The 47,705-nt window shown below is 66.9% G+C and carries 41 protein-coding genes and 1 pseudogene; 29 read left to right on the top strand and 13 right to left on the bottom strand.

Annotated elements, in window-relative coordinates:
* From ACFU4Z_RS03075 to ACFU4Z_RS03060, 4 genes are all read left to right on the top strand, one after another.
* Positions 1 to 307, top strand: a 307-nt coding sequence (locus ACFU4Z_RS03075) for a hypothetical protein (RefSeq protein WP_379059269.1), incomplete at its 5' end; no start/stop codon positions are given.
* A gap of 52 nt (positions 308 to 359) precedes the next feature.
* Positions 360 to 785: a MarR family winged helix-turn-helix transcriptional regulator gene (locus ACFU4Z_RS03070; RefSeq protein WP_379059268.1), complete on the top strand. Its 426-nt coding sequence runs from the start codon at positions 360 to 362 to the stop codon at positions 783 to 785.
* 212 nt (positions 786 to 997) lie between these two features.
* Positions 998 to 1,984, top strand: coding sequence for an aliphatic amidase (locus ACFU4Z_RS03065; protein ID WP_379059267.1), 987 nt, complete (start codon positions 998 to 1,000; stop codon positions 1,982 to 1,984).
* A gap of 21 nt (positions 1,985 to 2,005) precedes the next feature.
* Positions 2,006 to 3,304 (top strand): M18 family aminopeptidase, encoded by a 1,299-nt coding sequence (locus ACFU4Z_RS03060; RefSeq protein ID WP_379059266.1) that lies wholly within the window; start codon positions 2,006 to 2,008, stop codon positions 3,302 to 3,304.
* Here the strand turns inward: ACFU4Z_RS03060 and ACFU4Z_RS03055 are convergent.
* Positions 3,253 to 4,560: a glycosyltransferase 87 family protein gene (locus ACFU4Z_RS03055; protein ID WP_379059265.1), complete on the bottom strand. Its 1,308-nt coding sequence runs from the start codon at positions 4,558 to 4,560 to the stop codon at positions 3,253 to 3,255. The genes ACFU4Z_RS03060 and ACFU4Z_RS03055 overlap by 52 nt on opposite strands.
* Positions 4,561 to 4,806: 246 nt before the next feature.
* Between ACFU4Z_RS03055 and purL the strand changes: the two genes are divergently transcribed.
* Together purL and ACFU4Z_RS03045 are read left to right on the top strand one after the other, a co-directional pair.
* Positions 4,807 to 7,101, top strand: a complete 2,295-nt coding sequence (gene purL / locus ACFU4Z_RS03050) for a phosphoribosylformylglycinamidine synthase subunit PurL (RefSeq protein ID WP_379059264.1) — start codon at positions 4,807 to 4,809, stop codon at positions 7,099 to 7,101.
* Entirely contained in the window at positions 7,098 to 8,861 is a 1,764-nt protein-coding gene (locus tag ACFU4Z_RS03045; RefSeq protein ID WP_379059262.1) for an alpha/beta hydrolase, read from the top strand. Before purL ends, ACFU4Z_RS03045 begins: the two co-directional genes overlap by 4 nt.
* A gap of 59 nt (positions 8,862 to 8,920) precedes the next feature.
* On the opposite strand, the gene ACFU4Z_RS03040 is transcribed toward ACFU4Z_RS03045, so the two are convergent.
* Positions 8,921 to 9,211, bottom strand: coding sequence for a YiaA/YiaB family inner membrane protein (locus ACFU4Z_RS03040; protein ID WP_379059261.1), 291 nt, complete (start codon positions 9,209 to 9,211; stop codon positions 8,921 to 8,923).
* A gap of 379 nt (positions 9,212 to 9,590) precedes the next feature.
* On the opposite strand from ACFU4Z_RS03040, the gene ACFU4Z_RS03035 reads away from it, so the two are divergent.
* The 3 genes from ACFU4Z_RS03035 (at position 9,591) to ACFU4Z_RS03025 (ending at position 12,701) form a co-directional block, all read left to right on the top strand.
* Positions 9,591 to 11,324: an alpha/beta hydrolase gene (locus ACFU4Z_RS03035; RefSeq protein WP_379059260.1), complete on the top strand. Its 1,734-nt coding sequence runs from the start codon at positions 9,591 to 9,593 to the stop codon at positions 11,322 to 11,324.
* Positions 11,321 to 11,968: a type II CAAX prenyl endopeptidase Rce1 family protein gene (locus ACFU4Z_RS03030; RefSeq protein ID WP_379059259.1), complete on the top strand. Its 648-nt coding sequence runs from the start codon at positions 11,321 to 11,323 to the stop codon at positions 11,966 to 11,968. Before ACFU4Z_RS03035 ends, ACFU4Z_RS03030 begins: the two co-directional genes overlap by 4 nt.
* A 337-nt stretch (positions 11,969 to 12,305) precedes the next feature.
* Positions 12,306 to 12,701, top strand: a complete 396-nt coding sequence (locus tag ACFU4Z_RS03025) for a sterol carrier family protein (RefSeq protein ID WP_379059258.1) — start codon at positions 12,306 to 12,308, stop codon at positions 12,699 to 12,701.
* Positions 12,702 to 12,791: 90 nt separating this feature from the next.
* Here the strand turns inward: ACFU4Z_RS03025 and ACFU4Z_RS03020 are convergent, their stop codons facing one another.
* A complete protein-coding gene (locus ACFU4Z_RS03020; protein WP_379059319.1) occupies positions 12,792 to 14,069 on the bottom strand; it encodes a YhgE/Pip domain-containing protein in 1,278 nt (425 codons plus the stop codon).
* A 228-nt stretch (positions 14,070 to 14,297) separates the two neighbouring features.
* On the opposite strand from ACFU4Z_RS03020, the gene purF reads away from it, so the two are divergent.
* The 6 genes and pseudogenes from purF (at position 14,298) to purM (ending at position 23,747) form a co-directional block, all read left to right on the top strand.
* The gene (gene purF, locus ACFU4Z_RS03015; protein ID WP_379059256.1) at positions 14,298 to 15,902 is read left to right on the top strand and encodes an amidophosphoribosyltransferase; all 1,605 of its coding nucleotides are present in this window, start codon (positions 14,298 to 14,300) and stop codon (positions 15,900 to 15,902) included.
* A gap of 567 nt (positions 15,903 to 16,469) precedes the next feature.
* Complete coding sequence (locus tag ACFU4Z_RS03010; RefSeq protein ID WP_379059255.1) at positions 16,470 to 18,050, top strand: ABC transporter substrate-binding protein; 1,581 nt, start codon at positions 16,470 to 16,472, stop codon at positions 18,048 to 18,050.
* Positions 18,051 to 18,148: 98 nt separating this feature from the next.
* Entirely contained in the window at positions 18,149 to 19,159 is a 1,011-nt protein-coding gene (locus tag ACFU4Z_RS03005; protein WP_379059317.1) for an ABC transporter permease, read from the top strand.
* Positions 19,159 to 20,112, top strand: a pseudogene (locus ACFU4Z_RS03000) (ABC transporter permease); the annotation flags it as partial. The gene ACFU4Z_RS03005 and the pseudogene ACFU4Z_RS03000, both read left to right, overlap by 1 nt.
* Positions 20,113 to 20,725: 613 nt before the next feature.
* The gene (locus ACFU4Z_RS02995; RefSeq protein ID WP_379059253.1) at positions 20,726 to 22,459 is read left to right on the top strand and encodes an ABC transporter ATP-binding protein; all 1,734 of its coding nucleotides are present in this window, start codon (positions 20,726 to 20,728) and stop codon (positions 22,457 to 22,459) included.
* Between the two features lie 208 nt (positions 22,460 to 22,667).
* Positions 22,668 to 23,747: a phosphoribosylformylglycinamidine cyclo-ligase gene (purM, locus tag ACFU4Z_RS02990; protein ID WP_379059251.1), complete on the top strand. Its 1,080-nt coding sequence runs from the start codon at positions 22,668 to 22,670 to the stop codon at positions 23,745 to 23,747.
* Positions 23,748 to 23,929: 182 nt separating this feature from the next.
* On the opposite strand, the gene ACFU4Z_RS02985 is transcribed toward purM, so the two are convergent.
* The 4 genes from ACFU4Z_RS02985 to ACFU4Z_RS02970 all read right to left on the bottom strand — a co-directional run bounded on the left by ACFU4Z_RS02985 (position 23,930) and on the right by ACFU4Z_RS02970 (position 27,229).
* Positions 23,930 to 24,151 (bottom strand): DUF3073 domain-containing protein, encoded by a 222-nt coding sequence (locus tag ACFU4Z_RS02985; protein ID WP_379059250.1) that lies wholly within the window; start codon positions 24,149 to 24,151, stop codon positions 23,930 to 23,932.
* A 174-nt stretch (positions 24,152 to 24,325) separates the two neighbouring features.
* Complete coding sequence (locus ACFU4Z_RS02980) at positions 24,326 to 25,279, bottom strand: asparaginase (protein ID WP_379059248.1); 954 nt, start codon at positions 25,277 to 25,279, stop codon at positions 24,326 to 24,328.
* Positions 25,276 to 26,037, bottom strand: a complete 762-nt coding sequence (locus ACFU4Z_RS02975) for an MOSC domain-containing protein (protein WP_379059247.1) — start codon at positions 26,035 to 26,037, stop codon at positions 25,276 to 25,278. The genes ACFU4Z_RS02980 and ACFU4Z_RS02975 overlap by 4 nt, the downstream gene beginning before the upstream one ends.
* 73 nt (positions 26,038 to 26,110) lie before the next feature.
* A complete protein-coding gene (locus ACFU4Z_RS02970) occupies positions 26,111 to 27,229 on the bottom strand; it encodes a YgfZ/GcvT domain-containing protein (RefSeq protein WP_379059245.1) in 1,119 nt (372 codons plus the stop codon).
* 187 nt (positions 27,230 to 27,416) lie between these two features.
* Between ACFU4Z_RS02970 and ACFU4Z_RS02965 the strand changes: the two genes are divergently transcribed.
* The 6 genes from ACFU4Z_RS02965 to ACFU4Z_RS02940 all read left to right on the top strand — a co-directional run bounded on the left by ACFU4Z_RS02965 (position 27,417) and on the right by ACFU4Z_RS02940 (position 35,712).
* The gene (locus tag ACFU4Z_RS02965; protein ID WP_379059244.1) at positions 27,417 to 28,337 is read left to right on the top strand and encodes an aminodeoxychorismate lyase; all 921 of its coding nucleotides are present in this window, start codon (positions 27,417 to 27,419) and stop codon (positions 28,335 to 28,337) included.
* 183 nt (positions 28,338 to 28,520) lie between these two features.
* The gene (locus ACFU4Z_RS02960) at positions 28,521 to 30,020 is read left to right on the top strand and encodes a cytochrome ubiquinol oxidase subunit I (RefSeq protein WP_379059243.1); all 1,500 of its coding nucleotides are present in this window, start codon (positions 28,521 to 28,523) and stop codon (positions 30,018 to 30,020) included.
* 10 nt (positions 30,021 to 30,030) lie between these two features.
* On the top strand, positions 30,031 to 31,098 hold the full coding sequence (gene cydB, locus ACFU4Z_RS02955; RefSeq protein ID WP_379059241.1) for a cytochrome d ubiquinol oxidase subunit II: 1,068 nt from the start codon (positions 30,031 to 30,033) through the stop codon (positions 31,096 to 31,098).
* Between the two features lie 4 nt (positions 31,099 to 31,102).
* A complete protein-coding gene (locus tag ACFU4Z_RS02950) occupies positions 31,103 to 32,959 on the top strand; it encodes an ABC transporter ATP-binding protein/permease (protein WP_379059240.1) in 1,857 nt (618 codons plus the stop codon).
* Between the two features lie 62 nt (positions 32,960 to 33,021).
* The gene (gene cydC, locus ACFU4Z_RS02945; protein WP_379059316.1) at positions 33,022 to 34,914 is read left to right on the top strand and encodes a thiol reductant ABC exporter subunit CydC; all 1,893 of its coding nucleotides are present in this window, start codon (positions 33,022 to 33,024) and stop codon (positions 34,912 to 34,914) included.
* A 357-nt stretch (positions 34,915 to 35,271) separates the two neighbouring features.
* Complete coding sequence (locus tag ACFU4Z_RS02940; RefSeq protein ID WP_379059238.1) at positions 35,272 to 35,712, top strand: hypothetical protein; 441 nt, start codon at positions 35,272 to 35,274, stop codon at positions 35,710 to 35,712.
* A 165-nt stretch (positions 35,713 to 35,877) separates the two neighbouring features.
* Here ACFU4Z_RS02940 and ACFU4Z_RS02935 read toward each other — a convergent pair whose 3' ends face one another.
* From ACFU4Z_RS02935 to ACFU4Z_RS02910, 6 genes are all read right to left on the bottom strand, one after another.
* The gene (locus ACFU4Z_RS02935) at positions 35,878 to 36,582 is read right to left on the bottom strand and encodes an FABP family protein (RefSeq protein WP_379059236.1); all 705 of its coding nucleotides are present in this window, start codon (positions 36,580 to 36,582) and stop codon (positions 35,878 to 35,880) included.
* A 285-nt stretch (positions 36,583 to 36,867) separates the two neighbouring features.
* Positions 36,868 to 37,173, bottom strand: coding sequence for a DUF1416 domain-containing protein (locus tag ACFU4Z_RS02930; RefSeq protein ID WP_014981486.1), 306 nt, complete (start codon positions 37,171 to 37,173; stop codon positions 36,868 to 36,870).
* Positions 37,174 to 37,177: 4 nt separating this feature from the next.
* Complete coding sequence (locus ACFU4Z_RS02925) at positions 37,178 to 38,011, bottom strand: sulfurtransferase (protein WP_379059234.1); 834 nt, start codon at positions 38,009 to 38,011, stop codon at positions 37,178 to 37,180.
* Between the two features lie 32 nt (positions 38,012 to 38,043).
* Positions 38,044 to 38,541, bottom strand: coding sequence for a DUF4395 domain-containing protein (locus ACFU4Z_RS02920; RefSeq protein WP_379059232.1), 498 nt, complete (start codon positions 38,539 to 38,541; stop codon positions 38,044 to 38,046).
* A gap of 291 nt (positions 38,542 to 38,832) precedes the next feature.
* Positions 38,833 to 39,270 carry a thioredoxin family protein gene (locus ACFU4Z_RS02915; RefSeq protein WP_379059230.1) on the bottom strand — a complete coding sequence of 146 codons (438 nt, stop codon included), beginning with the start codon at positions 39,268 to 39,270 and terminating at the stop codon, positions 38,833 to 38,835.
* Complete coding sequence (locus tag ACFU4Z_RS02910) at positions 39,267 to 40,082, bottom strand: LmeA family phospholipid-binding protein (protein WP_379059228.1); 816 nt, start codon at positions 40,080 to 40,082, stop codon at positions 39,267 to 39,269. The genes ACFU4Z_RS02915 and ACFU4Z_RS02910 overlap by 4 nt, the downstream gene beginning before the upstream one ends.
* Positions 40,083 to 40,328: 246 nt before the next feature.
* On the opposite strand from ACFU4Z_RS02910, the gene ACFU4Z_RS02905 reads away from it, so the two are divergent.
* The 8 genes from ACFU4Z_RS02905 to ACFU4Z_RS02870 all read left to right on the top strand — a co-directional run bounded on the left by ACFU4Z_RS02905 (position 40,329) and on the right by ACFU4Z_RS02870 (position 47,469).
* The gene (locus tag ACFU4Z_RS02905) at positions 40,329 to 41,096 is read left to right on the top strand and encodes a winged-helix domain-containing protein (protein WP_379059227.1); all 768 of its coding nucleotides are present in this window, start codon (positions 40,329 to 40,331) and stop codon (positions 41,094 to 41,096) included.
* Between the two features lie 2 nt (positions 41,097 to 41,098).
* Positions 41,099 to 41,992, top strand: coding sequence for a mycothiol synthase (gene mshD, locus ACFU4Z_RS02900; RefSeq protein ID WP_379059315.1), 894 nt, complete (start codon positions 41,099 to 41,101; stop codon positions 41,990 to 41,992).
* A 245-nt stretch (positions 41,993 to 42,237) separates the two neighbouring features.
* Positions 42,238 to 43,353, top strand: a complete 1,116-nt coding sequence (gene pstS / locus ACFU4Z_RS02895; protein ID WP_379059225.1) for a phosphate ABC transporter substrate-binding protein PstS — start codon at positions 42,238 to 42,240, stop codon at positions 43,351 to 43,353.
* A gap of 88 nt (positions 43,354 to 43,441) precedes the next feature.
* Positions 43,442 to 44,413: a phosphate ABC transporter permease subunit PstC gene (gene pstC / locus ACFU4Z_RS02890; RefSeq protein ID WP_379059223.1), complete on the top strand. Its 972-nt coding sequence runs from the start codon at positions 43,442 to 43,444 to the stop codon at positions 44,411 to 44,413.
* A complete protein-coding gene (gene pstA, locus ACFU4Z_RS02885) occupies positions 44,413 to 45,315 on the top strand; it encodes a phosphate ABC transporter permease PstA (RefSeq protein ID WP_379059222.1) in 903 nt (300 codons plus the stop codon). The genes pstC and pstA overlap by 1 nt, the downstream gene beginning before the upstream one ends.
* 18 nt (positions 45,316 to 45,333) lie before the next feature.
* Positions 45,334 to 46,110: a phosphate ABC transporter ATP-binding protein PstB gene (gene pstB / locus ACFU4Z_RS02880; RefSeq protein WP_355181844.1), complete on the top strand. Its 777-nt coding sequence runs from the start codon at positions 45,334 to 45,336 to the stop codon at positions 46,108 to 46,110.
* An 89-nt stretch (positions 46,111 to 46,199) separates the two neighbouring features.
* Entirely contained in the window at positions 46,200 to 46,703 is a 504-nt protein-coding gene (locus ACFU4Z_RS02875) for a transposase (protein ID WP_379059221.1), read from the top strand.
* 634 nt (positions 46,704 to 47,337) lie between these two features.
* Positions 47,338 to 47,469, top strand: a complete 132-nt coding sequence (locus ACFU4Z_RS02870; protein WP_379059220.1) for a hypothetical protein — start codon at positions 47,338 to 47,340, stop codon at positions 47,467 to 47,469.
* Positions 47,470 to 47,705: the final 236 nt, after the last annotated feature.

Genomic DNA, 47,705 nt, shown 5'->3' with positions numbered 1-47,705 from the left:
AGGAAGTCCTGCACACCACCCGAGCAGAGTTCATCGCCGACTGGCGCGCCTGGCTCAGCCCCCGCGCCGCCTGAGTTTCGCGCCGACGGCTCGGACGCGAGACCAAGGGGGCCGCGAACACGCAGCGCCGCAGGCGCTGCCAAATAACACGAATTTCGCGTCCCAGAATTCCTGTGCCGCCGTTGATTTCATCGACCGCAAGCTAAATTGCCGCGTCGCACGAGGCTGCGACGATGCCGCCGGGACCCTGCATCGGAACGATGTTGAGGATCTCGACCGTCCGGTCTTGGATCTCGCCGAACGCTGACATTCGGTACTCTGCTTCTCGATCGAGCGAAATTCAGGGCAGGCAGGAAATAATGACGACCATTGTAGGCGGATATTCCACGCTGCATGGTGCGCTGCGTGCCGCGGAACGCCGTTGGCTGAGTCGCCTCGACGACGCACTGTGTGCCAGGCAACTATCGGCCGATCAGTGGTCGATGCTGTCGAATCTGTCCAATGAGGCGGGCATCACAATGAGCGAATTGGCGACCAGATCGCAGTTGGCGCCGTCGTCGGCGACCAGGCACGCGGACTTTCTCGCGGAACGTGGGCTGATCTTCCGGCTGGCCGCGGAGGACGATCGGCGGCGGATTCTGATCGGGCTGAGCAGGCTCGGCGTCGAGCTGGTCGAGTCGGTGCAGGCCGAGGAGGAACGTGCGGAGCAGCAGTTGCGGGCCAGGATGGGCGCGCGCCGCTACGCCGAACTGATGCGGCTGCTCGAACTCGTTTCCGCGACCTGACTTTCGACGATCCGGATTTCGGGAACACGGTGTTCGGCGAATTGCTGCATATGTAAATCATCGGATGTAACCGAGGTGCGGCGTGCGTGTCGCGAACAAATCGTCCGATGAATGTCTCGGAAGCCCGGTTCATCGGCAGTAAGTTCACGGAATGTCGTTCCTTCGGTTATGTTTCCAAACAGAATTAGTTTGGTCGATCGTCAGGAGCGAAGATGGGCTACGAAGCGGTTGTCTCGAACCCCGATGCGGTGCATGTCGCCGTCATCAACCACATGATGCCGCGCCTGCACACTCGTGCCGAAGTGCTGGCGAACTGCTATCGGATCGGTCATCTGATCGACGGTCTGAGGCGCGGTCATCGCGATCTGGATCTGATTGTGCTGCCGGAGTATTCGGCCATGGGCGTGATGTACGACGAGACCGAACTGTACTCCACCGCCGCGGTCATTCCCGGCGACGAGACGGAGGTGCTCGCCGAGGCGTGCCGCCGTAACAGGGTGTGGGGCGTGGTCTCGATCGCAGGTGAGCGGCATGAGGAACACCCGCTGCGCGCCCCGTACAACACCGCCGTGCTGATCAACGACCGCGGCGAGATCGTGCAGCGCTACCGCAAGATCGCGCCCGCGGCCGAAGGTGAAGCCTGCTACCCGGGTGATACGACCTACGTCTGCGAAGGCCCGAAGGGCATGCAGATTTCCCTGATCATCGGCGAGGACGGCAACTATCCCGAGGTGTGGCGCGACTGCGTGATGAAAGGCGCCGAGCTCGTGGTGCACTGCCAGAGCGTGCGCGGGTGCGCCGCCGAACAGCAGCTCGCCATGGCCAAGGCGATGGCATGGGCCAACCGTGCCTATGTCGTGGTCGGCAGCGCCGCAGGCTTCGACGGTGTGCATTCCTACTGTGGCCATTCGGCGATCATCGACGCCGAGGGCAGGGCGCTGGCGCAGTGCGGGTCGGAGTCGAATGAGGTGCGCACCGCGCGGCTCTCGGTCCGGACGGTGCGCGAGACGCGGTACTTCGGCCGCAACCAGTTCGGCCCGTACAGCCTGTTGCATCGCGGCACGACAAGAGACGCGCACGCGCACGGACTCGCGGATTGCCCGCTCGACTTCTACCGGACCTGGATCAACGATCCGGTCAAGGCGCAGGAACAGGTCCAGGAGATCGTCGACCGGGCGGGTGAACCGGCGGCGCGGTGAGGGCTGCCTAGGATCGCAGGCATGCCCGTTTCCAGTACCGATGCCACGGCCGCCGGGTTGTGTGCGTTCATCGACGCGTCGCCCTCCTCGTTCCATGTGTGCCGTACGGCCGCCCGTGCGCTGGAGGCCAACGGTTTCACCCCGCTCGAGGAGCCGGCGTCCTGGCCGTCGGACGGGCCGAGCAGGCACTATGTGATTCGCGGTGGTTCGCTGGTCGCCTGGGCGACCGCGGACTCCTCCGGCGCTACGCCCTTCCGTGTCGTCGGTGCGCACACCGACAGTCCGAATCTGCGGGTGAAGCAACATCCGGACCTCGCCGTCGCGGGCTGGCAGCTGGTCGGGCTCGAGCCCTACGGCGGTGCGCTGCTGAATTCGTGGCTCGATCGCGAGCTCGGCATCTCAGGTCGGCTGAGTGTGCGCGACGGAAATGTGGTGCGCGACCAATTGATTCGCATCGATGAGCCGATCCTGCGGGTGCCGCAGCTGGCGATCCATCTGTCCGAGGATCGGCGCGGCGTCACGCTGGATCCGCAGCGCCACGTCAACGCGATCTGGGGTGTCGGATCCGAACCGCGCTCGTTCCTCGCTTTCGTGGCCGAGCACGCCGAGGTCGACCCGTACGAGATCCTCGGCTGGGAACTGATGACCCACGACCTGACGCCGAGCAGGCTGGTCGGGCGCGACCTCGATCTGGTCAGCGCGCCCAGGTTGGACAACCAGGGCACCTGCTACGCGGGGCTGCATGCCTTCCTGGCCGCGGTCGCCGAACCAGGGGCCGCCATTCCGGTGCTGGCGATGTTCGATCACGAGGAAGTCGGCAGCCAGTCCGATCGGGGTGCGCAGTCGGATCTGCTGCCGACCGTGCTGGAGCGCATCGTGCTCGCCCGAGGTGGCGGCCGCGCCGAATATTTGGCCGCGCTGGCCGGATCCGTGTGTGCCTCCGGCGATATGGCACACGCGACACACCCCAACTATCTGGACCGGCACGAGCCCGCGCACCGGATCGAGGTGAACGGCGGCCCGGTGCTCAAGGTCAACCAGAACCTGCGCTACGCCACCGACGCGGCGGGTGCGGGCGCGTTCGCGCTGGCCTGCGCCCAGGCGCAGGTGCCGTTGCAGCGCTACGTGCATCGCGCCGATCTACCGTGCGGTTCGACCATCGGCCCGATGACGGCCGCGCGCACCGGCATGTCGACCGTCGATGTCGGCGCGCCGCAGCTCGCCATGCATTCGGCCCGCGAGCTGATGGGCGCTGCCGACATCGTGGCCTACGCCGCGGCGCTCGCGGCCTTCCTCACACCCGTCGCGGCCGGGCGGTAATCGACAACGGCGACAACGAATATCGCGAGGGTGGCGAGCACGTAGGCGCTGCCGATGAGCTGTTGCCACCAGGCCCAGCCGAGCTCGCGATCGTGCTGGTGTGGCAGCAGCCACTGCGGGCCGATCGCGAACATCACCGTGCCCGCGGCGACGGCGCCGATGAACCACCGATTGCGCCTGCCGCGCTCGATGGCGTCGGCGGCGACGACAAGTGCGGGTGCGATCCAGACCCAGTGATGAGACCAGGAGACGGGGGAGACGAGCAGGACCACGGCCGCGTTGACCATCAGCGCGGCCACGTTCGCGCCCACCTCGATGAGCCTGCGCATCCAGATCGCGGCGAGCCCGATCGCCAGCAGCGACAGCGTGATCCAGATCAGGGTCGCCAGCGAATCGGAGACGCCGAGCCGGAAGGCCATGCCCTTGAGCGACTGGTTGCCCGCGTAGTACGGCGGCCCGATCCGTCCGGTGTCGGCCAGCGTATTGAACCAGTACTCGACCGAATCGCTGGGAAACAGCAGGAATCCGAGCCCGATCGCCGCGATCGCGGACACCGCCAGGGTTCCCGCCGCCTTCCAGTCCTTGCGCAGCAGGAAGTACAGCAGGTAGCCGGCCGGGATCAGCTTCACCGACACCGCGATGCCGATCAGCATGCCGCGCGGCCAGAACGGTTTGCGCACCAGGCAATCCATCGTGATCGCCGCCATCAGCACCAGGTTGATCTGCCCGAATCCGAAGGTCTGGCGCAGCGGTTCCAGCAGCTGCAGCAGTGCGACCGCGGTGATGACCAGTGGGAGGACGACCGTCCGGTCCAGTTCCGGCCGCAAGCGCGCGAGCACAAGCCACAGTGTGATGCCGAGGCTGAGCACGGACGTGGCGAGGACCAGCACCTCGGCGAGCAGCAGCGGCATCAGTGCCAGCGGCGCGAAGAACAGCGCGGCGAGCGGGGGGTAGGTGAACGGCAGGCCGATCCCCATCACCGGCGGCATCGGCCCGTACAGCTCGCCGTCGTCCAGCCAGACCCGAGCGCCGGTGCGATACACCTGCAGATCGATATAGCCGCTCCACCAGTGCACGAGCAGCGAGACGGCGGCCGAGACGACGAAAAGGGCCACGGCCCCGATCAACCACCGCAGCTGCCGCTTCGACATCGGGGGTCCAGACAACACCGGGTCGGTCGCTGCGGATTCCGGGCGCACGTTCTCCGAGGTGACGGGCTGCTCAGCCGGATCCGCAACTCCCGATCTATCGTTCACCGCCAAAGCGTAGCGGTTGCGACGTCGGCCGATGTGTGCAGACCCGAGCCGTAAGACGCGGATTACACCATGTCTTGCGTCACATTCCGCCAACGGGATTCGGCGCCGCGACCCTCCGGCAGCGGTGCGCAAAAACGGCTAACCGGGCGGCGGGTCGATGCGGCCCGCTGTCCATCGGGAGCCACAGCTAAACTTCGAGGCGAATCCCCAGCTTCGCGCTCCGGCCCGAAAGGACCCTGGTACTCCGTGACTCCGCAGGTCGACACCGTCAGCGCAGCCGCAGCAACTCCGGATATCTCGCAGCCCTATAAAGAACTAGGTCTGAAAGACGACGAGTACGCGCGGATCAAGGAGATCCTCGGCCGCAGGCCGACCGACGCCGAACTGGCGATGTACTCGGTGATGTGGAGCGAGCACTGCTCCTATAAGTCCTCGAAGGTGCATCTGCGCTACTTCGGTGAGACCACCACCGACGAGATGCGGGCCTCCATGCTCGCGGGCATCGGCGAGAACGCCGGCGTGGTCGACGTCGGCGATGGCTGGGCGGTCACCTTCAAGGTGGAAAGCCACAACCATCCCTCCTATGTCGAGCCCTACCAGGGCGCGGCCACCGGCGTCGGCGGCATCGTGCGCGACATCATGGCCATGGGCGCCCGGCCCATCGCGGTGATGGACCAGCTGCGCTTCGGCGCGGCGGACGCGGCCGACACCCGCCGTGTCGTCGACGGCGTGGTGCGCGGTGTCGGTGGCTACGGCAATTCCCTCGGCCTGCCGAATATCGGCGGCGAGACCGTCTTCGATGCCTCCTACCAGGGCAACCCACTGGTCAACGCGCTGTGCGCGGGCGTAATGCGGGTCGAGGACCTGCATCTGGCGTTCGCGTCCGGCACCGGCAACAAGATCATCCTGTTCGGTGCGCGCACCGGGCTCGACGGCATCGGCGGCGTTTCGGTGCTCGCCTCGGACACCTTCTCCGGCGACGAGTCCGGCGCCGGCCGCAAGAAGCTGCCGAGCGTGCAGGTCGGCGACCCGTTCACCGAGAAGGTGCTCATCGAGTGCTGTCTCGAGCTGTACGCCGCCAAGCTGGTCGTCGGCATCCAGGACCTCGGCGGCGCCGGGTTGTCCTGCGCCACGTCGGAACTGGCCGCGGCAGGCGACGGCGGCATGCACATCGACCTGACCAAGGTGCCGCTGCGCGCCAAGGGCATGACCCCGGCCGAGGTGCTCTCCAGCGAATCGCAGGAGCGCATGTGCGCGGTCGTGACGCCGGAGAATGTCGACGCCTTCATGGCCGTCTGCCACAAGTGGGACGTGCTCGCCACGGTGATCGGTGAGGTCACCGACGGCGACCGGCTGGTCATCAGCTGGCACGGCGAGACCGTTGTCGACGTGCCGCCGCGCACCGTCGCCCACCAGGGCCCGGTCTACGAGCGCCCGGTCCAGCGCCCCGACGAGCAGGACGCGCTCATCGCCGACAGCACCGACAAGCTGACCCGCCCGAAGACCCCGGACGAGCTGCGCGGCACGCTGCTGCAGATGATTTCCAGCCCGCAGCTGTGCAGCCGCAAGTGGATCACCGAGCAGTACGACCGTTACGTGCGCGGCAACACCGTGCTCGCCGAGCATGCCGACGCGGGCGTCATCCGCATCGACGAGCAGACCGGCCGAGGTATCGCGCTGGCCACCGACGCGTCGGGCCGCTACACCAAGCTCGACCCCTACACCGGCGCGCAGCTGGCGCTGGCCGAGGCCTTCCGCAATGTGGCGACCACCGGCGCGACGCCGAAGGCCGTGACCAACTGCCTCAACTTCGGGTCTCCCGAGGATCCCGGCGTGATGTGGCAGTTCCAGCAGGCCGTGCGCGGTCTCGCCGACGGTTGTGTGGCGCTCGGCATTCCGGTGACCGGCGGCAACGTCAGCTTCTACAACCAGACCGGCCAGGACGCCATTCTGCCGACCCCGGTCGTCGGCGTGCTCGGTGTCATCGACGACGTGCACCGTCGCATCCCGACCGGCCTCGGCCTGGAGCCGGGCGAGACGCTGATCCTGCTCGGCGACACCCACGACGAGTTCGGCGGATCCATCTGGTCCCAGGTCGCCCACGACCATCTCGGCGGCGTGCCGCCCAAGGTCGACTTCGCCCGCGAGCAGCTGCTCGCCGAGGTGCTGACCTCGGGTTCGCGCGACGGCATGATCAGCGCCGCGCACGACCTGTCCGAGGGCGGTCTGATCCAGGCCGTCGTCGAGGCCGCGCTGGCAGGTGAAACCGGTTGCCGCATCCTGCTTCCCGAGGGCGCGGACCCGTTCGTGACGCTGTTCTCCGAGTCGGCGGGCCGCGTGCTCGTCGCGGTGCCGCGTTCGGAGGAGACCCGCTTCACCAAGATGTGCACCGCGCGAGAGCTGCCGTGGGTGCGCATCGGCGTTGTCGACCAGGGTGCTGATTCCGTCGAGGTCCAGGGCCAGTTCAGCATCCCCATGGACGAATTGCGCGCCGCGCACGAGGGCACGCTGCCGAAGCTGTTCGGAGCCAGCGCCGTTTGACCGGGGCTGGGGCTCGAGAAGTCTCAGTACGTCTACGCGACGGCGTCGGCACGATTGTCGGCGCCGTCGAGCGTTTCTTCCATCCCAACTACACCGGGCTCATCGTTGCCACGGTCTTCTTCGCCTGGTCGCTGACTCCGTCACTGCTGCCCCGCGATTGGCTGTTCGAAGGGTTGGTCAGCGGCATCAACGCGGCCATCGGCTACGGCGTCGGCTGCGTGCTGGAATGGGTGTACCGCAGGTGGATTCGGCCCAACGTGCAGTTGCCCGCCGCGGTGACCCACGTGCTGGAGAAAGAGCCGAACTGGCTGCCCGGCGCGGTGAAGGTCGCGATCGTGGCGGCCTGCGTTGTCGTCGCCGTCCAGATGCTCGTGCAGTCGGCGCGGTGGCAGCGCGAGATCACCACGCTGATGGGCATGGATCCCATCACCACCTCGGGGTTCCTGCGCACCGGAGCGTTGAGCGCACTGGTGTGTGCGCTCGCCATCGGGGCGTTCCGAGGCGTCCGGTGGCTGGTTCGGTGGGTCGCGACCGAGCTGACGAAGTGGGTGCGCATTCCACGCCGGGTGGCGCTGCCCGTCGGCTTCGTGCTCGTCGCGATCGCCGCGATCCTGCTCTTCAACGGTGTGCTGTCCAAAGCCTTTTTCAGCGTGGCGAATTCGGCCTTCAGTGTGCGCAACGGCCACACCTCGCCGAATGCGGTGCAGCCGCAGAGGCCGGAGCGGTCCGGCAGCCCGGCCTCACTCGCGGCGTGGGAGACGCTCGGCTCGGAGGGGCGCTGGTTCGTTTCCTATGGTCCGGACGCCGCCACCATCAGCCAGATCACCGGCAGGCCCGCACGCGAGCCGATCCGGGTGTACACGGGACTGGAGTCGGCCGACGGGCCGCAGGCGCAGGCGGAACTCGCGGTGGCCGAGCTGGAGCGCACCGGTGCGTTCGACCGCAAGGTGATCGTCGTGGTGACCACGACGGGCACCGGGTGGGTCGACTCGACCAGCGCCGAATCCGTCGAGATGATGTACGGCGGCGACACCGCGATCGTCGCGAGTCAGTATTCGTATCTGCCGAGCGTGCTGTCGTTCCTGTCGGATAAGGAGAAGGCGACACAGGCCGGAAAGCTGGTGTTCGACAAGGTTTACGAGCATTGGTCGGCACGGCCCGCGCAGGCGAGGCCGAAGCTGCTCGTCTACGGCGAGAGTCTCGGCTCCCAAGGATCGGAGGGGGCTTTCACCGGCCTGGCGGATATCCGTGCGAGGGCCGACGGGGTGCTGTGGGTCGGGCCGCCGAACTCGAATCGTCTGTGGAGTGAGCTCACCGCGCGCCGTGATCCAGGTGCGCCCGAGATTCTGCCGACCTACGCAGACGGGCTGGTGGTGCGCTTCGCCGCCGATCGCGGCGATCTGGCGAAACCATCGGACACCTGGCTTTCGCCGCGCATCGCCTATCTGCAGCATGCCTCGGACCCGGTGATCTGGTGGTCGCCCGATCTGCTGTTCACCGAGCCCGATTGGCTGCGGGAACCGCGCGGGCCGGATGTGTCTTCGACGATGGCCTGGTATCCGATCGTCACGTTCTGGCAGGTCGCGGCGGATCTGCCCAACGCCCAAGGCGTCACCGACGGGCACGGGCACCGCTACGGCACGCTGGTGCTGGACGGCTGGGCCGCGATCGCGCAGCCGCCGGAGTGGTCGGCGCAGCTGTCGGATCGTATCCGGGACTACCTGGAGCTGTCGGCCATCCGCGAGCGTCAGCTCAAGTAGACGCACCACCTGGGCGGACCTGGACCCCTCGTGTACCGGGCCCGCCCAGGTGGGCGCCGTCAGGCGACGGACTTGAACGGATCGTGCTCCGCGATCAGTTTTTCCATCCGCGCCTCGTCGATGCGGCTGCGCACGCTCGCGGTTTCCTGCTGGTCGCGAACCACCTTCGCCAGGGTGAAGGTGCTCGACACCAGGAACAGGACCGACATGGCGAGAAAGCCGCGCTGTGAGATGTCCAGTGGGAGATAGCAGATGCCGACGCCGGTCCCGAAGAAGCTGACGCCGAACGCGATCGCGGCCTGCGCGAGGAAGGCCGAGGTCGTCTTCGGCTGTGCGTTGGGGGTGCTCATGGGTACTGAGTCTGCTGGCCGGGCCGCCTGCGCGACCGGGTACAACTACTCGAGCGAAATGGGTAATTGCCGCGCGGCCCGTAATCGCTTGGCCACCATGGCAATTAGTAAATCGGGCTGAATTCTCCCGACAACCGAGCGACCACGGAGCGAGTCTTACGAGCGACCGTTCGCGGCCGGCTCGCGTCCGAGTGGCCGAAGCGCATGCGCCGTAGGCGCGAGTCTCGGCCACTCGGACGCGAGCCTTCGGGGCCGCGAACACGCAGCGCCGCAGGCGCTGCAAAATCAACACAGCATACTGGTCGGGTGATGATCGTTACGGACCCGCCGATGCCACCCGTGCCCGACCGTCGCAGCGTGCCGTCACGCTGAGCTGATCGTGCTCGAGACCGCCACGACCCTGACGAAGCTGCGTACGCGCGGCGTCGTCATCGTGCGGCGCGCCGAGGACATCATCGACCTGAACTATGTGGGGCTGGTCGTCGCGACGGTGTTCTTCGCGCTGTCGGTGACGCCTTCGCTGGTCCCGCGCGACTGGCTGTTCCAGGGCCTGATCAGCGGCGTCAATGCCGCCCTCGGCTACGGCCTCGGCTGCCTGCTGGAGTGGGTGTTCCGGGTGTGGATTCGACCGCGCCTCACCCTTCCCGCACCGCCGACCTGGGTGCGCTACGCGGTGAAATCCGCCATCCTGCTGACCGCCGCACTGAGCGCCGGCCTGATGCTCGTGCAGTCGGCGCGCTGGCAGCGCGAGATCACCGCGCTGATGGACATGGAGGGCACCACAACCCCCGCCTACCTGCGCACCGGACTGCTCAGCGTGGCCGTCGGCGCGGCGGTGGTCGCCGTGTACCGGACGCTGCGCGAGATCATCCTTTACCTGGCCCGTCAGCTCAATCGCTGGGTGCGGGTGCCGCGCGAGCTCGCGCCGACCGCCGGGTTCCTGGTGCTGGTACTGCTGGTCGTCACGATCTTCAACGGCGTGGCCTCGCGCGCCTTCTTCGCCGTGGCCAACTCGGCATTCAGCGTGCGCAACGATTACACCTCGCCCAACGCGGTGCAGCCATATCAACCCGAGCGGTCCGGCAGCCCGGCGTCATTGGCGAAATGGGACTCGCTGGGTTTCGAGGGGCGGTGGTTCGTTTCGCACGGTCCCTCCGCCCATCGGATCACGGCGGTCACCGGTCGGCAGGCCCGCGAGCCGATCAGGGCCTATGTGGGCTTGGAGTCGGCGGCCGACGGCGAGGCGCAGGCGCAACTCGCGGTGTCCGAGCTGGAGCGCACCGGCGCGTTCGACAGGAAGGTGATCGTGGTGGTCACCACCACCGGCACCGGCTGGGTGAATTCGATGGCGACCGGTGCCATCGAGTACATGTACGGCGGCGACACCGCGATCATCGCCTCGCAGTACTCGTATCTGCCGAGTGTGCTGTCGTTCCTCGCCGACCGCGGAAAGGCCATGGACGCGGGCAAGCGGCTCTTCGATGCGGTGTACCAGCATTGGAAGGCGCGGCCGCCGGAGTCTCGGCCGAAGCTGCTCGTGTACGGGGAGAGCCTGGGTTCGCAGGGTTCGGAGGCGGCCTTCGACGGGCTCGCGGACCTGCGCGCGAAGGTGGACGGCGCGCTGTGGGTGGGACCGCCGAACTCCAATCGGCTGTGGCAGCAGTTCGTTTCGCGGCGCGACCCCGGGTCGAAGGAGGTGCAGCCGGTGTACGCGGACGGCCTCGTCGTCCGGTTCGCCAGCGACAGTGCCGATCTCGCCAGACCGGGTCCCGAATGGCGGTCACCGCGCATCGCCTATCTGCAACACGCCTCCGATCCGATCGTGTGGTGGTCGCCGGATCTGATCCTGTCCCAACCGGATTGGCTCTCGGAGCCGCGCGGCTCCGATGTCTCCTCGCAGATGCGCTGGTGGCCCTTCGTCACCTTCTGGCAGGTTGCCGCCGACCTCACCAATGCTCAGGGCGTCACCGATGGGCACGGTCATCGCTACGGCAGTCTGGTTCTCGACGGCTGGGTGGCCGTCGCGCAGCCGCCGGATTGGACCGCGGAGCTCTCCGACAAGATCCGCAGGCAGCTCGAGGCCGCCGAGGACTACGAGCGGGATACCAAATGAGTGACGGCGGCAGTGCCGCGAAAAGTGCTGCTGCTATTGCTACCGCGCTGCTGTGGAGCAATTGGCTGCTGCCACGCCTCGGCCTCGATGTGCGCGGCAGGACCGGGGCCAACGCGGGATTCGCCACCGGGTACGCGCTGGTTTTCGGGGGCAGGGCGAACTGGTGGTCGGTGCGCGGACTGCGCTGTGGGCTGGCGTCGGCGGCTGTTGTCGTCGCGGGCTACGGTGCGGCCGTGGCTGTTCCTGGGGTGCGGAGCCGGCTGCGCGAGTTCGCCGATCGTGGCCCGGATGTCCCGCCCGCGGAGTGGATCGCCGTGCACATCCCGATCGGCACGGTCTACAGCGAGGAACTGGTCTTCCGCGGCACCCTGGATCCGTTGCTGGACACTACCTTCGGCCCGAGAGCGGGAATTCTCCTCGGCGCGAGCACCTTCGGCCTGTGGCATATCCACCCTGCCCGCGCCGCGGGCGACAGTGTCCCGGCCACCGTCGCCGCGACCGGACTCGGTGGCCTGGTCTTCGGCCTGCTCCGCCGCCGCTGCGACAGCGCTGCCGCTCCCGCCCTGTTGCATCTGACCGTCAACGCGGGCGGAGCGCTCGCACCACGGCTTGCCGCTCGGTGGGCTCACCGAGCGATGCCTTGACCGAGCGATGCCTTGACCGAGCGATGCCTTGACCGAGCGATGCCTTGACCGCGCGATGCCTTGACCGCGCGATGCCTTGACCGCGCGACGCCTTGACCGAGCGATGCCTTGACCGAGCGATGCCTTGACCGCGCGACGCCTTGACCAAGTGGTGACTCGCCGTGCGACCCCTGCCTGGTCGACGCCGGTGGGCTCGTGCCCTGCGATGGCGGTGACTGCGCGGGCAAGCACGCCTACGTTCGACATCGGCGTGTGCTGAGTCGGCGATGCATGGCTTGTTCCATGAGGTGGCCCGGCTCGGCATTCGGTGACGGTGCGCGTCAGTATTCTCGGCACAGTGGCGGGAAAGTCGACAGTGGATCCGGTGGCGTTGCGGGCGGCGGTAGCGGCGGTGAGCGAGTGGTTGCGGGACGAATCCGCCCCGGCGCCGGCTCGGACCGAGCTCGCCGCGGCGGTACGCACGACTGTGCGCGCGCTGTCCGCGTCCGCGCCCGGGCATTCGGTGGAGGTGCGGGTGCCGCCGTTCGTCGCGGTGCAGTGCATCGAAGGGCCGCGCCACACCAGGGGCACGCCGCCGAATGTCGTCGAGACCGATCCACGCACCTGGCTGCTGCTTGCCACCGGCCTGCTCGAATTCGCCGGCGCGGTGGACGTCGGTGCGGTGACCGCGTCCGGGAGCCGGGCTGCGGAGGTCGCGCACTGGCTGCCGGTCACGCGGCTGGTCGCGGACTGACGAGTCGTCGGCACCGGCCGGCCGAGCAGCGGATTCCGGTGTGCGGTCGCACCGGCCGTCAGCCCCGGCCCGGACGCGGTGTCCGGCCGATCAGCTGCCGGCGTCGGGGGTGGCCGCGCCGCGGTGCAGGCCCTTGCGGTCGTAATAGCGGGTGATGATCGCGCCGAAGACCAGACCGACCGCGAGCCCGAGCACGACCATCCAGAAGCCACGGGCCAGACCCGCCTCATAGTTTCCGTCGAAGTAGAGGATGGCGCGGACGCCGAGGAAGACCTGATGCATCGGTTCGAATTCGGCCAACCAGCCGAAGTACTTCGGGGTGGCCTCGATCGGCACCGTGCCGCCCGAGGAGGGTAGCCCGAGGACGATGAACAGGATCAGGTTCACCAGCAGGCCCGCGGAGCCGATCGCGGCGAGCACCGAGAGGCCGGTGATGCCGACGGCGATGATCGCGAACGCGCTGTAGAGGAACAGACCGAGCGGATGGTCGATCGGCATGCCGAGTGCGTTGGCGACGACGAGGTAGACCGCCGCGACGATATTCGCCGTCAGCACCATCACGCCCCACTTGATCAGCAGCGTGTGGAAGCGCGAGATCGGCGTCGGCGGGAAGTGCACGAACCACGGTCCGTACTCGGTCGGCACGAAGCCGAGCGCGGCATCCACCATGGTGTGAATTGTCATAGAGCCGACGAGCCCGGCCAGCAGCAGGAGCAGGGCGAAGAAGAAGGCGGTGAGACCCTGGCCGGTTCCGCTTGGCAACGGCCGGAACGGCTCGACGACGATCTGCAGCGGATTCGCCAGCGCGATTCGGGTGGCCCCGGTCAGCTCCGGTGCCGATGGCCCATCGGGCGGCGCGGCCAGCTGGGCCCGCACCTGATCGGTCAGCTGCTTGCCGACCTGCGCGTTCACTTGCGGCAGCGCCTTGGCGCCGATGCTGTTGACGATCTCGGTGGTGAAGGCGCCGGTGCGCGGATTGGTCTGCAGCGTGATGATCGGGCGCTCGATATCGCCGGGAATCACGCTGCCGACGCCGAAAATGCCGAGCCGCTTGCTGAAATCGCTCGGGATGATGATGGCGCCGTAGATCTTGCCGTTCTGCATCTGGAGTTGCGCCTCGTTGATGCCGAGCACGCGCAGGTCGATGTGGTCGGCGGGCACGGCCTGCTCCAGACCGTCGGCCACTTGGTCGCCGAAGTTGACCCGCTTCTCCTGACCCGGCGCGCCGATCGTGTCGCCGACATCCTGGTTGACGAGCGCGATGGGGAAGTCGTGCAGGTTCTGCTCCGGATCGACGACATAGTCCAGATACATGATGCCGAGCAGCGTGGTCAGCAGGGTCAGTACCGCGACGGGCAGCAGCACCATGCGAAGCCAGCGGCGCCGCTGTGACCCTCCCGTCGCGCCCCGTGCCGTTCCGCCGCCGGTGTCCGCACTGTCGGTAGTCGTCACGGCTCGCACGGTAACAGCTGACCCGGTCGGAATCGGGCAGCGTACCGCGGCGATTGCTGCCCGGATGCGGCGTCGGTGATCGCGCACAGAAAATCACCCGTAGAATGACCATTGCCCCCAGCCCGCCCGAACAGGGAGCAAACGGTGACCAACGCCGAACTGCCGGTCGACAGCAACATGCCTGTTGAAATCAACTCAGCCGTCACACCGGATCAGGATGAGAACGAGCCACGCGAAGAGTGTGGTGTGTTCGGAGTCTGGGCGCCGAGTGAAGACGTGGCCAAGCTCACTTACTACGGCTTGTATGCGTTGCAGCACCGTGGCCAGGAGGCGGCGGGCATCGCCGTTTCCGATGGTTCGCAGATCCTGGTCTTCAAGGATCTCGGGCTGGTCAGCCAGGTGTTCGACGAGCAGACCCTGGCCGCCATGCCGGGTCACATCGCCATCGGCCACTGCCGCTACTCCACCACCGGCGGCGTCACCTGGGAGAATGCCCAGCCGATCTTCCGTACCACCGCCGTCGGCTCCGGACTTGCCTTGGGCCACAACGGCAATCTGGTCAATACCGCCGAATTGGCGGGCCGGGCAAGGGAACTCGGGCTGATCGGCGGTGCGACAGTGTCGGGCGGCCGCCCGGCGCCGATCGCCGCGACCTCGGACTCCGATGTGGTCACCGCGCTGCTCGCGCACGCCGCGGCGGACTCGAGCATCGAGCAGGCGGCGATGGAGCTGCTGCCGACGCTGAAGGGCGCGTTCTGCCTGACCTTCATGGACGAGCACACCCTGTACGCCGCGCGCGACCCGCACGGAGTGCGTCCGCTGTGTCTCGGCAGGCTCGATCGTGGCTGGGTTGTTGCCAGCGAAACCGCCGCACTCGACATCGTCGGCGCGGCCTTCGTCCGTGAGATCGAGCCGGGCGAACTGCTGGCGATCGACGCCGAGGGCGTCCGGTCGATGCGCTTCGCCAACCAGGAGCCCAAGGGCTGTGTCTTCGAATTCGTGTACCTGGCCAGGCCGGACAGCACCATCTCCGGTCGCTCGGTGCACGCGACCCGGGTGGAGATCGGACGGCTGCTCGCCAAGGAGCATCCCGTCGACGCCGACCTGGTGATCCCGGTTCCGGAATCCGGCACCCCGGCCGCGGTCGGTTACGCCCAGGGTTCCGGCGTGCCCTACGGGCAGGGCCTGATGAAGAACGCCTACGTGGGGCGCACCTTCATCCAGCCGAGCCAGACCATTCGCCAGCTGGGCATTCGCCTCAAGCTGAATCCGCTGCGCGAGGTGATCCGTGGCAAGCGACTCATCGTGGTCGACGACTCCATCGTGCGCGGCAACACCCAGCGCGCGTTGATTCGAATGCTGCGTGAGGCAGGCGCATTGGAGATCCACGTGCGGATCGCCTCGCCGCCGGTGAAGTGGCCGTGCTTCTACGGCATCGACTTCGCTTCGCGTGCCGAGTTGATCGCCAACGGTGCGGGCGCGGAAGACAGCTACGCCGATATGGTCGAGGGCGTGCGCCGCTCGATCGGCGCCGACACGCTGGGCTACATCTCCACCGAGGGCATGATCGCCGCGACCGAACAGCCGCGCTCGCGGCTGTGCTCCGCGTGCTTCGACGGCGACTATCCGATCGCGCTGCCCACGGAGGCGGCGATCGGCAAGAACGTGCTCGAGGGCATGCTCAGCGGGCAGTCCGAGGCAATGCTGCTGGGCGACAACGCGAATGCGAGCGCACTGAGCCGTCCCTGAGGATCGATATCCCGGGTGCGCTGGTGCGTCCAGGGAACTCGGACGCTGTTGCCGACTCCTGCTCTGTTCGAGTCCTCTCCGTCCTGAGAACTCGGGTATTCGTGTCGGCGAGGGCCGCGAATTACGGTGGTCTTCGCGCGTCGTGATGACCCGCTGAACCCCGTTCCGATCGCGCGTCGGCGAAGCTGTGTCGAGCCCTGCGCGAGTGCGGTGAACGAGTAAATCACTTGCGGTGTTTCGCCGATGCGCGCCCTGGGTACCGCCCCAATGCTGTCCGGTCACGTGACGTGGCATCCTCGAGACACCCCGGCCGCCGTTTCGGCGTGAATCTGGTCATTCGACCGGTGAGCGGGGGCGGCCTCTGCGCCATATGCAACGGCTGATAACGCCCCGGCAATTTTTCTTTGAAAACGCAACCTGTCGGAAATGGTTCGTGGGTACGGTGCCCGGTTATATCGGAAGTTCACCGTGTCCGTACCGGGGCCTGTGATCCAGGAGAACGCGGTGCGGCGCTCGAGAAGTGGGGCCCTGATGTTGGTTTCAAGGACGCCTGGAGAACGAAAGCGGATGCGAGCCTTCGCGGCCATCGGCGCGACAGCGCTGCTGGCCGCCGGTCTCGCGGGTTGTGGTTCCGGACGGACCGGGGAGGGAGGCGGCGGCGCCGGGCTGGTTGCCGGCACCACGGACAAGATCTTCTCGTTGGATCCCGCTGCCGCGTACGACAACGGATCGCTGCTGGTCGAGACTCAGATCTATTCGTATCTGCTGAACTTCACTCCCGGCGACGCGACGCCGAAGCCGGACGCCGCGGAGAAGTGTGAGTTCTCCACACCGACCGTGTACACCTGCAAGCTGAAGTCCGGGCTGAAGTTCGCCAACGGGAACCCCCTGACCGCCACCAGCGTCAAGTTCTCCTTCGACCGAATGGTCAAGATCAACGATCCCAACGGTCCCGCCTCGCTGCTCGGCAATCTGGACAAGACCGACGTCGTCGATGACCTGACCGTCGCCTTCACCCTGAAGGTCGGCAACGATCAGACCTTCCCGGCGATCCTGCCCACCCAGGCCGGTCCGATCGTGGACGAGAAGGTCTATCCGGCCGACAAGGTCATGGCCGATGAGGACGTGGTGAAGGCCAAGGGCTATTCCGGGCCGTTCACCATCGCGAGCTACGACAAGAACAAGCTGGTCGAGTACAAGGCGTACCCGGACTACAAGGGCATTCTCGGGACCCCCAAGACCTCGACGATCTCCACCAAGTACTACGCGACCTCCGACAACATGAAGCTCGACCTGCAGAACGGTGCGCTCGATGTCGGCTACCGGTCCTTCACGCCGACCGACATCGAATCGCTGCGCGGCAACGACAAGGTCAAGGTGTACGACGGTCCGGGCGGTGAGCTGCGCTACATCGTGTTCAACATGAACACCATGCCGGGTGGCACGCCGGAGCAGAAGCTCGCGGTGCGCAAGGCCATGGCGTCCTCCATCGACCGTCCGGCGCTGGCCGAGGGTGTCTACAAGAACACCTACAAACCCGCCTACGGCTATGTGCCGCAAGGTATGCCGGGCTCCGCGGAGCCGCTCCAGGAGCTCTACGGCGCGAAGCCGAACAAGGACGCGGCCGCCAAGTTCCTCGCCGACGCGGGTGTGGCGACGCCGGTCGAGCTGAACCTGCAATACAACCCGGATCACTACGGCTCCAGCAGTTCCGAGGAGTACGCGGCGATCAAGTCTCAGCTCGAGGCATCCGGGCTGTTCAAGGTGAACCTGCAATCCACCGAATGGGTTACCTACCAGCGTGAACGTGCGCGTGACGGCTACCCGCTCTACCACTTCGGCTGGTTCCCGGACTTCCCGGACGCGGACAACTACCTGACCCCGTTCTTCGCGCCGAACAACTTCCTGCAGTCGCACTTCGAGGAGCCGAAAGTCACTTCGCAGCTGACGGCGGAGGTGACCGAGCCGGACAAGGACAAGCGGGTCAAGCTGATCGAGGCCGTGCAGCGTGACCTCGCGCAGAACTATCTGCCGACGCTTCCTTTGCTGTCGGGTAAGCAGATTGCGGTAGCGAATCCCAAGGTCCAGGGGGTGCCGCAGACACTCGACGCCTCGTTCAAGTTCCGCTACACGGTACTGAGCAAGTGACATCCGGTGGAGCCGGGCTCGAGGCAGCGCCTCGGGCCCGGCGGTTCGGGCTGCCGCGCCGCGTCAAGGGGGGCGGCGGGGATTCCCGTCAGCTCGCGCTGTTGCGGTACTTGGGGATTCGGCTGCTGCTGATTCTGCCGACCGCGTGGATTCTGGTGACGGTCGTGTTCTTCCTGATGCGGGTGATCGGCGATCCGATCAGCGCGGCGATGGGCGGCCGCATGACCCAGGAGCAGATCGAAGTGCGCAAGGAGGCGGCTGGGTTGAACCGGCCGATCCTGACCCAGTATTGGGAGTACATCTCCGGGCTCGTGCACGGGGATTTCGGTCACTCCCAAGACAATCGGCAGATCAGTGAGGTCGTCACGACCTACGGCGCGGCGACCCTCGAGCTGGTGTTCTGGGCGTTGCTCGTGGCCTTCGCGGTCGGCGTGCCACTGGGCAGATACGCGGCGACGCATCGTGATTCGACCGCCGACGCCGGGCTGCGGATGTTCGCCATCCTGGCCTACGCGGCGCCGGTCTTCTTCGTCGGCATGCTGCTCAAGCTGATCTTCGCGGTGAAACTGGACTGGTTGCCGGTCGCGGGCCGGGCCAGTACGCCGGTGGAGCTGGAGCTGCAGCATGTTTCGCCGAAGACCAACATCATGGTGATCGACGCGATTCTCTACGGAGACGGCGGATATCTCGTCGATGTGCTGAAACATGCCGTGCTGCCCGCGATTGCGCTCGGCCTGCTGACCGCGGGGATCTTCCTGCGACTGGTGCGCATCAATCTGATCCAGACGCTGCGCAGCGACTACGTGGACGCCGCACGAGCCCGCGGGCTCTCCTCCCGGGTGGTGACCGGCCGACATGCCGTGCGCAACGCGATGATTCCCATTGTCACGGTGATGGGCATGTACATCGCGATGATGCTGGGCGGTGCGGTGCTGACCGAGACGACCTTTGAATGGAAGGGGCTCGGCTATCAGCTCGCGGAGTATCTGCACCAACGTGACTTCATCGCGGTGCAGGGCATTGTCGCGTTCGTCGCGCTCGCCGTCGCGGCCATGAGTTTCCTGGTGGACGTCATCGTCGCATTGATCGACCCGAGGGTGAGGTTCTGATGACCGCACCGGAATTGGCCAACGAGCCGGTGATCGTGCCGCCGGTGCCGCCCGGCGGACGCAGGCGATTGCCAGGACTGCGACTGTTGACGATGACCGCAGGGTTGCAACGGGTGACCCTGATCATCGGCCTCGGCCTGGTCGCGTTGTTCGTGCTCACAGCGATCTTCGCGCCATTGATCGCCCCCTATGGGCTGGCCCAGAACTCTTCCGACGGAGTCGCGTTCGTCGCGCAGCAACCGCCGTCGGGGCAGCACTGGTTCGGGACATCGGTCCGCAGTGAGGATGTGTTCTCCCGGGTGATCTATGGCGCGCGCACCGCGCTCTATGTGATCGCCATCTCGCTGACGCTATCGTTGCTCATCGGTGTGCCGCTGGGGCTGGTGTCCGGATACGTCGGTCGCTGGGTCGACCGGATACTCGTGCTCTTCATGGACGCGATCTACGCGTTCCCGACGCTGCTGCTCGCGATCGTGGTGTCGATCGTGGTGGCGGGCGGTCAGTCGAGCAGCTTCGGCGGCGTGCTCTCCGCCGCGGTGGCGATCACGGCGATTTATGTGCCGCAGTACTTTCGGGTGGTACGCAATGCCACAGTGGCGGTGAAGAACGAACCGTATGTGGATGCGGCCCGCGTCACCGGCGCCTCCACCACGCGAATCCTGTTCCGGCACATCCTCGCCAATGTCACCCAGTCGTTGCCGGTGATCATCACCCTCAACGGCGCCGACGCCATCCTCACCCTGGCCGCTCTCGGCTTTCTCGGCTTCGGTATCGAGCCGACCCAAGCCGCGGAATGGGGATACGACCTGAACAAGGCGCTCAACGATGTCTCCAACGGCATTTGGTGGACCAGCATCTTCCCCGGTACCGCCATCGTCCTCGTGGTGCTCGGTATGACGCTGGTCGGCGAGAGCCTCAACGAGGCCCTCAACCCACTGCTGCGGACCCGTCGCGCCGTTGCGGTCTCGGCGGATGACAGTCTCCCGGCCGAAGCCGCCGAAGCCGCCGAAGCCGCCGAAGCCGCCGAAGCCGCCGAAGCCGATGATGTCGATGATGTCGAGGATGTCGATGATGTCGAGGATTTCACTGCCGCAGTGAAAACCGATGCCGACGCAGGCGATGACTCTGCGGATGGCAGCGGCGGCGGTATTGCGCTGGAGAAAGCCGATCCCGACGAAACCTCGGTCGGCACAGGCGAAAAGGCTGTCGTGGCTGCCGAGGGCACTGTGCTGGACCAGGCCGATCCGGATGAGACCGCGAGTGCTGCCGACGACACGGCTGCCCCCATGGATGGTGGTGGGACCGCACCGGGACAGGCCGATGCCGACGAAACCTCGGTCGGCACAGGTGAAAAGGCTGTCGTGGCTGCCGAGGGCACTGTGCTGGACCAGGCCGATCCGGATGAGACCACGAGTGCTGCCGACGACACGGCTGCCCCCGTGGATGGCGGCGGGACCGTACCGGACCAGGCCGAAACCGGCGAATCACCGAGCGCCGGAACCGAAACGGATGCTGCCGCCGACGGCAGCACCGGGCCGGGCGAGCCGGTGCGGAAGGACAAGTCCAATGAGTGAGCCAGTTGTGGTGGCCGATCGCCGACCGGCGTTGTCGATCGAATCGCTGTCGGTCACCTTCGCCACCGATGCCGGGCCCGTCTACGCCGTCAGCGATGTGTCCTATGAGGTGTTTCCCGGGGAGGTCCTCGCGATCGTGGGGGAGTCGGGCTCCGGGAAGTCGGTGAGCTCCCGCACGGCGATGGGGTTGTTGCCCGCGACCGCGCGGGTGCGCGGCCTCGTCACCCTCGGCACCAAAGCCATCACCTCGATGAGCGAGAAGCAGCTCACCGCGCTGCGCGGTGGCGCGATCTCGATGGTGTTCCAGGAGCCCGGCCTCGCGCTCGACCCGCTGTTCACCGTCGGCTTCCAGATCAGCGAGGCGCTGCGGGCGCACAGCGATATGGGTCGCAAGGCGGCCAAAGCGCGTGCGGTGGAATTACTTCGGCTGGTCGGTCTGCCCGACCCCGAGCACCGGGTCGACTACTACCCGCATCAACTCTCGGGCGGGCAGAAACAGCGCGTGGTGATCGCCATCGCCATCGCCTGCGAGCCGAAGGTGATCATCGCCGACGAGCCGACCACCGCGCTCGACGTCACCGTGCAGGCCGAAATCCTGGAGCTGCTGCGCGATCTGCGCGATCGCATCGGCAGCGCCATCGTGCTCATCACCCACAACATGGGGGTGGTCGCCGACCTCGCCGACCGGGTCGTGGTGATGCGCGACGGCCGGGTGGTCGAGGAGGCGGCGGTGGACGAACTCTTCGCGAATCCGCGCGCGGACTACACCCGGGCGCTGCTCGCGGCCGTGCCCCATCTCGGCACCGAACAGCTCCAGCACGGCCCGCCGAAGGATGTGACGATCGCGGGCGACCCGGTGCTCGAGGTGTGCGATCTGGTGGTGCAATTCCCGGGGCCGTTCGGCAGGCCGCCGTTCCGCGCGGTGGACAACGTGACCCTGTCCATCGGGCCGGGCGAGACGCTCGGACTCGTCGGTGAATCGGGCTCGGGTAAATCGACCATCGGCCGCTGCGTCGCCGCGTTGCAACGCCCGACGTCGGGCGTGGTCCGGGTCCGCGGGCAGGACATCGCCGGGCTGTCGCAGCGACAGCTGCGGCCGATCCGGCGGCGCTTCGGTTTCGTCTTCCAAGACCCGGCCAGCTCGCTCAACCCGCGGCTCACCGTCGGCGACTGCGTCGCCGAGCCGTTGATCGTGCACAAGATGGGCACGGCGACCCAGATTCGCGACCGGGTGCGGCATCTGCTCGAGGACGTGCAACTGCCCGCGGACACCGATCGCCGCTATCCGCATGAACTGTCCGGCGGCCAGCGCCAGCGCGCCAGCCTGGCAAGGGCCCTTGCGCTGGACCCCGATCTGCTCGTCGCCGACGAGCCGACCAGCGCACTGGACGTCTCGGTGCAGGCCGCCGTGCTGGAGCTGTTCGGCCAGCTGCAACGCGAATGCGGGTGGGCTTGCCTGTTCATCAGCCACGATCTCGCCGTAGTCGACCAGCTGGCCGATCGGATCATGGTGCTGCGCGATGGCGCGGTGGTCGAACAGGGCGATCGGGATCGGATTCTGCGTGCACCGCAACAGGAGTACACACAGCGCCTGGTCGCCGCCGTGCCGGTCCCCGATCCGGTGGAGCAGCGCCGCCGTCGGGCCCGGACCGCGAGCCTGTTCGCGACCGAGCTCGGCGAATCGAGCACGACTCGCACGCCGGTGGCGGAGGGAGATTCGGCGTGACAACCGATTTTGCTCGCGCACGGGTAACTCACCGGGTACATCCAGAACTCGGCTCGACACGTGACCGCCGGTCCGCGCGGAAACTGTCGTGGCGGCTACCACCGGCGAAAGTCGCGGAGAGGCGGGGGAGCGCTGTGTGCTTGTTATCCGGCTCCGGTAGCGTGATCAGGCATCTATCCGCCGATTCGGTTTGGAGCTTTCCCCGAAAATGACTGAACAGACACCTAGTGGCGCCGGTGCCTCCTACGCCGCAGCGGGCGTGGACATCGAGGCCGGTGACCGCGCCGTCGAGTTGTTCGGACCATTGGCGAAGAAGGCCACCCGGCCCGAAGTCCAGGGTGGCCTCGGCGGATTCGCCGGACTGTTCGCACTGAAGGGTGGCTACCGCGAGCCGCTGCTCGCCGCCTCCACCGACGGCGTCGGCACCAAGATCGCCGTCGCACAGGCCATGGACAAGCACGACACCGTCGGGCTCGACCTGGTCGCCATGGTCGTCGACGATCTGGTGGTGTGCGGCGCCGAGCCGCTGTTCCTGCAGGACTACATCGCCGTCGGCAAGGTGGTGCCGGAGCGGGTCGCCGAACTGGTCTCCGGCATCGCCGAGGGCTGCGTGCTGGCGGGCTGCGCGTTGCTCGGCGGCGAGACCGCCGAGCACCCCGGCCTGATGGATCCCGACGACTACGACCTGTCGGCGACCGGTGTCGGCGTGGTCGAGGCCGACGCGGTGCTCGGCCCGGACCGAGTGCGTCCCGGCGACGTAGTGATCGCGATGGGCGCGTCGGGCCTGCACTCCAACGGTTACAGCCTGGCCCGCAAGGTGCTGCTCGACATCAGCAGGATGTCGCTGACCGGGCACGTCGAGGAGTTCGGTCGCACGCTGGGCGAGGAGCTGCTCGAGCCGACCAGGATCTACGCCAAGGACTGCCTCGCGCTGATCGCCGAAACCGATGTGCGCACCTTCGCGCACGTCACCGGTGGCGGTCTGGCCGCCAATCTGGGCCGGGTGCTGCCCGCGGGTCTGGTCGCCGAGCTCGATCGCGGCACCTGGAATCCCGCGCCGGTCTTCAAGATGATCGCCCAGCGCGGGCGGGTCGAGCGGGTCGAGATGGAGAAGACCTTCAACATGGGCGTCGGCATGGTTGCCGTCGTCGCGCCGGAGGATGTCGACCGGGCGCTTGCCGTGCTGACCGCGCGGCACATCGAGTGCTGGACCCTCGGCACTGTCAAGAAGGCCAAGGATGCGGACGCGTTGCGCGCGATCCTGGTCGGCGAGCACCCGAGGTTCTGATCGCCGCGGTCGGACACGACCGTCGAACGCACAACAGAGTCCCGCATCAGATGATGCGGGACTCTGTTGGCGTATGCAGGTGATTGTGTTGCAGGCCTAGATGTTCGCGTCCGCCAACACAGGGTCAATCGACGCACGAAAGCGGGGGAGGCCCTGGCCTCCCCCTCATACGTAGACGTGTGTCAGCGGCGCCAGTCGTCGTAGTTATCGTCGCTGTCCCAGCGGGACCGCGATTCGTCGACATCGTGCTCGTCGGAGATCACATCACTGCGCTGCGCGGTGTGGGGAGCACTGCTGCCCCCCGCCAACTCGCGCTGAAGGCTCGTGAAGTCGGTCGACGGAGAGCTGTACTTCAGCTCGCGTGCGACCTTGGTCTGCTTTGCCTTAGCCCGGCCACGGCCCATGGCTGACCCCCTCGCGTCACTGCGGGGCGGCCTGGGGTGGTTTGGCGGCCCCGTTCGAATTGATATCTTCCTGACAGACACTTTAGCGTGTGTCAGGCAGTCTCGCTTCCATGAGTGGGTGAAGAACTCTTCGAGTGGTGCCGTTTGCCCGGTTGTCGCCCTCGGCGCTCGGGCCTACACCACCCCGGGGATGGCACGGATGACGCCGACCCGGGCGCCGCCGCCGAGCACCGCGGGCGCCGCGAGCTCGGTATGCGCGTCGGTCCACTCGACACCCATTCGGTGCAGAATGGCCAGCGTCAGGGGGATGCGAGCCCGATCGTGGCCGTCATCGATCTTGTACGCGAAAGCCGTTCCGTCCGGCAGCGCACCGGCATGCACGCCGTCGGCGCCGATCTTGCAGACCAGGCCGGGGGTCGCCTGCATAATCAATAAATCGGGCGCGTTCGTGCCGGAAATCACTCGCGGATGCGCGCGAATCGCGTCGGCGACGCGCCGTTCCGGCGCCTCGGGATCGGCCGTCGCCATGGTCGCGAACGCGCGCGCGAGGTTGACCAACGAGACCGGGATGATGGGCAGCCCACAGCCATCGATACCGAGATCGGACTCCAGTTCTCCGGTGAGATCGGTAATGGTGGCGATCACCGACTGCTGCAGCGGGTGCGCCTCGTCGAGGTAGCCCGTGGTCGGCCAGCCGTTGACGGCGCAGGTGGCAAGCATCGCCGCGTGCTTGCCGGAGCAGTTCATGAAGACCGGGCTCGGCTCGACGGATTCGGCGAGCGCCGCGGCCCGCGCGCGCTCGCCCGACGGCAGGTCGGGCGGGCATTCGAGGGCCTTCTCGTCGAACCCGAACCGGTCGAGCAGCCTGCGCACCAGCGCGACATGATCCGGCTCGCCGTAATGCGAGGCCGTCGCGATGGCCAGTTCCGCGTCGTCGAGCGGTTCGAAGCCGTTGCGTAGCAGAGTGATCGCCTGCATCGGCTTGTTGGTCGAGCGCGGGAAGATCGGCAGATGCACCTCGCCGAGCGCGAGGGTCGGCTCGCCGTCGGAGCCGAGGATGACCGCCGAGCCGCGGTGCACGCATTCGCGGAAACCGGAACGGACGACTTCGACCAGTTCGACACTCACGACAGCACCTCGCCGGTGATCGGTTGCGTGGTGTCCTCGGTGTCGCTGCGCTCGATCACAGTGGGGGCTCCCGTCGCGGGTTCGTCGGCGCGCTGTTGTCGGGCGCGTTGTTCGTTCGCATGGCGGCGTGCGTGCCGCTCGATCTGCATTCGCACGTCGTCGGAGATCGACGGTTCGGTCTCGAGCAGCACCGCGAGCCGGTCCATCTCTTTGCCGGTGAAGAGATCGCGGACGGTCACGCCGTGCTCGGGGACGTGCACCACCCGCACTTCGTCGCAGGCGCCGATGCTGCCCTCGGTCAGCACTCGCAGGTAGGCGCCGGTATCGCTCTGCAGGGTGAAGCGCCGGACCCACTGCGCCTCGCTGCTCCAGTGCTGGAAGGTGGCGCACGGCACGCGCGGCGCGCTCACCTCGAGCAGTGTGTCGCCGATCGACCAGCGGGCGCCGATCACCGCGTCGCTGACCGCGAGCCCGGAGATCCGCAGATTCTCACCGAACCAGCCTGCCGGCAGGTCGCGGTCGAGCTCCTCGGCCCAGCGTTCGGCGTCGGCCTGGGCATACGCGTAGACGGCCTGATGGACACCGCCGTGATTGTTGATATCGCACACGTGGTCGCCGTCGAGGCCGAGCGAGCGCACCGTCACTCGACCAGGCTGGGGCCGCTTGTCGATCGCGGTCTTGCCGACCCGGCCCGGCACCTCGAGTTCGGCATGTACGACACAGACCGCGAGCACGCGGGCGGAGTCATCGGGTTGCATCGGGCCTTCCCCCTGTGTGTCGGATGTGCCACGCCTGCGGCACCGGGACTTTCGCCACCACAGCCGAACCAGCTCAGCGCCCGCGCAGCCGGTCGACCGCGAGCCTGCCCGCTTGGGGTGCGTCGTCGGCGGGCACCGAATCCGGATCGATCGCGGCGGCACACGGTCCGGCGGTCAGTGCGGTATCGGCGGGAATGGTGCGCTTGATCAGGGCAAGGGCGATCGGGCCGAGTTCGTAGTGGTCGATGATGGTGCCGATACGGCCGACCGCGCGCCCGCCCGCGGTGACGTCGTCGCCGACGGCGGGACGGTCGTCGGCGGAGCCGTCGAGGTGCAGCAGCACCAGATGACGCGGAGGTTTGCCGAGATTGTGCACTCGGGCGACGGTTTCCTGCCCGCGATAGCAGCCCTTGTTCAGGTGGACCGCGCCGTGCTCGTCGATCCCGCCGATCCAGTGCGCCTCGTGCGGGATGGTCCGCTCATCGGTGTCCAGCCCGACGCGCGGGCGCAGTGCCGCGACGCGCAACGCCTCGAAGGACCACATGCCGGCGGGTTCGGCGCCCGCTGTGGTCAACCGGGTCCACAGATCGTCGAGCTGCTCACGTGGAATCACCAGATCGAAGGAATCGCCGGTCGGCCACGGCATCCGGCGCAAGAAGCCGCCGCCGGGCAGCGGTACCGCATCGTAGGCGCCGGGCAGCGGCTCGGTCAGGCCGAGCGGCTCGGTCAGCCTGCCGACCTGCGGGCCGAGCAGGCTCAGCACCGCGTAATCGGCGGCCTCTTCCGGCTTGGCGTCGGCCCAGAAGACCATCTTCTTCAGGAAATCGAGGAGCGCGGGTCCGCGGTCGGCCTCGGTGTCGATCCACAGCGTGCCATCCAGATCGGTGAGCACGAAGTGGTGCAGCACCCGGCCGTTGAGATCGAGATCCAGATTCTCCGCCGACTTCCGGTCGCCCAGGTTCGCGATGTGCTGGCTGCTGATGGTGTGCAGCCAGCTCAGCCGTTCGGCGCCGGTGATGCTCAGCACGAATCGGTGCGACCGATCGACGATCGCCACCCGTTCCACGGCTGCGCGTTGCTCCCCGAGGGGATCACCGTAATGCCATGCGACGGCGGCATCCGGCGAACCGGGTGCTCCCGCGACGGCGCCCGGGACAACAAGGATGGGGCTCGGTACAACGACCACGGACACGCCAACCACTCTAGGCGGGTGCCGAGCGGCGTGCGGTAGTCGGGCCACCGGCAGGTCGTTCGATCGGGGAGCGGCACAGGTAACTTCACCGCACAAAGTCGCGCTCGGTCCGATACCACCCTGAATGGCCGCAAAACATTTGCCGTGACGTAGGCGCGGTCGGCGAACAGGGCCTACGCTTCCTCGCATGGTAGATCGAGTTCTGGTAACACTCGATGGCGCGGTCCGGGATCCGGACGCGCCGTTGTTATTTGCTGACGATATCGGCGTGCTTCGTGGTGACGGTGTTTTCGAGACGGTGCTGGTGCGTGCCGGCAATCCTTGTGCGATCGAGTTCCATCTAGGCAGACTGCGTCGTTCGGCGCAGGCGCTGGACTTGCCGGAGCCCGAATTGGGGCGGTGGCGCGAGGCGGTCGAGCAGGCGGCGAAGGAATGGGGCACCGAGCGCGAAGGCCTGATGCGGCTGGTGTTCACGCGGGGCCGCGATACCGAACTCTCCGGCGCCAAGTCCTCGGTCACCTCTGGTGATCTCGCCGCCGCGGTGCCGGTGCCGACGTGCTACGTGCTGGTGCTGCCGGTGCCGGAGCGGGTGCAGCAGGCCAGGACCGATGGTGTCTCGGTGGTGACGCTGTCCCGCGGTATTTCGGTGGACCTGGCGCAGGCCGCGCCGTGGCAGCTGCTCGGCGCGAAGACGCTGTCGTACGCCTCCAATATGGCGGCGCTGCGGTTCGCGCACCGGATGGGCGCCGACGACGTGATCTTCACCAGCACCGAGAACCGGGTGCTGGAGGGTCCGCGTTCGACGGTGGTGATCGCCCGCGACAAGCAGTTGATCACTCCGCCTGCCAAGAACGGCATCCTGCCCGGCGTCACTCAGCGGGCGCTGTTCGCCGAGGCGGCGAAGGCGGGCTGGAAATGTGAATACAAGTCGCTGTTCACTGCCGATCTGCTGACCTGCGACAGCATTTGGATGCTGTCGAGCATCACGCTGGCCGCGCGGGTCAACTCGTTGGATGGTCTGCGCATGATGGCGCCGGACAATGCCGAGGAGATCATCGAGTTGGTCGACCGAGGCGTCGGCAGGGCCGGTGCGATCGGGGATTGGTGAGTGCCTCAGGAGGCCTTTTCCCGTGATCTTCGTCCTACTACTACCTGTAGGAGTTGTTGGCGAGCTCGGGAAATGGCCGTCCTGAGCGCGGCAGCGCGGTGTGTCGCGCGTTAAGTCTTCTTGATCGGGCAAGCCTCCGGCGTAGCCTTTACTACGACATGTCGTAGATCGGTTGGAGGTCGAATGAGCGTCTTGGACATCTCGCGCTGGCAGTTCGGCATCACGACCGTTTACCACTTCATTTTCGTCCCGCTGACGATCGGCCTCGCCCCGCTCGTCGCGGGTATGCACACCGCATGGGTGGTGACCGGCAAAGAACACTGGTACCGGCTGACGAAGTTCTTCGGGAAGCTGTTCCTGATCAACTTCGCGCTGGGCGTCGCCACCGGCATCGTGCAGGAATTCCAGTTCGGCATGAACTGGAGCGAGTACTCCCGCTTCGTCGGCGACGTGTTCGGCGCCCCGCTCGCGCTGGAGGCGCTTGTCGCGTTCTTCCTGGAGTCGACGTTTATCGGCCTGTGGATCTTCGGCTGGACCCGGCTGCCCAAAAAGCTGCACCTCGCCACCATCTGGATGGTCGCCATCGGTGTGAATGCCTCCGCGTACTTCATCGTCGCGGCCAACTCGTTCATGCAGCACCCGGTCGGCGCGCGGTACAACGCCGAACGCGGCCGCGCCGAGCTCACCAGCATCTGGGAGGTGCTGACCAACAACACAACACTCGCGGCCTTCCCGCACGTCGTCGCGGGTGCTTTCCTCACCGCGGGCACCTTCGTCGCGGGCATCTCCGGCTGGTGGATGGTTCGGAATGCGCGCAGCGGCGACGAGACGAAAGTCGCCGAGGCGCGGGGTATGTGGCGCTCGGCGGGACGTGCGGGCATGTGGGTGATCGTGGTGTCCGGCATCGCCATCTTCTTCACCGGTGACATACAGGGCAAGCTGATGTTCGAACAGCAGCCGATGAAAATGGCGTCGGCGGAGTCGTTGTGCCACACCGCGACCGATCCGGACTTCTCGATCCTCACGGTCGGCACGCACAACAACTGCGACAGCGTCACGCACGTGCTCGACGTGCCCTACGTGCTGCCGTACCTGGCCGAGGGCAAGTTCAGCGACGTCACCCTCGACGGCGTCGTCGACCTGCAAAAGGCCTACAACGAGAAGTTCGGGCCCGGCGACTACCGGCCCAACCTGTTCGTCACCTACTGGTCCTTCCGCGCCATGATCGGCCTGTCCGCCGGCGCGATCGGGCTCTGGCTGGTCGGCATGTGGCTGACCAGAGGCGGCCGCGTCGCGGATCAGCGCTGGTACTCGTGGCTGTGCCTGCTCGCCATTCCGACACCGTTTCTGGCCAACGCCGCGGGCTGGGTGTTCACCGAAATGGGCCGCCAGCCCTGGGTTGTCGCGCCGAACCCGACCGGCGATCCACAGTTGCGGCTGATGGTGCAGCAGGGCGTCTCCGACCATGTCGCAGGCACGGTGATCACCTCGCTGGTGGTCTTCACACTGCTCTACGGCGCGCTCGCGGTGGTGTGGTTCTACCTCATGCGCCGCTATGTGATCGCCGGACCCGAGCGGCCGACCCTCGGGCCGCCCGGCGGCGGACCGGATGATACGGATGGTCCTGTCGGCCGCCATCGCGCCGAAGAGCCTGCCGTCGAACAGCTTTCCTTCGCTTACTGAGGAGCCGACGATGAGTTTGCAAGAGTTCTGGTTCATTCTGATCGGCGTCCTGTTCACCGGCTACTTCGTGCTGGAGGGCTTCGACTTCGGGGTCGGCATGCTGATGCCCATCCTCGGCAAGGGCAGCGATGCGCGCAGGCGCGTGGTGCTCAACACCATCGGCCCGGTGTGGGACGGCAACGAGGTCTGGTTGATCACGGCGGCCGGCGCGATGTTCGCGGCCTTCCCCGAGTGGTACGCGAGTCTGTTCTCCGGCTTCTACCTCGCGCTGCTGCTGGTGCTCGTCGCGCTGATCCTGCGGATCTGCGCCATCGAGTATCGGAGCAAGATCGACGACCCGAAGTGGCGGGCCCGCTGCGACATCGGCATCGGTATCGGCTCCTGGATACCGGCTTTGGCCTGGGGCTGGGTGTTCGCCAATGTGGTGCGCGGAGTGCCGCTGAACGAGAAGAAGCAGATCACCGGTTCGGTGTGGGAGCTGCTCGGACCGTACGCACTGCTCGGCGGGCTCGCGACCGGGCTGCTGTTCGCGCTGCACGGTGCGGTCTTCCTGGTGTTGAAGACCGGCGGCGAAGTGCGTGACGACGCGGTGCGAACGGTGCGGCTGCTGCTCGTGCCGACGGCCGTCGTCGTCGGCGCCTTCGGCGTGTGGACTCAGCTCGCCTACGGCACCGGCTGGACCTGGATTCCGTTGGCGCTTGCGGTGATCGGGCTCTTGGTCGCAGGCGCGGCCTCGTTCGCGAATCGGGACGGGTGGGGTTTCACCGGCACCACACTCACCGTCGCCGCCGCGACCGTGCTGCTGTTCGGGTCGCTGTACCCGAATGTGTTGCCCTCCACCATCAATGACCTGTTCGACCTCACCATCGACAACGCGTCGTCCACGCCGTACACACTGAAGGTGATGAGCTGGGCCGCGGTGATCGTCACCCCGGTCGTGCTGGCCTACCAGGGCTGGACGTACTGGGTATTCCGCAAACGCATCACCGTCGACCAGATCCCGCCGCCCATCGGGCTGCCGCCGCACTCGGCACCGCCGGTGGAAACGGCCGTCCCCCAGGATTCGAGCAAGGACTGATTCCATGGCCCGCCCGCCTGTCGATCCGCGCCTGTGGCGGCACGCCCGTTCGGCCCGCCGCTATCTGGCGCTGAGCGTGGCGCTGTCGCTGGTGATCACGATCGCCATCGTGGTCACCGCGGTCGCGTTGGCTCGGGTGCTGGCCGGGGTCATCACCGACCCAAGCCGGCGCACCCTCGGCGGGTGGATGACCGAACTCGCTGTCCTGGCTTGCGCCGTCGCCGTTCGGGTTGTGGCCACCTGGGTGCAATCACGCCTGGCGCATCGCGCGGGCGCGGCGGTGGTGACCGAGTTGGAGACCGCCGTCCTGGCCGCAGGCGCCCGCATGGCGCCGCGCGAACTCGAAACCCGCCGAACAGAACTCGCGGTCGTCGTCGGCACCGGCCTCGCCGGCCTGCGCGCCTACCTCACCGGCTACCTGCCCGCGCTGCTGCTCGCCTGCCTGGTGCCGCCGATCGTGCTGGTGGTCATCGCCGCGCACGACCCGATCTCCGGCGGTATCGCCGTGGTGACGCTCCCGCTGATCCCGGTCTTCATGATCCTCATCGGCCTGCTCACCCAGGGTCGTGCCGAAGCCACCCTCGCCGCGACCACCCGCCTCTCGGATCAGCTGCTGGACTTGTTCGCCGGTATGCCGACGTTGCGGGCGCTCGGCCGGGAAGGCGGTGCGGTCGAATCCAGCACAACTTCCGCTCGCACGCGAGCGCGCCGCGCCGGTGACCAGGACGTGGATCTCGGCGCGAGCGACCGGGCCGGCTCGATGGAACACCGGGTGCGCGAGCTCGGAGATGCATTGCGGCAGCGCACCATGCGCGCGCTGCGAATCGCGTTTTTGTCGTCGATGGTGCTGGAGATGCTCGCGACTTTGAGCGTCGCGCTGATCGCGGTCGCCATCGGCCTGCGGCTCGTGTACGGCGAGATGAGCCTGTACGCCGGGTTGGTGGCGCTGATCCTGGCCCCCGAGGTCTACTTGCCGCTGCGGATGGTCGGCGAGCGTTTCCACGCCGCCCAGGACGGGATGGCGGCGGCCGACAAGGCTTTTGCTGTTCTGGAGCCGGAATCAGCGGTTGCCGGGCCGGACATGCCCGGTGGCGTCGGTCCGGTCGGCGAGTCCGACGAGCACGATCACCGTCGCTCGCCCCAGGGTTCGGTCTTCGGCGGCGTCATCGCGGTGCGTGATCTCGCGGTCCGCGCCAGGGATGGTTTCGCACCGGCCGGCCTTTCGGCGGTGCTGCGCCCCGGTGCGGTCACCGTGCTGGCCGGTCCCAACGGGAGCGGGAAATCGACCACCCTGCAGGCGATTCTGGGGCTGATCACGCCGGATCGGGGCTCGGTGACGGTCGACGGAACCGACGTCCGCGACCTCGACGCGGACGCCTGGTGGGGTCGGGTGGCCTGGTTGCCGCAGCGCCCTGTCCTGGTGCCGGGAACCCTGCGCGAAAATCTCGAGCTGCTCGGCGCCCGAGTGCCGGACACGTCGGCGCCGGGAGCGCCGCGAGTCGTCGACGAGCTCGAAGCCGCCTGCCTCGCAACCGGATTCGACGCCGTTCTCGCCGGCCTGCCCCGCGGCTGGGACACGGTCGTCGGCGCAGGCGGTGTCGGGCTCTCCCTTGGCCAACGCCAACGCTTGGCCCTCACCAGAGTCCTCGCCGCCGACCGTCCGGTGCTGCTACTCGACGAACCGACCGCCCACCTCGACCCCGACAGCGAGGCCGCTGTGCTGGCAGCCCTGAAACAACGCGCCCGTGCCGGAGCCACCGTTGTCGTCATCGGCCACCGTCCCACCGTCCTCGCCGCCGCCGACCACATCATCCGAGTCCACGCCGAAGCAGGCGACGCCCCCGCGGTGGTACCCCGATGAGCACAATCACGCGGGCAGTGGGCGGGAAGGCGGTAACCGGCGTGGTCGGCGATATTCGGCGGATGTGGCGGCTGCTCGCGTTGTCGCCGTGGCGGATCGCGGTGGCGATCGGGTGGGGCACCGCGGCGTTGGGTAGTGGACTCGCACTGGCGGCGTTGGCGGCGTGGTTGATCGCGCGGGCCTGGGAGATGCCGCCGGTGCTCGATCTGAGCGTTGCGGTGGTCTCGGTGCGCGCGCTGGGAATTTCGCGTGGGCTGTGCAGGTACCTGGAACGCCTTGCTACACATGATGTCGCGTTGCGCGCGATGACCACGGCACGGTCGACCGTCTACCGGGCGCTGGCGCGCTCCGACGTCTGGATGCGACGGGGCGTGCCGCGCTCGCAACGGCAAGCCGAATCCGATGGTGCCGGACAGTTCGGCGGTGCTGTTCCCGATGCCCATCTCGGACCTCGGGATGCTGCGGGAAGAGTCGGTGCCTCGGAGCGAGGCGTTGACGTAGCCGCGTCGGGTTCCGGCAGCGCCGCGCAGATGCGTCGCGGTGATCTATTGGTTCGAATCGGTGGCGATATCGACGATCTGGGCGCGGTCGTTGTGCGCGTCTTCGTGCCGATCGCGGTGGCGCTCCTCTTGTCGGCGGCCGCGATCGGGCTGCTTGCGACTATTTCGGCGGCAGCGGCCGTGATTCTGGCTGCGGCGCTGGCCGTTTCGGGGATCGTCGCGCCGTTGTTGTCGGCACTGGCCGCCCACGAAGCGGAGACCGCCGTGCGGGCCGATCGCGCCGAGTTCACCGCGCAGGCGGTCACCGTACTGGACCACGCGGCCGAGTTGCGCGTTGCAGGCCGTCTGGATGCGGCGCTGGCGGCCGCGAACAGCGCCGGGCAGCGCGCAGTGGCAGCGGAGGATTCCGCGGCGTCACGCAGCGCGTGGGCCGCCGCCGCGACGCCGCTCTCGATCGGCGTGAGCGTGCTCGGCGCGCTGCTGGTCGGCATCGCGACCTACGGGCCGAACGGCGGCGGTTCCGGTGCGATGACGCCGATGGCGCTCACCATCCTTGTGCTGCTGCCACTCTCGGCCTTCGAGGCGGTGGGCGCGTTGCCCGCCGCCGCGCAGGCGCTGACCACCGCTCGTGCCGCTCTGCACCGGCTCTTGCCTGCTGAGGGCGGGGACGCTGCCACGGCAGAGCTCCCAGCGCGTCGGCCATCAGTACGCACCGATGACACGAGCGACGAGGACCGAGTGCGGCGCAGTTCTTCGCGAGAACTGTCGGTGCACGGCGGACCCGCCGGTCCGGACAGCTCGGACCGAAATCGACACGGAACATCCCCGGATCTGTGGCCGGACAACATGCCCGACCGCCCCGCCGGACGCCGGATCGCCGTTGTCGGCCCGAGCGGTGCGGGCAAGACGACGCTGCTCATGTTCTGGGCCGGGCTCTTCGACACCCCGCATCCCGGTGTCACCTTCTTCGCCGAAGACGCCCACCTGTTCGGCACCTCGGTCCTGGAGAACCTGCGCGTCGCGTGCGGTGACCTGACCGAGGCCGACGCCGAACAAGCCTTGCGCGCGGTCGGTCTCGGCGACTGGCTGGACTCCCTCCGTGACGGTCTGCGCACCGATCTGGTCGGCGGTGCCGCCGCCGTCTCCGGTGGCCAACGCCGTCGCATCCTGCTCGCTCGCGCTCTGATCGCGCCTGCTCGAGTCCTGCTGCTCGACGAGCCGACCGAACACCTGGAAGCCGAAGCAGGCGCCCACCTGTTGCGCGATCTCCTCGATGCCGACAGCGGCCTGGTCGACCGCGATCGAATTGTGGTGGTCGTCACACATCAACTCCCGCCGGACCACCGCGCCGACGCGATCGTGCGGGTCTCCGCATCAGGCCAGGTCAGCGCGGTATTCGCAACACCGGAACCCGCCGTTTTCGCCGACCGAGAAATTCCGTTGCCGACTCGCTGACACCTCGCTAAATTCGTCCTTACACAAGGAAGGAGGTGGTTCGAGAAATGTATTTTTCCAGGACACGTGAGGTGGCTGCGCGCTAGCGCCACCGCTGCAGGATTCCCGCGCGAGCGCTAGCGAATCCAACGCAGTCACCCGGCCCCCGAGCCCCCGGTCCAGTCCGACCGGGCCTTGTGTGAGTTGCATCCACAAGGAAAGGCTCGGGGGCCGTTCCCTTTTTCTGCCGAAGATCGCCCGGCCGGCGGATCGGCTTCGGGTGCACGGCGGGTCGCGCCTGCGGCACGGGCGGGCTCCTCGCGACGGACGGCTGGAACGATACAGTTCATCGGTCGGTTCTATGAAGGGGTATCCGGGGTGGCATCGGAGAGTCTTGCTGCGGCGATCGGTCGGCGCATCACGGCGGTCAGGCGTGTGTTCTATGTGCACGGTGAGGATGTCGACCGTTCGGAGGGGCCGATCGAGTTGACGTTCGACGAAGGCACCGTGCTGCTCTTCGATGCCGGCAGTGACGGTGAGGAGCTGCGCGTCGTTCCCGCGGCGTGGCGTGACCCGTTCGCCGGTCTGACCGAGCCCGAGTACATCGAGTACGTGGCGGAGTCCGGGAAATACACGGCTTTCGATGTCGGTTCGGAATACCCGTACTCGCAGCTCGTCGGAAGCCGGGTCGCCGCGGTCGCCGAGTCGCGCCTGCACGATGAACGACTGCGCGCCGCGGTTCTGGAGGTGAGTGGTTTCACCTTGGCGGTGGAAACGGTCGCCGACGAACTTCTGGTGACCTGTGATCCTCGCCCGTGATCGGTCTCCGCACACCCGGCCATGACGGCAACCCTCCTCCGGTGCCGACGCAGGTGCGATGACCGCAGGGCGCGGTCGTTCAACCGGTCCCTGCCCCAGGCAGAGAATCGCCCCGCCCTCATGGTGATTCGAGGTGCGGGGCGTGGTGTGCTGTGTGGTGGTCGACTAACCGATGTATCGCTGGAGCCGGGCGGAGAGGCGGGGTTCGAGGGGGCCGTCGGCGACGACGCGTTCCTCGACGTAGGCCAGGTCGGCACCCTCGACGATGCCGTACAACCGCTTGGCGCCGCCGACGACGATGCCGGATTGGCTGCGGATCACGACGTCGGTGGCCAGTTCCCAGGAGGACTGGGTCAGCGCGGTGCCGTAGAAGAGTTCGACGATGCCGGTGCTGTGGGTGAGCAGCAGTTCGATGACCTCGTCATCGCCGTCGATGCCAACGCGCCAGAAGCCGCTCTCGCGCAGGTCTGGGCCGCCGTAGGAACCGTCGGACTCGATGAACCAGGAGCGTGAGTCCCAGGCCAGGTAGTCGCCGCCGTCGTGGGAGACGATGATCTGCTGGCCGAAGCGGTAGTCGCCGCGCTCAGGGGAGTTGCCCTCGCCTTCACCGCGCCACACACCGACCATCGGCAGCAGCGCCAGCATCGAGGAACTCAGATCCGGGCCGAGTCGCAGGTTCGCGGTGTCTTCCGGCAATGGCAGATCCGGGAGGACCGGAATGTTGCGTGCACCGGTTGCTTTCGCGCGTTCGGCTGCTTCGGCCACGGCTTGATCGCCGCTGCGGCGAGACGGCTCGGCCGGAGCGGCGCCGTTCATGTGTTCACTCGCTCGCTCGGCCGGATCGGAACCTTCGCTCGCGAGTTCGCTCATGCCTGTGTCTCGCTGGCGCTCGACTCAGGCATGCGCGATGCGCGCTGATACACCATTCGCTCGCTGCGCTCGCTCATGACTCGGTGAACAGCCGGTAGAAGACATACAGGCCGAACCAGCCGATAAGCACGGACACGGCCACCAGCAGAATCTCGAAGAAGAGGACCACGTTTGGAGTCTAACGACTTGCTCGCCGCCCAGCACAACGGCCCCGGAGCTTCCCTGTGGAATCTGGGAAACGCCGGGGCCGTCGACGACTTGCGGTCGCTGGTGGGACCTCAGCTATTACTTCGCGACGGCGACGTCGACCGGGTGGATGCCCGCGCCGTCGGGGCGGATCTCCGCGGAGCCGTTACCGGCCGAGGAGAGCGCCCGCACGGTCCATGCGCCGGGAGCGGCGAAGAACCGGAAGTCACCGGTGCCCGAGGCGACGACCTCGGCGGTGAAATCACCGTTGCCGTCGAGCAGGCGCACGAACGCGCCGCCGACGGGCTGGCCGTCGGTGCTCAGGACACGGCCGGTGATGACCGTTTCCTTCTCCACATCGACTCCGGCCGGAATGGCCTGACCCTGGGTAGGTGCTGCGCACATGTGATTAGGCTCCCAACTCGATAGGTGCACCGACGAGCGAGCCGTATTCGGTCCAGCTCCCGTCGTAGTTCTTGACATTCTGGTGGCCGAGCAGCTCCTGCAGCACGAACCAGGTGTGCGAGGAACGCTCGCCGATGCGGCAGTAGGCGATGGTGTCCTTCTCGCCGTCCAGGCCCGCTTCCCGGTAGATCTCGGTGAGCTCGGCATCGGACTTGAAGGTGCCGTCCTCGTTCGCGGCCTTGCTCCACGGCACGTTGATGGCGCCGGGGATGTGGCCGGGGCGCTGGCTCTGCTCCTGCGGCAGGTGGGCAGGGGCCAGGATCTTGCCGGAGAACTCGTCGGGCGAACGCACGTCGACCAGGTTCTTCGCGCCGATGGCGGCGATGACCTCGTCGCGGAAGGCGCGGATGGTCAGGTCGGGCGCGACGGCCTTGTACTGGGTGGCCGGGCGGCTCACGGCATCGCGCGAGAGCGGACGGCCGTCGAGCTCCCACTTCTTGCGACCGCCGTCGAGCAGCTTGACGTTGTTGTGGCCGTAGAGCTTGAAGTACCAGTACGCGTACGCGGCGAACCAGTTGTTGTTACCGCCGTAGAGCACAACCTCGTCGTCGTTCGCGATGCCGCGCGCCGAGAGCAGATCGGAGAACTGCTCCTGGTTCACGAAGTCGCGACGAACCTGATCCTGCAGGTCTTTCTTCCAATCGAGCCGGACGGCACCCTCGATGTGGCCGCCGTCGTAGGCGGAGGTGTCCTCGTCTACCTCGACGAAGACGACGCCGGGGGCGTTGAGGTTCTCTTCGGCCCAGTCAACGGAGACCAGGACATCGGAGCGGGCCATGTTGTTCCTTTCGGGGGTGGTGACTTGCAGTATCAGTTCGAAGCCGGGGCGGGGATGGTCCGGCGGAAACGGGCGACCAGTGGATAAATCTGGCAACCCAGGCAGATTCCGAACGCCGCGTTCAGGAACGCCGCGAACAGGGCGAAGCCGGCGAACACCGCGCCGACGACGGAGGCGCCGGCCAGGAAACCCAGCAGGCTGACGGCACTGAAGACCAGGCCGAGCAATTGGGCGAACCGCAGCGGCGCCACGGGTTCGATTTCGGTCGGCGGGCCGACGCGCGGTGCGACCAGCGCGGCGTAGATCCGACCGTAGGGGCTGCGCCGCGGGCCGGTGGCGGCGCCGACCGCGAAGACCACGGCTTGGATCGCGATGAGTACGGCGGCGGCCACGGTGGACAGGGCGGCGGCGATCAGCACGACGACGAGGACGGCGGTGGTGATCCACGCGGCGAAGCGTGGTCCACGGACGTCGACGGAATCGAAAGAAATGGCTTGCCCGGAGACAGTGTTACGGGTTTCGGCAGACATTGTGCGAACTCCTGCGCTGAATGACTCTGATGGCTGGAAAATTGCCAGTCCGCCGGGGGATCAAGAGATCACTCGCACGGCGGACAAAGGTCGGCGTCAGGAAATCTGAACGGACCGACCGGTCAGCGGCACAGGCAGCAACAACCACCGAGGCGACACAGGTCAACTGTGCGGCGTCGGGTGAGCATCAGCTCGTGGTCGGATTGCACGAAAGGCAGTTTACCCGGTTCCGAGGGGGAATTGGACCCCGGGTTCGTCACATCGGCTATAGAGCCTTTTCAAGCCCTGTTTTTACACTGTCAGCGGCTCGAGCGCGGTGTGCAGATCGGCAGTCTTCGGGACGCCGGAGATGCGGAAACGCTCCCGGCCTTCCCTGTCGAAGACGAAGGTGGTCGGCAGCGAGAGCACATTCAGCTCTTTGGCCAGCGCGGGCTCGGCATCGATATCGACCTCGATGTCCAGCGGCGGGTTCGGCGCGTCCGACAGCCCTTCGGTCACACCGGCGACCACCCGGCGCACCGCGGCGCACGGGCCGCACCAGTCGGCGGAGAAATGCAGCACCGCGGGCCCTGAACCGCTCACTCCGGCGGCGGCGAGCAATTCGGAGCGCGCCGCCTCGGTCGGTGTGATCGTGTCGGCGGCACGCAATTTCCCGTCCCTGCGCCGTAGCGCCGTGCCGACCGCCAGTGCGGCGAGGACTATTACCGCCAATATTGTGATTTCGATCATGGCCGCTGCAATCTGTCCAGGTCGATCGTCACGTTCTCTCCTTTGCCCTCGACAACGATCTGGCCGCCTTGTGCGGAGACCTTCGTCGGCCGCAGACCGAAGGGCAATTCCTTTGTATCGATGGTGCGCGTGAACAGCTCCAGCACCGCAGGCCGGTCGGCTTCGGGGACGATCGCGGTGGGGGTGAGCTCGGTGCCGATGCCGCGGTAGAAACCGGTCGCGACGATCCGCACCTGATCTCCGTCGAGCAGCAGATCCGCCTGCACGCTGACCTTGTCACCGCCGAGCGGCGCGCCGGGCACCGTCGAGGCGACGGGTGTGCCGGGCAGCGTGCCGGTGAGCACCAGGGCACCCGCGGTCGTCATTCCGGAGCCGCCCGATCCGCCGGTTCCATCGGATTTATCCGCGGGTCGCGAATGCACTTGCAGGTCCGGGATTTTGAACAGCCTGCCCAGCTCGGTGGGCTCTAGACGCATCCTGCCCTCGACCCGTTCGACCGGGACGCGGCGCACGCTGCCGTCGACGAGATCGCCTAGCCGCAGATGTACTCCGGTCAACGTCGCCTCGGCCGAGATTTCGCCGGGGATGTCCGGGCGCACGATGCGTGCGCGGATGTCGACGTTCTGGAATCGGCCCTCGAGCGTCTGGCCGAAGAACGGGAACCCGTGGATGGTCACCTCGGGGTCGGCGATGAGCTCGGCGCCCTCACGCAGAGCGCGCGACACGCGATACTCGGAGTAAGCGGCGGCGCCGAAATCGATGACGACCGCCAGTCCCGCGAGAACCAGCAGCCCGATAATCAGCTTGCGCATGGACCCAACCCTAATAGCACTGCCCGAGGGGGCCGTCGCCAGTCGCCTGGGCCGAGTGTGGGCGAGGCAGCCGCCTATATGTCGGCCATTTCGGGTATCCGATGTCTTATCGCCTGTGCGTTCCTTACCCGGATGGCGTGGTCATCGGGGTTGACGCGCTAATCTTGCACCGATTACCTGTGATTAGCGACGTGGCTTCGGCGGTTACTGCTGTTGTCGTCGGAGCGACGAGATGGGAGGAGGGCTGTGGAGCTGCTCCTGTTGACCTCCGACCCCAACCCCGAGTCGGTACTGCCTTCGCTCGCGCTGCTTGCGCACAACGTGCGTCCGGCACCGACCGAGGTGGCGTCCCTGCTGGAAGCAGGCACCGCGGATGTGGCACTTGTCGACGCGCGCACCGACCTGGCCGCCGCGCGCGGCCTGTGCCGGCTGCTCGGGAGCACCGGTTCGTCGGTGCCCGTCGTCGCTGTGCTCACCGAGGGCGGCCTGGTGGCTGTGAACGCCGATTGGGGCCTCGACGACATTCTGCTGCCCGGCACCGGGCCCGCCGAACTGGATGCCCGATTGCGGCTGCTGGTCGGTCGCAACGGTGGTGTGGCGAGCCCGGAGAACACCGGCAAGATCACCCTCGGCGAGTTGGTGATCGATGAGGGCACTTACACCGCGCGTCTGCGTGGTCGCCCGCTCGATCTCACCTATAAGGAATTCGAACTCCTCAAATACCTCGCGCAGCATGCGGGCCGGGTGTTCACCCGGGCCCAGTTGCTGCAGGAGGTGTGGGGTTACGACTTCTTCGGTGGCACCCGCACGGTCGACGTGCATGTGCGTCGCCTGCGCGCCAAGCTCGGCAGTGAATACGAGTCGCTGATCGGCACCGTGCGCAATGTCGGCTACAAGGCGGTGCGGCCGTCCAGGTCGGCCGCCAAGGGCGAGCCGGTCCCGTTCCAGGAGGACGAGAGCGAGGGCACCGACGACGCTCCGTTCGCGCCCGTGAACGGCTCCGTGCCGCAGTGACGATGCGCTGGATCGAACAGGTCGATGCCGATGCCGCGCGCTCGGTGCGTGCGCTGCTCGACCGGGTGACCACCGCCGATGGCGTCGCGCCGATCTCCGAGCAAGCCGTGTTGTCGTTGACCGCCGCCGGTGACGCACGACACCTGATCGTGCGTCACGATGGCGCCATCGCGGGATACGCGAATCTGGTTCCCGCGCACGGTGCGCACCCTGCGATGGCCGAGGTCGCGGTCGATCCGGCCGCTCGCGGCCACGGCATCGGGACCCAGCTCGTCAGCGCGGCGCTCGCCGATGGCGGCGCGGGCACCCGGGTCTGGGCGCATGGCAATCGGCCGCAGGCGCAGGCCGTCGCGGCCCGCCTGGATTTGGTGATCGCGCGCGAGCTGTGGCAGATGCGACGTGCTTTGGCTACACCGGAGCTACCTGAGCTGGAGGTCCCGGCGGAGATCCTGCTTCGCACCTACGCGGGACCCGCCGACGACGCCGAACTGCTGCGGGTGAACAAGGCCGCGTTCGCCTGGCATCCGGAACAGGGCGGCTGGACCGGGCGCGACATCGAGGTCCGCAGCAACGAGCCGTGGTTCGACCCGAAGGGCCTGTTCATCGCGGCCGATCCGGCCGATCCCGATCGTGTGCTCGGATTCCATTGGACCAAGGTGCATTACGACGAGGACCCGGCGATCGGCGAGGTGTACGTGGTCGGCATCGATCCGGCCGCGCAGGGTCGCGGGCTCGGCCGCCTGCTCACTCTCGCCGGGCTGCATTACCTGCGCGAACGTGATCTCGCCGAGGTGCTGCTCTACACCGAGGCCGACAACACCGCGGCCGTGCACACCTACACCCGGCTCGGATTCGCTCCCGCGCACATCGATGTCGCCTACGCGGCCCGTGACTGAATAGAAAGCGGCCCGTTGGGGTTGCCCGAGTAACACTGGGGCAAATCTCACATCTGCCAGGCCTAATCGCGCCGGGCTGTTCACCCCGCGTTCACTCAGCTTGGTCCAACTGTCAACCGGGCGAATCTACGTTACTTATGGGCGGCGCAGCTGCCTGGTGCGCAAGTTCCTCGCGAACGGCACCACAACACCCGCCCGGGCCGGTGAGGGACCGGGCGTGTCGGACGTGATTCCCCGGAGGAATAGTGAACTTCAAGCGCAGCAGCGCCCTCGTCGGCGTGCTGGCCGTCGGAGCGATGACTCTCGCCGCCTGTGGCAGCGACGACAACTCTTCGACCAGCGACACCAGCAACGCCGCCAACACCAGCGTCGCCTGCGGCGGCAAGAAGGCCCTCAAGGCCAGCGGTTCGTCGGCGCAGAAGAACGCCATGGAGCGTTTCATCGCCGCCTACGAGGCCAACTGCGATGGCAACACCCTGAACTACACCTCGAGTGGCTCCGGCGCCGGTGTCAACGAGTTCCTCGGCAGCCAGACCGACTTCGGTGGCTCCGATTCGCCGCTGAGCGCCAAGAAGGAAGAGCCTGCCAAGGCTCAGGAGCGTTGCGGCGCCCCGGCATGGAACCTGCCGACCGTCTTCGGCCCGATCGCCGTGACCTACAACATCGACGGCGTCACCGACCTCGTCCTCGACGGCCCGACCGCGGCCAAGGTCTTCAACGGCGCGGTCACCACGTGGGACGCCCCGGAGATCAAGGCGCTGAACCCGAACGCCAAGCTCCCCTCGGACAAGATCGCCGTGATCTTCCGCAGCGACGAGTCGGGCACCACCGACAACTTCCAGCTCTACCTCGACGCGGCGTCCGACGGCGCGTGGGGCAAGGGTTCGGGCAAGGTCTTCGCGGGCGGCGTCGGTGAGGGCGCGAAGGGCAACGAGGGCACCTCGGCCGCGATCAAGAGCACCAAGAACTCGATCACCTACAACGAGTGGTCGTTCGCGAAGTCGCAGAACCTGTCCATCGCGCAGATCGTCACCTCCGCGAGCAAGGACCCGGTCAAGCTGACCGTCGCGTCCGCGGGCAAGGCCATCGACAGCGTGAAGCTCAAGGGTGAGGGCAACGACCTGGTCCTGGACACCAGCTCGTTCTACAAGCCGGTCGAGGCGGGCGCCTACCCGATCATCCTGCCGACCTACGAGATCGTGTGCTCGAAGTACGCCGACGCCGACACCGCCAAGGCGGTCAAGGCCTTCCTGACCTCGGCGACCACCAACGGCCAGAAGGGCCTTGACGAGAGCGGCTACATCCCGATCCCGGACAAGTTCAAGACCAAGCTGACCACCGCGATCAACGCCATCTCCTGATCGCATCGTCATGACCGTGCACCCTGAGGTGACCGCTGCGGGCTCGTCGGACTCGACGAGCCCGCGGGCGGCTGGAGATACTTCCCTTATGCCGAGTGAACCGAGCACCGAACCGGCCAAGAAGGTTCGTCCTGCCCACAGCCAGCGGGCCGAGATCATCTTCCGGTCGCTGGCCACGGCAGCCGGTGCCACCATTGTCGCCGCCATCGCGCTGATCGCGCTGTTCCTGCTGATCCGCGCGTGGCCCTCGGTCATGGCGAACGAGGCGAACTTCTTCACCAGTACCGAGTTCGTCACCAACAACGCCGACCACCTGCGCTTCGGCATCCGCGACCTGCTCATGGTCACGGTGCTGAGCTCGATGCTGGCCTTGGTGATCGCGGTGCCCGTCGGTGTGGGCATCGCGCTGTTCCTGACCCATTACTCGCCCAAGACGATGGCGCGTCCGTTCGCGATGCTGGTCGACCTGCTCGCCGCGGTGCCGTCGATCGTCTTCGGCTTGTGGGGCGTGCTCGTGCTCGCGCCGCAGTTGGAGCCGGTGGAGACATTCCTGAACCGGAACCTCGGCTGGTTCTTCCTGTTCTCCGACGGCAACGTCACGATCTCCGGCGGTGGCACGATCTTCACCGCGGGCGTGGTGCTCGCGGTGATGATCCTGCCGATCATCACCTCGGTCTCGCGTGAGGTCTTCAATCTGACTCCCGCCGCGCACATCGAGGCCGCCCACGCGCTCGGCGCGACGAAGTGGGAGATGGTCCGGATGACGGTGCTGCCCTACGGTCGCAGCGGTGTCATCGCGGGCTCCATGCTCGGTCTCGGTCGCGCCCTCGGCGAGACGATCGCGGTGCTGCTCGTGCTGCGGACCTCCGCACAGGCCGGGCACTGGTCGCTGTTCGACGGTGGCTTCACCTTCGCCTCCAAGATCGCCTCCGCGGCTTCGGAATTCAGTTCGCCGCTGCCGACCGGCGCCTACATTGCGGCCGGCTTCGTGCTGTTCGCGCTGACCTTCGTCGTCAACGCGCTGGCACGTCTGGTGGCCGGTGGAAGGGTGAACGGATAATGACCACGACGACACTCGACAAGCCGGTCAAGGCGCCGACCTTCCGTCATGTCAGCGTCAGCCGCCGGATACGCAACAACATTGCCACCGGCGTGGTCTGGGCCTGCTTCGCCATCGCGCTCGTGCCGCTGGTCTGGGTCCTGCTCATGGTGCTGACCAAGGGCTTCGAGGCGATCACCTCGTTGACCTGGTGGGAGAAGTCGCAGAAGGGCGTGCTGCCCGACCAGTTCGCGGGCGGTGTCTACCACGCGATCTACGGCACCATCGTGCAGACCGCGGTCGCCGCGGTCATCGCGGTGCCGCTGGGCATCATGGCCGCGGTCTACCTGGTGGAATACGGGCGCGGCTGGTTGGCCAAGACCACCACCTTCATGGTCGACATCCTCGCGGGCGTGCCGTCCATCGTCGCGGCGCTGTTCATCTTCGCGCTGTGGATCGCCACGCTCGGCTTCCCGCAGAGCGCCTTCGCGGTGTCGCTCGCGTTGGTGCTGCTGATGCTGCCGGTGGTCGTGCGCAGCACCGAGGAAATGCTGAAGCTGGTGCCCGACGAGCTACGCGAGGCGTCGTACGCTCTGGGTATTCCGAAGTGGAAGACGATCCTGCGGATCGTCGTGCCGACGGCATTGCCCGGCATGCTCAGCGGCATCCTGCTCGCCCTTGCCCGCGTCATGGGCGAGACGGCGCCGGTGCTGGTGCTCGTCGGCTACAGCAAGTCGATCAACACCGACCTCTTCGACGGCAATATGGCCTCGCTACCGCTGCTGATCTACCAAGAGCTGTCGAACCCGGAACCCGCGGGCCGACTGCGGGTGTGGGGTGCGGCGCTGACGCTGATCCTGATCATCGCGCTGCTGTACCTGGCCGCGGCGGTCGTCAACAAGCTGCTTACGCGGAACCGATAGAAGCGAACGGATACTCAGATGGCCAAGCGGATCGACGTCAAAGACCTGAATATCTATTACGGCAAATTCCATGCGGTTGCCGATGTCAAGCTGTCGGTGCTGCCGCGCAGTGTGACTGCCTTCATCGGCCCGTCGGGTTGCGGTAAGTCCACCGTGTTGCGCTCGCTCAACCGGATGCACGAGGTCACCCCGAACGCTCGCGTCGAGGGCGCCGTGCTGCTCGACGGCGAAGACATCTACGGCTCGCAGGTCGACCCGGTGGGTGTGCGCCGCACCATCGGCATGGTGTTCCAGCGGCCGAACCCGTTCCCCACCATGTCGATTCGCGACAATGTGGTGGCCGGGCTGAAGCTGCAGGGCGTGCGCAACAAGAAGGAGCTCGACGAGGTCGCCGAGCGCTCGCTGCGTGGCGCCAACCTGTGGAACGAGGTCAAGGATCGGCTCGACAAGCCGGGCGGCGGCCTCTCCGGTGGTCAGCAGCAGCGGCTGTGCATCGCGCGTGCGATCGCGGTCTCGCCGGACGTGCTGTTGATGGACGAGCCGTGCTCGGCGCTCGACCCGATCTCCACCCTGGCGATCGAGGACCTGATCACCGAGCTGAAGAAGGAATTCACCATCGTCATCGTCACCCACAACATGCAGCAGGCCGCGCGCGTGAGTGACCAGACCGGCTTCTTCAACCTGGAGGCCCAGGGCAAGCCCGGCAAGCTGATCGAGATCGACGACACCGAGAAGATCTTCTCCAACCCGGGCCAGAAGGCGACCGAAGACTACATCTCCGGCCGCTTCGGTTAGCATCTCGAAATACTGAAGGCCCGCACAAGATCATGTGCGGGCCTTGAGTGTTTCGAAACGTGTTGCGTTACAACTGATTTAGTAGATACATGGGTAACTCCATGTACTTGCATCGGATTAGCGCGGTCGATGAATTCGGGATACTGGGCTCCTATACCGGTGTGTGCGTGCATGACTCGCTGTCGGTGTACGACGGCGCCGACTACGCCGACGCCGCCCACGCTTTGTGTGGTGCGCATATCGCTCGCGAGCTCGTCGCTGCCGGGGAAGCCGATCGGTCCAACGCGTGGCTGAAGGCGGCGTTGGATGCGTTGTACGAGCTCAACACCGCTGCCCACCGGGCCCGCGCGGTGGATCGGGACAGCATTGCCGCCGAGGTTCTCGACCCGCTGCTGCACCGCTGGAAACATGCCCTGTTATGCGGGTTGGCCGACAATCCGCGCCGCGACGGACCGAAACAATCGAAGACCCGGAACCTGTTGCTCCGGTTGAGAGCCCGCGAAGAACAAGTGCTGCGCTTCGCCCGGGACCTGAGGGTCAGTTTCACGAATAATCAGGCCGAGCGCGATCTTCGACCCGCCAAACCCAACTGAAGATCTCAGGCTGCCATCGCTCGAGCGACGGGGCGCGGGCGTGGCTGCGAATCCGCGGCTACATCTCCACCATGCGCAAAAACGGTGCCCCCGTCCTGGATGGTCTCCGTGCTGCCATCAGCGGAAATCCCTGGAACCCAGCCACAGCCTGAATGGTTACGGTGCGCTTGAGTCATTGTTTCTTCCAGCATGGTTCGGTAGGCTGCGAAGCAAGGGGGGTTCGAATGGCGCAACCTCTGTGGAATCTATTGAAGCGAAAGAGGTTTCGTGATGGCAGTTCGATTGCTCTCTGGTGCGTTGGCCGGTGTGGCCACGATCTTGGCCGCCGCGACGATACTTGCCCCGCAAGCTGCAGCTGAGCCAGCAGATCCTTGCAATGAGTATACCGTTGCCAACGTTCGCTATGAGGGCACGACGAAGTGGGTGTGTCATTCATTCGGCCAGGGCAGGTACGGATGGATCATCTCCGGATCGTGATACCGGCTCCTGTTGTAATCTACGCCGTCGGCAACTGGTAAGCCGTCGGCGCATAACCCAACAGTCCAACGATCGGCCCCGCCCGCTACCAGGCGGTCGGGGCCGATTTTGCCGTTGTCGGTGGCTATGGTCCGAGGGGGCGGTGGCGGTGCAGGTCGTGGAGAAGGTTCGCGGCCGGACCGAGGTCATTGAGCATCTCGGTTCGGCGCATACCGATGCCGAGCTGGGGTTGCTGATGGGAACGGGCGAGAAGGCGACGGAAGACTACATCTCCGGCCGCTTCGGTTAAGCATGAACAGACAGAAAGGCCCGCACTCGATGTGCGGGCCTTTCTTCGTGTTCGAACATGTTGCGCAACAACTGATTTCGCAGGCGCCCGGATAACTTCGCGGCGCGTCGAGAACTCATCCGCAGCCTGGACCGCCCCGCCAGGGAGTAGAGCCGGGCGGGCCAGGCGTTCCGGGGGGACAAAGGCGACGGGGTCAGTGAGAGGGTGGGGGGGGCGGGGGGACGAACCCCGTGTAG

The sequence above is a fragment of the Nocardia sp. NPDC057440 genome, assembly GCF_042802915.1.
Taxonomy (GTDB): Bacteria; Actinomycetota; Actinomycetes; order Mycobacteriales; family Mycobacteriaceae; genus Nocardia.
The sequence above is the reverse complement of the archived record's forward strand: the minus strand, read 5'-3'. Positions and strand labels throughout refer to the sequence as shown.

Excerpts from the sequence above, each read along its gene's own strand:
- ACFU4Z_RS03070 (WP_379059268.1), top strand. The coding sequence starts at position 360 with ATGACGACCATTGTAGGCGGATATTCCACGCTGCATGGTGCGCTGCGT.
- ACFU4Z_RS03065 (WP_379059267.1), top strand. The coding sequence starts at position 998 with ATGGGCTACGAAGCGGTTGTCTCGAACCCCGATGCGGTGCATGTCGCC.
- ACFU4Z_RS03060 (WP_379059266.1), top strand. The coding sequence starts at position 2,006 with ATGCCCGTTTCCAGTACCGATGCCACGGCCGCCGGGTTGTGTGCGTTC.
- ACFU4Z_RS03040 (WP_379059261.1), bottom strand. The coding sequence starts at position 9,211 with ATGAGCACCCCCAACGCACAGCCGAAGACGACCTCGGCCTTCCTCGCG.
- ACFU4Z_RS03030 (WP_379059259.1), top strand. The coding sequence starts at position 11,321 with ATGAGTGACGGCGGCAGTGCCGCGAAAAGTGCTGCTGCTATTGCTACC.
- ACFU4Z_RS03020 (WP_379059319.1), bottom strand. The coding sequence starts at position 14,069 with ATGGTGCTGCTGCCCGTCGCGGTACTGACCCTGCTGACCACGCTGCTC.
- ACFU4Z_RS03010 (WP_379059255.1), top strand. The coding sequence starts at position 16,470 with ATGCGAGCCTTCGCGGCCATCGGCGCGACAGCGCTGCTGGCCGCCGGT.
- ACFU4Z_RS02995 (WP_379059253.1), top strand. The coding sequence starts at position 20,726 with ATGAGTGAGCCAGTTGTGGTGGCCGATCGCCGACCGGCGTTGTCGATC.
- purM (WP_379059251.1), top strand. The coding sequence starts at position 22,668 with ATGACTGAACAGACACCTAGTGGCGCCGGTGCCTCCTACGCCGCAGCG.
- ACFU4Z_RS02985 (WP_379059250.1), bottom strand. The coding sequence starts at position 24,151 with ATGGGCCGTGGCCGGGCTAAGGCAAAGCAGACCAAGGTCGCACGCGAG.
- ACFU4Z_RS02975 (WP_379059247.1), bottom strand. The coding sequence starts at position 26,037 with ATGCAACCCGATGACTCCGCCCGCGTGCTCGCGGTCTGTGTCGTACAT.
- ACFU4Z_RS02965 (WP_379059244.1), top strand. The coding sequence starts at position 27,417 with ATGGTAGATCGAGTTCTGGTAACACTCGATGGCGCGGTCCGGGATCCG.
- ACFU4Z_RS02960 (WP_379059243.1), top strand. The coding sequence starts at position 28,521 with ATGAGCGTCTTGGACATCTCGCGCTGGCAGTTCGGCATCACGACCGTT.
- cydB (WP_379059241.1), top strand. The coding sequence starts at position 30,031 with ATGAGTTTGCAAGAGTTCTGGTTCATTCTGATCGGCGTCCTGTTCACC.
- ACFU4Z_RS02950 (WP_379059240.1), top strand. The coding sequence starts at position 31,103 with ATGGCCCGCCCGCCTGTCGATCCGCGCCTGTGGCGGCACGCCCGTTCG.
- cydC (WP_379059316.1), top strand. The coding sequence starts at position 33,022 with ATGTGGCGGCTGCTCGCGTTGTCGCCGTGGCGGATCGCGGTGGCGATC.
- ACFU4Z_RS02935 (WP_379059236.1), bottom strand. The coding sequence starts at position 36,582 with ATGAGCGAACTCGCGAGCGAAGGTTCCGATCCGGCCGAGCGAGCGAGT.
- ACFU4Z_RS02930 (WP_014981486.1), bottom strand. The coding sequence starts at position 37,173 with ATGTGCGCAGCACCTACCCAGGGTCAGGCCATTCCGGCCGGAGTCGAT.
- ACFU4Z_RS02925 (WP_379059234.1), bottom strand. The coding sequence starts at position 38,011 with ATGGCCCGCTCCGATGTCCTGGTCTCCGTTGACTGGGCCGAAGAGAAC.
- ACFU4Z_RS02920 (WP_379059232.1), bottom strand. The coding sequence starts at position 38,541 with ATGTCTGCCGAAACCCGTAACACTGTCTCCGGGCAAGCCATTTCTTTC.
- ACFU4Z_RS02915 (WP_379059230.1), bottom strand. The coding sequence starts at position 39,270 with ATGATCGAAATCACAATATTGGCGGTAATAGTCCTCGCCGCACTGGCG.
- ACFU4Z_RS02910 (WP_379059228.1), bottom strand. The coding sequence starts at position 40,082 with ATGCGCAAGCTGATTATCGGGCTGCTGGTTCTCGCGGGACTGGCGGTC.
- mshD (WP_379059315.1), top strand. The coding sequence starts at position 41,099 with ATGCGCTGGATCGAACAGGTCGATGCCGATGCCGCGCGCTCGGTGCGT.
- pstC (WP_379059223.1), top strand. The coding sequence starts at position 43,442 with ATGCCGAGTGAACCGAGCACCGAACCGGCCAAGAAGGTTCGTCCTGCC.
- pstA (WP_379059222.1), top strand. The coding sequence starts at position 44,413 with ATGACCACGACGACACTCGACAAGCCGGTCAAGGCGCCGACCTTCCGT.
- pstB (WP_355181844.1), top strand. The coding sequence starts at position 45,334 with ATGGCCAAGCGGATCGACGTCAAAGACCTGAATATCTATTACGGCAAA.
- ACFU4Z_RS02875 (WP_379059221.1), top strand. The coding sequence starts at position 46,200 with ATGGGTAACTCCATGTACTTGCATCGGATTAGCGCGGTCGATGAATTC.